The following is a 57671-nucleotide window of genomic DNA, read 5'->3' as shown; positions in this document are numbered from 1 at the left end:
GTTATTCTCAAAGCCGACGACGAACTGCGTTATCCCAGCAGTGGCGAACTTAAAAATATCAAAGACTTTTTGCAAACCGGCGTACAAAGGACGCGGATTGCGGCTACCTTAGCCGAAAACGAAAAAAAGATAGTTCAGGAAGCAACCAAACAACTTTGGCAAAAGCGTCCTGACTTTATCTCCCCCGGAGGTAATGCTTACGGAGAACGCCAGCGCACTCTATGTATCCGTGACTTTGGCTGGTACTTACGTCTAATTACTTATGGTGTACTTGCCGGCGACAAAGAGCCAATTGAAAAAATTGGTTTGATTGGTGTGCGGGAAATGTACAATTCATTGGGTGTTCCCGTGCCTGGAATGGTAGAAGCGATCGGTTCCCTCAAAACAGCCTCCCTTGGCTTATTGAGTGCGGAAGACGCTGCTGAAGCAGCACCTTACTTTGATTACATCATTCAAGCGATGTCTTAATACAAAGCGTGTGCTGGTTCTAGGAGTATACTTTCGGTCTACTAGAGTGAGTGTAAGATATTAGCACTCCAAAGCCATAAGATACCCAATTTTATTGTACTCCCCACATTTGGTAGTGGCTGTGGCAAAATCTCTGTCAAGTTACCAACCATTTGTGGGGAAATTTTATTAGGTATAGTTATGGAACATTTCTCAAGGGATAAAGGATATACGGATATTAAAAAACCGACAGTCCTTGATTAAGGCTGTCGGCAATTAAGTGTGTTCCCTATTAATGACTCGGCTAGAGTTCAGTTATCATTAATTATGCCTAGTTAGCGATCGCTGGGAGACGATCCTAATCATAGATATGTGTGATTCTCGTCACTTAATTGTTACAACAAAACTGCATGTACCCGAATAATCTCTGACTTTAAGTAGATGTTTGCAAATTAAGGTGCCAGGGATTGCACTTAATTTCAGTAATTAAGTTTATACATTAAGACTCTCTGATTGTGAACCATTCGGTAAATTTGTCTAGTCATAACTCACCAGACGCAACTTGTAAATAAAATTACTAAGTAAATTAGCACAATAAAACCAAATTGTGCGAATAAAAGTAAATAAGGCTCAAACCTTTTTTCCCCCAGCTAACAGTTCCCTGCCCTCTGCCTGATCCAAACGATAATTATTTACACTGACTTACTTACTCTTGTTCATCCATCGCCGCGTTCATTTCAAAATCATTCAACAATAAAAAACTTTCATTGCAGCGAGATCAATGGGTTTATTCCCATCAAAGAAATGATGGTTTTTTATTAGGGAAAACCAATAGCAGAAGCTTTTTTAACTATTGTAGGGTAAAGTTACCCACCAGTAAATGTCATTTGTGGTAGAGCGATCGCTTAAATCGCTTAAACAGCTACAGTTTAAACTGAACGCAAGAGCAAGCTCATAACTCGGTCAGTCAAATAGTTCAGAAAGAAATATTCAAAAAAGAGTTATCTGCATTTCTATAACTACACCTACAGAGCAACTAAATCGGTAGAATAATGCTCTGTACAATTGGTGCATTATTTCCATGACCGCCACATCTCCTACTCCCTTTTCCCCCCAAGAAATCGCTGCTGAAGGTTTGAAGCCAGAAGAATACGCAGAAATTGTCCGTCGATTAGGGCGTGAACCCAACAAAGCTGAACTAGGAATGTTTGGGGTAATGTGGTCAGAGCATTGCTGTTACAAAAATTCTCGACCTCTACTCAAACAATTTCCTACTGAGGGGCCCCGCATCCTCGTGGGCCCCGGTGAAAACGCTGGTGTTGTAGATTTGGGTGACGGACTTCAACTAGCTTTTAAGATTGAATCTCACAACCACCCATCAGCTGTAGAACCATTTCAAGGTGCAGCAACGGGAGTAGGCGGCATTCTCAGAGATATATTTACAATGGGTGCGCGTCCCATTGCTCTATTAAACTCACTGCGCTTTGGTTCCTTAGAAGATGCCAAAACTCAAAGGCTATTCCAAGGGGTAGTGGCGGGGATTTCACATTATGGAAATTGCGTTGGTGTACCCACCATTGGCGGCGAAGTTTACTTTGACTCGGCCTATTCTGGTAATCCCCTGGTGAATGTCATGGCACTAGGGTTGATGGAAACATCAGAAATTGTCAAATCTGGGGCATCTGGCTTAGGAAACCCCGTGCTATACGTTGGTTCCACTACCGGACGCGATGGTATGGGAGGCGCGAGTTTTGCCAGTGCAGAATTGAGCGACCAATCAATAGACGATCGCCCGGCTGTGCAAGTGGGCGATCCATTTTTGGAAAAGTCGTTAATTGAAGCTTGTCTGGAGGCGTTTAAGACAGGTGCAGTTGTCGCTGCCCAAGATATGGGAGCAGCTGGTATCACATGTTCTACCTCAGAAATGGCGGCAAAAGGCGGTGTGGGAATTGAACTAGATTTAGATAAGATTCCCGCAAGAGAAACAGGGATGGTTCCTTATGAATATCTGCTTTCGGAATCTCAAGAACGAATGTTATTCGTTGCCCATAAGGGGCGCGAGCAAGAATTAATCGATATTTTTCACCGTTGGGGACTTCAAGCAGTTGTTGCTGGTACTGTTATCGCTGAACCCATTGTACGAATTCTTTTTCAGGGTGAAATAGCAGCAGAAATTCCCGCCGAGGCTTTGGCAGAAAATACCCCACTATATAACCGGGAATTGTTGGCAGAACCGCCAGAATATGCCCGTCAAGCTTGGGAATGGACTCCTGATTTCCTACCTGCTTGCATAACTGCTGGAATAGAACTACAAGGAGGCTTGCAAAGTTGGAATGATATTCTGTTAACTTTGCTCGATACACCCACGATCGCATCTAAAAACTGGGTGTATCGTCAGTATGACCATCAAGTACAGAATAATACAGTCATACTACCAGGTGGTGCAGATGCGGCTGTTATCCGGTTGCGCCCCCTGGAAGAAATCCCCAATCTAAAATCTAAAATCCCAAATCTAAAATTAGGGGTGGCGGCAACAGTAGATTGCAATCCTCGTTATGTTTATCTCGATCCCTACGAGGGAGCTAAGGCAGTGGTGGCGGAAGCTGCACGCAATCTTAGCTGTGTGGGTGCAGAACCTCTGGCGGTGACGGATAACTTAAATTTTGGTTCTCCAGAAAAACCGATTGGTTATTGGCAATTGGCAGAAGCTTGTCGCGGTTTGGCAGAAGGTTGTCGGGAATTGGCAACACCAGTCACAGGCGGAAATGTTTCTTTATACAATGAAACCCTCGATTCTCAAGGCATTCCACAACCTATTTATCCGACTCCTGTAGTAGGTATGGTGGGTTTGATTCCCGATATCACCAAAATTTGTGGACAAGGTTGGCAAGCATCCGGCGATGTGATTTATCTTCTGGGATTGCCTCTGGCATCCAAAATCAGTTTGGGTGCATCTGAGTATTTAGCCACTATCCACGGCACTGTTGCCGGAAAACCGCCACAAGTAGATTTTGACTTGGAACGGCGGGTGCAGAAAGTTTGTCGGGAAGGAATTCGTAATGGTTGGATACGTTCAGCCCATGATTCTGCTGAAGGGGGAGTGGCGATCGCACTTGCCGAATGTTGTATTGCTGGCAACCTTGGTGCTGAAATCAATTTAGAAATAGCACCAACGCAGAACCGTGTCGATGAGGTGCTGTTTGCCGAAGGTGGTGCCAGAATTATAGTTTCTGTAACATCGGCACAGCAAGGAATGTGGGAATCATACTTACAGGAACATCTCAGTCAACAGTGGCAAATACTAGGTACAGTTGGCAATTTTGAGACGGGTTTGGGGGTTTTCACCACTGATAATCAGGTCTTAATCAAAGTTAATATCGAAGATATGAGCGATCGCTATTCCCACGCGATCGCTAGGCGGCTCGGCAACCACACCACTATTTCTGAGTCTTGACTATTTAGACTTCACTCAGAACTATTAACGTCCCTGAGCAGAATTACGCTACTGTTTTAATAGATGGTTAAAGATTTATTAAGAAATCCACAACTATCCATCGACATTATCCCAGTGACTAAATAATTATTAATTCGTAATTCGTAATTGAAGCATACAAGCCCCTTGATTAGTCAATGGAAACACTAAAGCTTGTAGCATCATGATTTCAAGCCCCGTAAGGGTTTAGCAATACTAAATCCCTACAATCATGTGCTAATCATTACGAATTATCAATTACGAATTATTTTGACTTGACCCCCCACCAGGAGCAAAGCTAGCATGACCTCTATTCATTCTGTCACTTCGGATGAATACCCCGACCCTACCAACAACCCAATTAATAGTCATGAAAATCAGCCTGACAAGCCAGAAGAAGCTTGTGGTGTTTTTGGCATCTACGCACCAGGAGAAAATGTTGCTAAACTGACCTACTTTGGATTGTACGCCCTCCAGCATCGGGGTCAAGAATCAGCTGGGATTGCCACTTTTGAGGGAACACAAGTCCATCTCCACAAAGATATGGGCTTAGTGTCTCAAGTCTTCAATGAATCCGTTTTGGATCAATTACCTGGTAGCCTTGCTGTTGGCCACACTCGTTATTCCACCACAGGTTCTAGCCGCAAAGTTAATGCCCAACCCGCAGTTCTGGAAACTCGCTTAGGTTCTTTAGCTCTTGCACACAATGGTAATTTAGTCAATACAGTGCAACTGCGTCAAGAGTTGCTTGAGAAAAAATACAACTTAGTTACCACAACAGACTCAGAAATGATTGCTTTTGCGATCGCAGAAGCCGTCAACGCTGGTGCAGATTGGCTAGAAGGTTCAATTCAGGCATTTCACCGTTGCCAAGGAGCCTTTAGTTTAGTTATTGGCACTCCTAACGGAGTTATGGGTGTCCGTGACACCAATGGTATTCGTCCCCTGGTAATTGGGACTTTAGCGGGTAATCCAGTTCGTTACGTTTTGGCATCCGAAACTTGTGGTTTAGACATCATTGGAGCCGAATACCTGCGAGATGTAGAACCAGGCGAATTAGTTTGGATTACTGAAGAAGGTTTGGCTTCCTATCATTGGAGTCAACAGCCCCAAAGGAAATTGTGTATTTTTGAGATGATTTACTTTGCCCGTCCTGATAGCATCATGCACAACGAAAGTTTGTACAGCTATCGGATGCGGTTAGGACACCAACTAGCTAAAGAATCTTGTGTCGATGCCGATATAGTCTTTGGTGTTCCTGATTCTGGTATCCCTGCTGCGATCGGATTTTCCCAAGCTTCTGGTGTAGCTTACGCCGAAGGACTGATTAAAAATCGCTATGTTGGACGAACCTTTATTCAGCCAACCCAAACCATGCGCGAGTCAGGTATCCGCATGAAACTTAACCCGCTTAAAGATGTACTGGCGGGCAAACGAGTAATTATTGTAGATGACTCCATTGTTCGCGGTACTACCAGCCGGAAACTAGTTAAAACCTTGCGTGAAGCGGGTGCAGTGGAAGTACACATGCGAATTTCCTCTCCGCCAGTAACTCATCCTTGCTTCTACGGCATCGACACCGATTCTCAGGATCAGTTGATTGCTGCTACCAAGACAGTAGCGGAAATCGCCAAGCAACTGGAAGTGGACAGTCTCGCCTATCTGAGTTGGGAAGGAATGCTAGAAGCGACACGAGAAGACACCAATAGTTTCTGCTCTGCTTGCTTTACTGGAGATTATCCCGTAGCGATTCCTGAGCCAGTGAAGCGTTCTAAGTTGAGTTTAGAAAAGGTAGTGGTGTAGACGCTGGGAGCATTAGGGAGATGAGGGAGTTAGGAGGAGAAAGGCGTGAATAATTCCTAACTCCTAACTAATGCCCCATTTTCACTCAGGCTAAAATAAGTAAATCCTTAATAAAGATAGTTTATGAACCAGCCGATATCTGAAAGAGTACGCTGGACTACCGCCGATTTAGAGTTGTTTCCAGATAACGGGAATCGCTATGAAATTATTGACGGAGAATTGTTTGTGACCAGAGCGCCTCACTGGAATCATCAAAAAACTTGTGTCAGAATTAGTACTTCCTTGGATACTTGGTCACAGACTACTGGTTTGGGAGAAGTTGTGACTGCTCCAGGCATAATTTTTGGGGATAATGATAATGTAATTCCTGATGTTGTCTGGGCTAGCAATGAGAGGTTGCCCTTGATTTTAGACGAGGCGGGGCATTTGACTGGTGCGCCAGAACTGGTAATAGAAGTACTGTCTGCTGGTATTGAGAACGAAAAGCGGGACAGGGAATTTAAACTAAAGCTTTACTCAGCAAGAGGTGTTAGGGAATATTGGATTGTGGATTGGCGCAACCAACAGGTGGAAGTTTATCGGCGTGAAAAAGCAACTTTAAAATTAGTTGCTACGTTGTTCAATAGTGATGAGTTAAATTCACCCATATTGCCTGATTTTACTTGCGCGATCGCACAATTATTTACCTAACAAATTAGCACGCGATCGCTTTTCAGTAGGATCTTCCGATTTTCCTTCTCAGAGAAAACATGACTCTGACGAAAAGGACGCTATCTTTAGAATGTATTAATTAATGAATGCGGAATTGAGGTATGGATGCCGAGGAATTGCTCAGGCGTTATGCTAATGGAGATAGAGATTTTACTAGAGTTGATTTGAGTAACGCTAACTTGAGTAGAACCGACTTGCGGGGTATTAATCTGAGTAGAGCTTACTTGGATGGTGCAAACCTAATGGATGCCAACCTCTCTGGGGCTTGTTTGGTAGGTACTCACTTCGAGGCTACTGAAATGATTAATACTGATCTCAGACAGGCTAATCTCAGTAATAGTCATCTGAGTGCCGATCTGAGTGGGGCTAATCTCAGTGGTGCTGACCTAAATAGGGCTGACCTGTATAGCGCCTCTCTGGAGAACGCTCTGTTGATTGGGGCTGATCTATCCTACGCCAAATTGGAAGCTGCCATTTTTGATGGGGCTAACCTCAGCTACGCTAACTTGACGGGTAGTACTGATGGTCATGTCAATGATGCTATTCTTGATCGCACCATCATGTGGGATGGAAGTATTGGAAATAATTAATGCGATCGCTCCCCTCGCCAATTGAGAAACGAAACCCAACATTTATCACCGATATCCAATTAACAAATAGAAAGTACAGCTTAATTGTGCTGCAAAAACTCAACTTTGGGCAATAACGGGTCAGTCACAATACCCACACCGCTAAAGCCCCAACGTTTGAGCAAGTTTCCCAACTGTGTACGCGCAATAGATTCCACAGTAAAGCGATTTGCCAATTCTGCCGCATGGGTATTGAGGTAGCTAAGGGCATCAAAGTTTTCCTGAAACAGCAATAAATAACCTGATGTTTCGGTGTCAGGACGAGCTACGAGATAATTACCGTCAGTTTTTGAACGCACCAAATAATAGACTTCGGACAGCATGGAGATGAAGTTTAACCAATGACTAATTGAGATTTTCTAGGCGAATGCGAGGATCGGCGGCTTTTAACATTAAATCGGCAATTAAATTACCAGCAATCAGCAAGACTGCGCCCATTACCAAGCTTGCCATTAACAAATATAAATCTTGAGCCTGTAAAGCCTGTAAAGTCAACCTGCCTAAACCGGGCCAGTTGAAGAAAAATTCGGCAATGAAAGCACCGTTTAATAAACCAGCTAATTCAAAACCCAATAAGGTAATCAAGGGATTTACAGCGTTACGGAGAGCATGAACGTAGATAACGCGGTTTTCTGGCAGACCTTTGGCACGAGCCGTTTGGATATAATCTTGACGCAGAACATCCAATAATTCGCCGCGAGTGATGCGTTGTAAACCAGCAAAACTAGTAATTGAGAGGGCGATCGTAGGTAAAATCATGTGCCAGCCGACATCTAAAATTTTGCCAAACCACGTTAATTCTGAGTGATTGATGCTAGTCATGCTACCCACAGGGAATAAGGGTGAGGTGATTTGGGCTAAAACCAGCAGTGCTAAAGCGGTAATGAAACTGGGAAAGCCTTGTCCGGCGTAGCTAATCACCTGTAAAAGCCGGTCTGAAAGCTTATTTTGGTTAACAGCAGCAAAAATCCCTAGAGGGATGGCGATCGCCCATGTGACAATTAAAGATGCGATCGCTAATAGCAAAGTCGCTGGTACGCGTTCCCACAAAAGTGATGCCACTGAACGTTGATAAATAAAACTCGTGCCAAAATCCCCTTTTGTCAAGATTCGCCATATCCATAGCCAAAACTGCTCTGGCCAAGACTTATCCAGACCAAACTGCCGCTTAATTTCCTCAATTCTTTCTGGAGATATTTTCGGGTTTTGCCGCAGCGTATCTACATAATCCCCTGGAGCGAGTTGAATAATGAAAAACGACAACGCTGATGCCAAAAACAAAGTCAGTAGTGCCTGCAATACCCGCTTTGCCACATAAATAAAAGTTTCGCTCGTGACTAGCCTGATTAGCCAATCCCGACCTGTCTCCAAGGAAATTCTCGTAGATGTCATTTGTCCTTTGTCCTTTGTTATTTGTTATTTGTCCTTTGCTAATGACCAACGACTAATGACCAATGACAAATAACTAATATTCAATTAGAGAGATAATCGGCACGTCCGGCAGATATTTACGCCCTTCTAAATCCCGTAGCTCGATAATAAACCCAAATCCTACTAATTCGCAGCCAATCTTCTGTACTAACTTTGCTGTTGCACTCGCAGTTCCACCAGTGGCAATCAAATCGTCCACAATCAAAACTCGGCTACCTTGGTGTAAAGCATCTTGATGAATTTCTAGGCAGTCAGTACCATATTCTAGATCGTATTCAATTGAGTGAACTGCTGCTGGTAACTTACCTCTTTTGCGGACGGGAATAAAACCAGCCCCTAATTGATAAGCCAGAGGTGAGCCAAAAATAAATCCCCTTGACTCTATACCAATTACATAATCTGGCTTTATTTCAGCTTCATTGCATTTTTGTGTTAAAAAGTCAACAGTATACCGCAATCCCTCTGGATCGCGCAGTAATGTAGTAATATCCCGAAATAAAATTCCGGGTTTGGGAAAATCTGGGATGTCACGAACGAGAGACTTTAAATCCATAAGAAGGGCGATGGGGAAAGGGGAATGGGGATTAGAAAAAGTTAGGAGTGGAGAGTGAGGAGTTATGAATTTAAATTCCTAGCTATCCCAGTCCCCAGTCCCTAATCCCCAATTTTCAGATACCTGAAAAATCGTACACTATAATGTCATACGCTGGGGTCGGGGCTGAAGCTTCACCCTTTATTGACGATAATTAGAATCTAAACCAAGCTAGAAAGGGTATTGCACTAAGAAATGAGGTGAATTTATTTATGTTTTTAAAAGTTTGATTTCAATATAGGGAAAACTGTGAGTAGAAAGAGTTGAGTAATGTATATATCAGGTAGTCATGCTACTACTACAAGTCTAACGTTCAAGTCTTGGCTATCGATCTTAAATTTGTTTTATCTAGTCTGTTGGAACCGCACAAGGTATTTTATATAATGAATGTCTCAGCAAGTTTAACGCCGTTCAACAGTCCAACTCAAGATTCACTGCCGACGATTCTGGACACTTTGCCAGATCCTGCGATCGCTTCCAAAACGTGTCCTCGGAGAACGCGGTTGCAAATTGACCTGATTTTATTGGCAATTGAAGCTTTAGAGCTTGGTGGTTCGGAAGCAATCTTGAGTTTTGCTCAAGAGTTGGATCTAAAAGGAATTGTTAAAGACAGAGTAAATTTATGGCGGATGCGTAGCTCTAACCCGCTACGGAGAGCGCACATGCGCCGTCCCTTAACTATCATGGAAGCAAAAGCTCTAGTAGTCATTGCTTGCTACATAGCGCGGCGTTTAACTGTTGTCATCCGCCAGTTATTAATGATATGTCAACAAATGGAAGAAAAGCAGATTCCATTAGAACAGAATTTGCGTCTATCTAATTACCTAGAGCGGTTTAGAGCGCATTTTAAGAGCCGGATGAATGCTCGGCGCTCAGGTGTACTAGCATTGACTTCTGATGAAAAATTAGATGAGCTTGCTATAAATTTGTTAGGACAATTACTATTTTGTACTGGTACAGCTGGAATGCAGAGGTTTTGGATTAGTCTTTTTGACGGTGAAGTGGAATGAATATTCAACGTAAGTACAGCCTACCTAATTGTACACTACTTTTAGAAGGGTTAAGTGATGTCACTAGGGCTGCACACTTCCAGGAAATGCGCCCAGAATTATCAATATTGGTAAATGCAGAATGCTATTTATCTGGTTATAATCAGCCTCTAACGGGAGGGCGAGAATTTTTTGAAAGTTTAGTGAGGGCTGTTAGTGGCTATGCCCAAGAATTTTTAAGTAGTGTACCCAATCCCCAAGCACACAATCAGGAATCGGAGCTAGTAGAGTTTCGGAAAGTTGACGGCAATCGACACAGGCTAATTATCCATTCCGAAGGCGCTCCAGAGGGGTTCGAGTCTCACTCTAATAATTCCAAACGTCCACCTATTGAAATAGATTTGAATACAGTACAGTTGTTTGATTTAGTGGAAGCAGTGGATCAGTTTTTTGCTGATAGCCAAACTTTACCTGAACTTTCCCTAGAACTACAACCAGTTACCAGACGCTATGGCGGTGCTAGTCAAGCTTTGATTAGACAGGCTGTTCCTGCTGCTGTGGGTGTGTCAAGTTTAGCAGTAGCAGCGATCGCCTTTAACTTGATTCCACCTCCCCAAATACGTCCACCACAACCCCAACCAGAAAAGCAAAGTAGCCCTACAACAAACAATATCACTCCCCCAGCATCAGAGGCCGCAACGCCTATCGCGGTTGCAACACCCACACCAACGTCCACGGCTAATACAAAGCCGGCAGTTCAAGATTTAGAAGCACTTTTAAATACAGTTCCAGAAATTACCGATCCATCCCAACTGCGGGCATTGAATCGTCAAGTGTACAACCAAATTCATCCAGCTTGGACTAATCGTTCAGGATTGAAGGAGGAATTAATTTATCGTCTAGGTGTAGCTGCGGATGGTGCGATCGTTGGTTATAAAGCGGTAAATAAAGAGGCGAATCTGGGAGTGAGTCAAACTCCTCTGCCTAATGTACTTTATAATCCAGCTAGCCGCCCTCCCATTTCCAAGGAACCTATTGCCCAATTCCGAGTAGTATTTACTACAAGAGGTGTGCTAGAAGTGAGTCCTTGGCGGGGATATGCTAGAACACCAGAGGTAGTGGGTGCAAAAATTACTGACTCTAATATAGTCAAAAGTTTAAACCAAAAACTTTATAATACAGTTCGCCAAACTTGGAGTGGTACTCACACCTTTACACGAGATTTGAAATATCGAGTGGCAGTCAATAAAGATGGTGTAATTGCCGATTATGAACCACTTAACCAAGTCGCCTTTGACTATTTCCGAGAAACACCCCTTCCGAAGATGTTTAACGATGTCTACGGCTCCAATGTAGCACCTCCTAATGATAAAGAACCTCTCGCCCACTTCCAAGTGATATTTAAACCTAACAGTACGCTGGAAGTTACCCCTTGGAAGGGATATCAGTAATGGGGAATGGGGAAAGAATTAAGTTCCTACTCCCTATTCCATCTGGATTTTAGATAACCATTAAGCTTGGGTAACAGTTCATCAAGAATTGGCTTAAATCTGCTGATATGTCCGTTTGTCAAAAATTGCACTTTATTTAATCCGCATTCCTAAGCGTGGGCTTCAACTATAAGACTCAGAATTCATTCCAAGGTGGGATGGAAGCACAGTGCGAGATTTAAAATATCTGGCTGCGGCAATACTTGTCTGTACACCGTAGCCTTTTAGGGGAGAGCAGAGTCTATTGTATACAAACGAAAAGCGATAAAAGTAGCTTTTCCAAGAGGGGGAAAGCTACTTTTATTACTTTTTTTCTTTTCCTAACTTCTGGAAAAAGTCGATTTTGCTCTCCATCAATTTCTGAGTCAAATACTTATTGCAAACAAAATAAATGTACATCATCCAACTAGCTGGTATCAGTGAAATTGCGTCTATGTCTTTGGGAAGATTTTCCCGAAATTTAGCTGTTTATCAGCTAAAAAAAGCAGGCATTATTTAAAAACGAAGGCTGGCTTGAATTTAAGCGTTGTAACTCCCGTTCTTTGGCGATAACATAGAAATAAGTTTATTTCAAACTTCTCAAACCGCCTTTGGCGTGAGTTTTTTTATGGAGATCCAATTAATCAACATCGGCTTTGGTAACATTGTGTCTGCTAACCGAGTAGTTGCCATTGTCAGTCCAGAGTCTGCCCCAATTAAGCGGATTATTACTGATGCACGGGACAGAGGTCAACTGATTGATGCAACTTACGGTCGTCGGACTAGGGCCGTAATTATCACCGATTCCAGCCACGTAATTCTGTCGGCGATTCAGCCAGAAACGGTAGCGAATCGCTTTGTAATTTCCCGCGATCATCAAACTGTAGATAATTAGCAGTGGATTATTCCTACTCTTCTTTGCACCGGATCGGCAGTACTATGTGAATTAGATAAGTTTTCTGTCGCCCTTGCTACAAACTTTTTAGTGTACTAGCGGACTTGGCCGGGAACACAAGACTAATGAATAATATGTATTGATGATTCACAGGTTGAGGGGATAATGCCAGTTTTACCCATCCAGAGTAGTGTTACCACCGAAGAATGCTTATATTTAGGTAGGTTGATTGTTTTAACTGGCCCCAGTGGGGTTGGTAAAGGTACTTTAATGCGATCGCTCCTACAACGTCACCCAGAACTTTATTTTTCAGTATCTGCAACAACTCGTTCTCCCCGTCCAGGGGAAATAGATGGCAAAAATTATTACTTTGTCAGCCGTAGTAAGTTTGAACAATTAGTGGCTGAAGGTGAATTTTTAGAATGGGCAGAATTTGCTGGTAACTATTACGGCACTCCCCGCGAAGCTGTACTTAACCAAATTCATTCTGGTAAGTTGGTAGTGCTAGAAATTGAATTAGAAGGTGCAAGACAAGTTCGTACTTCCTTCCCCAGTGCCCTAAGCATTTTTATTTTACCGCCTTCTTTTGATGAATTGGAGAAACGAATACGTTCTCGTGCCCAAGACTCTGAAGAAGCTATCGCACGTCGTCTACTCCGCGCCCAAGAAGAGATTCAAGCAGCAGATGAATTTGATATTCAAATCGTTAACGACGATTTTGAAACTGCTTTAAATGACATTGAAACGGTTTTGTTTAAATAAGCTAAGAGTTAATTAGGAGTTAAAAGTTAGAAGTTATGAAATTTAACTCCTAACTTCTAACTCCTAACTCTTAATTTCTCAATTAACCAAATAAACCTTGAATTAGTCCAAGGTTACTAGTCAAAAAGTAAGCAACTACTGCACCACCAATACCACCAATTAAGAAAGAACTGGCAAAGTTGTTCCAGCTTTCTTTAGAGTTAAAAGCATCTACCGGGGGATTGGGTACGGTAACGCTAGAAAGTGCTTTGTCGGGATTGCTATTGGAATACAAGGATAGACAAGCGGTGAGCAAAACCACCAAGCCGATAGCTCCTAGTAAACCAGCCAAGTTAGCGTTAGCTGTATCCCGCAGCGGGCCCAATTTGGCGAAGGGGCCAAATAGCAAGTAACCATGAGCCTGTCCAACTTCTAAACCGCGTCTAGCAGGAGACAAACCTGGGCGATAGGCAGGTAAGTTATTAATGAACCACTTGACCAAGGGAGAAGAATTAATTGGGGTTTCTAGGTTGCCCAATTGCGGATCGCGAAATGCAGGGAAAACAACTTCCCTATTTCTGGGATCGCTGGGGAGATTCTTTGATGCATCTACAGCTTGTGCCATATTTTATGTTCGCCTCTAAATTTAAAATGGTGGCATTTTTATATTAATAATAATTGTAGCTAAAGATGTCTTTTGGCTAAGAAGTTTAGAAAAATTAATTTAGCTAGTTTTAAAAGCGTGAAACTCGCGAACTGTAAACAGGATCGCGAGTTTCAAAAAACTCTTTGTGCTGCCTATTTTGGTGATAATTCTGGCTAACTAAGCTGAATACATCTACTACATAATTCTAGGCAAAACACAAGAAATTCAACTGTGCTAAATTCCATTTTCCACTTATGGTAGTGGGTGGAAAAGTAAGTCGGGGAAAAAGCGGTTGAATTCAATCAAGATACCTGCTGTGATTGTCAGCCAGATGGTAGCTGCCACAGGTGCTGTGGAAATAAATTTGATCAAATAAGCTGATTGATCGCCTTTGGCTGCCATGAATTTAGTCTCCAAAACGAAGTGAATTAATTAAGCTGATTTAGCGTGGAGAAATAGGGATTTCTGAGTCTTTAGCTGCTAATTTGCCAGAGAGTAATTCTTGAACAGCAGCAGCTGGCCAAGCAAAACCTGTAGCGATGATTGGTAGTGCCAAACCAAGATCGATTTGGATTTCTTTGAGTTCAGTGTCAGATTCCTTTTTGATCGCTTGTAGATAGGCACGACCTACCCAGCCAATCCAGCCAGCAATATATAAAAACAGAATGCTGGGGATCAAAAAGTCACCAGCCCGATCTAGACGACCATCAACAATCAAGTGGGGGTAGCCTTCAGGACCGCACAGCGCCTGAGAATAACGCTCAAACCGCTTTTTCCCAGATTCGGGGTCGGCAGTTGTATTACGGGCATTAGCTGCTAGCTCTTGAAAAGCGGGATTGTCCTTGCACGGTGTCAAATTAGCCCCTAAAGCTTGTGCTGGGGAGGCGAAATTGAACCAAAGACAAATCGCTAACATCAAAGCAAACAATCGTCGCATAGAGTTGTTTCCTTTTATTACAAAACAAGAAGTTCTTTGTACAAAACGAAGCGGCTTGTACAGTTGTTTATTTGCATAACTAGGAAGTCATCATACTCTTGGGTGGGAACCGAGTAAAGTTTAAGTAAATAAAAGTTAAAGCTTCTCAACCAAAATGGAGTAGCAAGTCTTGAGTGCTGAGTATAAGAATTGGTGTTGTAGGGTAGTAAAGAAGCAAGATTTTCTCTTTATTACTCAGGACTCCAGACTCAGTACTGATTACCTCAATGACAACCGTTTTAGCAATAGAAACCAGTTGTGACGAAACTGCCGTCGCAATTGTTAAGAATCGTAAAGTTTGCAGCAGTATTGTAGCGTCGCAAATTCCAGTTCATCAACAGTATGGCGGGGTAGTGCCGGAAGTCGCGTCTCGCCAGCACTTGGAAACGATAAATGTTGCGATCGCACAAGCCCTAGAGCAAGCCCAGCTAGACTGGGGAAAAATTGACGCAATCGCCGCCACTTGTGCCCCTGGACTTGTAGGAGCGCTGTTAGTCGGGTTAACTGCTGCTAAAACCCTAGCGATGGTACACAACAAGCCATTTTTGGGAGTTCATCACCTGGAAGGTCACATTTATGCAACTTACTTGAGCGAATCAAGTTTAAATCCCCCCTTCTTGAGTTTATTAGTTTCTGGCGGACATACAAGCTTGATTTTTGTCAAAGATTGTGGTAGTTACGAAACACTAGGACAAACCCGTGATGATGCGGCAGGTGAAGCCTTTGATAAAGTGGCGCGATTATTAAAGCTGGGTTATCCGGGTGGGCCAGTAATTGACAAGTTGGCACAGCAGGGAAATCCCCAAGCCTTTGCCTTACCAGAAGGAAAAGTTTCTTTACCGGGCGGCGGGTTTCATCGTTATGATGCGAGTTTTAGTGGGTTAAAAACGGCTGTATTGCGTTTAGTGCAGCAATTAGAAAAAGATGGTAGACAAGTGCCAGTAGCAGATGTAGCAGCTAGCTTTCAAGAAACCGTAGCGCGATCGCTAACCAAAAGAGCGATCGCCTGTGCTTTAGACTATGGTCTAGATACAATTGCTATTGGTGGCGGTGTAGCAGCTAATAGCGGATTAAGAAAAAATCTCCAAGCCGCAGCCGTTCAACATAACCTCCGCGTCCTATTCCCACCTCTAAAATTCTGTACCGATAACGCCGCCATGATCGGCTGTGCCGCCGCAGATCATCTATCCCGTGGTCATACATCACCCCTCACACTAGGCGTTGAGTCCAGGTTAGCACTGACCCAAGTGATGAAGTTGTATCACTCTTTTGAGTAGTCATTAGTCATTTGTCATTTGTCCTTTGTAATTTGTGAATAACCANATGACTAATGACTAATGACTAATGACTAATGACTAATGACTAATGACTAATGACTAATGACTAATGACTAATGACTATTGACTAATGACTATTGACCGAATTCGAGCGGCTACTTCATCCGGCTGTTCCAACATCGCTAGATGTCCGCAATGAGGAATTTCCAGAACATTGTCACCACAGTATTGAAACAGCCTGTGAAAGCTAGCTAAATGGCGCACATACTTGGGTTCCATAACCTTATCTTCCGCACCAGCCAAAAAATAAACTGGCTGCTTCAGTTGAGATACTAGCTCAGGTAAACGATTGATTTCTTCCTCAGTTGTGGAATCTAACAGAGTTCCTAACGCTGCTTCCGGGTCAGCCAGAACGAAATCAATTAACCTCTGACGTGCCCAATGACGGTCTAAAGGACGAAGTACACTGGCTCTAGTAAACAGCAAATCAATCAAAGGCACTTGGGATAGCCAACGCGGGCGGACTTGCAAGAATTTCTGACCCGCCGAGCGAAACTGCTCAAAGGCTTCTTTGAGGTAAATACCACCGCCAGCGTTGATACAGATAACTCCCTTAACACATTCAGGCATTCGATCTGCTCCCCAAAGAGCGATCGTACCTCCCAATGAGTGACCAATTAGCCAAGCACTGGTAATATTCAGTTGTTTTAGGAGAATGGCTAAATCCTGAGCATAGGCAACAGGAGTATAAAGAGAATTGATTGGCGAGCCAAGCCCACTACTAAAAATAGGCATCAGACTCAGAGAAGTTTGGGCCCCACTAAAATCGGTTTTTACCTGGGACTGGGATTCACCAAAACCCCGCAAATCATAAGAAAGGCACTGCAAATCATCTGACAGGCGGGAAATCACAGGTTGCCAATATCCACGGCTATTAAGCCAACCGTGAATAAATACTAAAGCATGGGGGCAGGAAGAAGTGGGAGCCGTTAGCTCGTATGCGTGTGGAACGCCCAAGATTTCGATAGTTGCCATATTTCTATCGTAACCCGAAGGGCGAGTGCGACTAAATACGGAATAGAAAGAGAGTTAGGAGTGAGGAGTTAGGAATTGTTAATTTTTAACTGATAACTCCTCACTTTCTCATTTCCCCAGCAACCTCTGTCGCACACCTTCGGCAATTTTGTGACCGAGATATTCAGGAATAAGGCTTTCATTTGGCCCCAACAAGTAGAGAATTAGCCGTGTACGCCCGCGCCAAACCAATAAATTGGCATTGACTACCAGCAGGTCTTCTTGCCAGATGGCATACATCACTTTGTAGAATAATCCTGGTTGATTATCGGCTTCAATTACTAGGGCAGGGAGATGAAAGACCGGATCGACATAGAACTCAGTTTGTACCTGCTCTAAGCCAGTATCAAGATTAAATTCTACTGCCAGCATCTCTTCTACCTCAAACCGACCTCCTAAAGCCTCGCGAATGGCGCGACAGACATTTTCTGCGGTTTTCTCGGTTAAGGCTTTACTACCACGAGATACCAATAATTTGATAAAAACTAACATCGGCGGACGGATCTGACCGTATAGACTCAGACCGTGAATAGTCAACCCATAAGCTGCTAGTACACCAAAAATATCGCTGAGGAGAAAAGATTGGTTGCGGTAAGCAAAATGCAAAGCACTTTTACTACCTTCCGGTTTCAGTTCAATAACAGCGCGTCTAGTTTTATAGAGACGGTAGGCTAACCGTAAATTTTGCAGTTGAATCTCACTGCTGACAAATTGCTCATAAAACTGGGGAAACGCTCGATTAAAGCGCTTTAGGAGTTCCAGTGTTGAAGATTTTAAACCAGAAGCCATTGTTAAGGGTAAGACTCGCTTGCTTTCGTCACCTGGGTGTTGGGTGTTGGGACTGGGGATTAGGGACTGGGGAAGAATTTTCCCAAATACTCAATTTCTTGTATACAATTCACTCCTAAGCTAACGTGCATTTAAGCTCTATACGAGCAATTGCCAGGATTTGGTTTTTCCATATTAAATTTTTAATTTGAAGGAGAGGCTTCTGACAATCATAACTTCGGTGTCCAATTGCATTAGCAAGTAAGCAGGGCGAACTGAACAGGATGCGATCTGGAATTTTGAATTAGTTTATATCCTTACCCTTTTGGTGAATTTCTCCTAGCCTTTACAACAAAATGCTAAAGTTGAAAATGATTGGTGTGAAACACGCTCTAACTAGCTGTTACCATTGGAAATCCCGAAAACAACCGAAAAACTTTGAGTGTAAGGGATAGTAAATGGAGATAGCTATGTTAAACATGAATCAACACTCCTGAGAGTGGAAACCGATTTAGTTATACTACCCGAACCACGGTGGCATGGGTTTTTGGAAAACTTGGTTTAGTACTCCTGAATCTGTAGCGACAACTAGGACAAACCCCTTTGAAGAACGTGTTGATGCTGCGGGCAACTCCAACCCCACCAGCATTAGCGAAGCTTCTTCAAAGGAAACTCGCATCGTCTTCAGTACGGAGCGAGATATTGACCTGTATGAGCTAGAAGAACTCTGTGATGCAGTTGGTTGGTCGCGTCGTCCTCTAAGAAAAGTGAAAAAAGCTATTGAGCATAGTTTTCTTGTCGCCTCAATGTGGCAGGTGAGAGGAAACCAAAAGCGGCTCATTGGTTTTGCCCGCGCTACCTCAGATCACGCGTTTAATGCCACTATTTGGGATGTGGTGGTTCACCCAGACTTCCAAAGTCAAGGACTGGGTAAGGCACTAATGAAATACGTTCTGAAAAAACTTAGAAGTGAAGAAATTAGTAATGTCACTCTCTTCGCCGACCCCCATGTTGTAGATTTCTACCGGACTATGGGGTTTCTGGCTGATCCAGAAGGCATTAAAGGCATGTTCTGGTATCCTCACTAGCACTCGATCAAAATAAAACCCGATTTGCATAAGGAAATCAGGTCAAATGGTGAAAATCAATCTATTATTTTGATGTGGTTTTGCTTTTTTTCTGCCGACGAAGGCGCAAGTGTATATATATCTTGTAAAACTAAGTCGGCAAAAAACCTTTGTCAGTGTAAAAATGTAATTTATCTTGATTCTTGGCAAAACAGAAAAAAGATTAGGGATAAGCCGTATGATGTGATATTATAGATTTGATGCTTTTGGTGAAGCGAGATTCGCTTTAATGGAAAATTAAAACCAAAGTCCAAAAGTAGATGAGTGGAAACGGGATGTAGCGCAGCTTGGTAGCGCGCCTGCTTTGGGAGCAGGATGCCGCAGGTTCAAATCCTGTCATCCCGATTTAGATAATATATTTAATAGCTAAGGCGAACTCGATAGGCTTTTCTTCCTAAAGTGTGTGATTTATTTATATGTCATCCCGATTTAGATAATATATTTAATAGCTAAGGCGAACTCGATAGGCTTTTCTTCCTAAAGTGTGTGATTTATTTATATGTCATCCCGATTTAGATAATATATTTAATAGCTAAGGCGAACTCGATAGGCTTTTCTTCCTAAAGTGTGTGATTTATTTATAGATTTTTACGGTTAAGAACAAATCGCCTTTTAGAGTATTGGTCTGGCTGTTGAACCGTTACACACGCATTTCGCCCTCAAGTAGTAAGATATTCGTGATACTGAGCTTTCTATCAGATTTGAGAAGATATTAAGGCAAGGGCAGATGGAACGATTGATTTAGTAATAGCGTCACCCGATATTAGAGAAAGCCGATAAAATGGCATTTATCATATCCAAGGTCGGAGAGACTGAAAAGCTTTTCACTGTCGGACAAGACATATAATAGGCATCTACGGCATTTCGTGGTAAATAGCAAAGCGAAATCCATAAAAACCAACTTTTGCACAGTCTATTTGTGAAAACCATACTACAGCAACCCTAAATAGTTGTAGAATATTGGATTCTGACCGTTGACCCTTAACACTCAACCTCAACGCTCACAATGAATTTTTTACAACTGAAATAGATTGCTATATAACTAAAGCTAGTTGGTGCTGTGCAAATCCAACCATTTGTTTAATTTAATTGGGTTATTGATGCGAGGAGCAGTCATGAAATCATTTATTCGCTTAGGCGCAACATTGGGTATAGCTGGGAGTGTATTTTTAACGGGACTTTCAGGAATAGGCAATCTACCAGTAATAGGCAATCTAGAGGCGGTAGCATTGCCACAAGATCAGATAGTGAAAAAGCTCCAAGAAGTACCTGTATTCACCCTTACCAATCCTAAAGGCGAATTCGTAGTTCTTTCGAGAAAAAACGAATCCAAAACGATCTCGCAAGTGGGATTTTTTATTAGCAAGCAAGACGCTCAAAAATTCCTTGACAGTCGGCTCAAAAAAGAAAACCCCCAGTTGGCAAGCACGCTACAGGTCAGACCTTTGTCCTTGGCAGACTACTATAAAATAGTCCAAGAAAGCAAAAAGAAATCAGACTCTGTAATTTATACTTTAGTCCCGACGCAAGCACAGGTAGCTTCAGCAACAAGTATGCTGAATCAAAATGGTAAAAAAGGGCAGCAATTCAATGGTATTCCGTTATTTGTACCTAAATTTAAGAAAGATAATAGCTATTTGACCATTCCCCTTGCAAAAGGCAACGAGCGGTTCATCCCATTCTTTTTTGAAAAAGAGCAAGCAGTGGCTCTGTTAGACCAATTCAAAAAAGCCGTGCCAAAGGAAGCAGACAACACTGAAATTCAGGTAGTGGATTTATATGGTGTTATGGAGGCTCTCAATAGCAGCACCGACCCTAGTATAAATAAAATTGTTCTGTATCCATCGCGGGAGTCCATCAGTTTTATTCGATCGCTTGCGCCGAATCAGTCACCTGCGCCGAAAAAATAACGGATATGCTCTCCAAGGTTGAAGTATGGGGGAGAAACATCTGATAGTTTCTGGTTTACAACTTTGGCAGTGGCGAAATGCAGCTATCCAAGCAGCGATCGCCACTGATGTCTCACCAACGGAAGTAGATTGGCTGCTTTTAGAAGTTGCTGGGTTAGATCGCTTGTCACTGCGTTTGGAATCTTTTAAAGACTGGCCGCAAATTCAGCTGCAATTGCCTCTAGAAGAGTTAGATCGGCTATGGCAGAGACGATTGAGCGATCGCTTACCAGTGCAGTACATTGCCGGAGTAACACCTTGGCGTAACTTTCAAATCGCGGTGTCAAGCGCAGTTTTGATTCCCAGACCAGAGACAGAGTGCTTAATTGATTTAGCTTTAGCAGCTGCTAACGGTGTGTCAGGACATTGGGCGGATTTGGGTACTGGAAGTGGGGCGATCGCACTAGGATTAGCAGATGTCTTGCCAAAAGCAACGATTCATGCAGTCGATTACAGTTTAGAAGCTTTGGCGATCGCCCGAACCAACACTGCTAAATTGGGTTTTGCTGACCGGATTAAATTTTATCAAGGTTCTTGGTGGGAGCCACTGGCATTCTTAAAAGGTCAGTTTAGTGGTATGGTGTCGAATCCGCCTTACATACCCACCAGTACCTTACCTACCTTGCAACCAGAAGTAGTTAACCATGAACCACATCTAGCTTTGGATGGTGGTGGTGATGGCTTAGATTGCATCCGCCATTTGATAGAAATCTCTCCTAGTTATTTACAACCTGGTGGCGTGTGGCTGATTGAGATGATGGCAGGACAGGCGGATGCCGTCAGAAAATTTTTGCAAAATCAAGGTAGCTATCACAATATTCAAATTCACGCTGATTTAGCTGGAATTGAACGCTTTGCCCTAGCTTATAAAAGTTAGAGTTTTTCTTTCTCAATTTTGCTATCTTCATCTGTTTGAGCCATTCCAATATCACTGGAATATCATCAATAACAAAAGAACTTATCTTTACCATTTACCCCATATCCGCACCGGAATCAATTAACTGTTTTCTAGACTCCCTTGATTCCTAAACCGTAATGCCGTCGGGTTATAAAATACACCTATTCCTTTTCGCTCAAGGCATTAATTTATTTTGCTATCTTCAAATGAGCGAACATACAGTTATTGATATTATCTCCGCTATTACCCCTCTTCTGTCACTTTCCGGGAGGGCGATCGCTAGAAGCCTTATGAACCAATCAATACAAGCTATACTGTTAGCCAAAAATTGGTCTTGTATTTTTTATTGGAAAATAATCGCGCAATCTCTTGCTATACAAAAGCTCTAGAATTCAGAAATGGCAAAAGTTTTCCGAGAGTGACAGAAGAGGGGTATATTGAATTGTTCTCGCCGACTCACTTAGTAAGATGACGCAAGTTTCCCTCAAAGACCTAATAGTTGGCGCACGTGCTGGCTTTTTGGTGAGTTTTCCTACGGATACTGTTCCTGCACTTGCAGCGATACCAGAAAAAGCAGCATTAATTTTTGCGGCGAAACAACGCAGTCAAGACAAACCTTTGATTTTGATGGCTGCTAGTGCTGAAGATTTATGGCTGTATGTCAAAGGTAGTGAGAACGAGTATAAAATTTGGCAAGAAGTCGCTAATAAATATTGGCCAGGAGGGTTGACATTAGTATTGCCAGCGAGTCAACACTTACCAAAAGTTATGAACCCCATCGATCCAACAACAATTGGCATTCGAGTCCCAAACAGTGCGATCGCTCGAACTATTTTGGCACAAACTGGCCCCCTTGCCACCACTAGCGCCAATTTTTCTGGACAGCCGGCTTTGCAAAAGATCGCAGAAATAGAGGTTCAGTTTCCCCAAGTTTTGACTCTAGCAACAACAGAATACCAAGAAGAACCAGGGATGGGTATACCTTCCACCGTTGCGAAATGGACAGGGATAAATTGGCAGATTTTACGGCAAGGTGCGATAAAGTTAGATATTTCGAGTGATAACCAAATATAGGTAGTTATAATGTTGTTTTCCTGATTTTCACAACAGAGAAATCTGGAACTTTAGTTTGCGTTGTTGCGATCAATTAACAAGTTAATAATTGCCAAATTATGAATTGGAGTAACTGGATATATCTAGGAGCAGGACTAGCGCTAGGTATAAATTTTCATAGGTTATTTGCGCGATGGCCACGCCCGTCGCAGGCATCGCCAAAGGTTTCATCTAACTCATCTCCTGTAATGCCATTAGAGCAAGAGGATATACCAACAATATCGCAACAGCTACAGCAAACGCAGTTGGCATATCAAATGGCAAGGGAAATGAGCCAGTTTAAGGCTGGTTTTTTGGCGCGGACTACCCATGAATTGCGATCGCCTCTCAATGGTTTGATTGGCTTGCATCAGTTAATTTTGTCAGATTTGTGTGAAGATCCAGCTGAAGAACGAGAATTTATTGCTCAAGCTCACGAGCGAACCTTGAAGTTGCTCAAGTTGATGGATGAAATTCTCACTGTTGCTAGAACAGAACACGGGACTAATAAATTAGATATTCAGCCCAGACAGTTATCGCAAATTTTGGAAGAGGTTCATAACTTAACTTATATGCTGGCGGCCAATCGCAATTTCCCCTTGCAATTGTTACCCGCCGACCCAGATATTTATGTTTTGGCAGATTACCTCTGGCTCCGCCAAATATTGATCGGTTTAATAGACACTGCCATTACTCAAATGGAGGAAGGCAGCATCTGTATTTCCAGTAGCACCATATCTACAAATAATTTTGTAAATATTTGGCTGGATGTACCAACTCATGCTTTTCCCTGGAGCGAGCCGATTGATTTGATCGAATCCGATCGGCAGCATATCCAGATTGACCCAAAGAACGCTGTTCTTTCCCCAGGAATGAGGCTATTAATCAATCAAACTTTAGTGGAAGTCATGGGAGGAAAGTTAGAAATCCTGCCTTCGAGCATTGTGAAGGAACCACATCAGGAGATTACCAGACTACAAATTTCTATCCCCCTAATAATTCCTGAAACTGAACTTCTGTAGTAGTAAGAAAAGCGCGGTTAGTTAGGTTGTGTAGTACCATTGTAGTGCTAGAGTTGGTTTGAAAACCAATCTTTTCATAGAAACCCTGCTGGTGAGTAGTCATCAGGTAAATGCGCTCAACCCGCCTCATCTGGGGATGACTCAAAATGGTTTCTACTAACTTACTTCCCAACCCACCATGTTGATACTCTGGATGAATTACAACATCCCAAATTGTGGCGCGATATATGCCATCAGATGTTGCTCTAGCAAAACCAATGAGTCTAGCGCTATCCGACACAGAAATCACGGGTTCACTGTTGGTAATGGCTATACCTAAATCTTCAATACTGCGTCCCTTTGCCCAGAAAGCAGAAACGTTTAACAGTTCTTGGAGTTGGTAAAGGTCAATTTCAGACTTGCGATCGCTAAATTGAATCCGAGACTCATTCATGTATGGCATCCACTTTTGGCAGTATCTTTGTATATTTAAGTCATATTTTGCTAAAAATTGCTGTCCGTGTATATGTATATGCAACGAGAAAAAAAATTAATGACAAACCCACTTCCACAGAGGATGAGTTGGCCCCTGTTGACGTATCCGATAAACTTGTTTTTCTAAACGTTGTTTTTCCGGCTGTGGTAGTCCAAATAAGATATTCCGACTTTGCCAAACTAAAACAGAGGCAGTCATCCCAATACAAAAGGCTAAACCAAAGGTAGAGAGTGGATGATAGAAAAGTCCATATCGCACTGCTACCCAGGTAAAATATTGTTGCCACAGAGGAATTTCTGTACGTAGACCCCACAAGCTAACAGGTGCAATGGTAAGCCATAAACAAGCAACAAATAGCCATCTGCCATATATTGTCAGTTTGTGTAACCTCTGTACTTGCTGAATAAAGGATGCGTCAGAGTTCTCAAATTCTGGGTCAGTAATTAATGGTTCTTCAGGTTGATCCATAGAAGAATAAAATTCCAAAGCATGAGTGAGCAATTTAAAATGCTTTAACCCAATTGTGAAATGCACACAAGTTTAGCTATCCTGAGAACTAGCAGATGTATCAATCGGCTCTAAGCTTTCTACCACTTGGGATTGACTCTTTTCTCGCCACCAAGTCAGCAGAGTACTGGCGATGAAAATACTTGAGTAAGCTCCCATTGTGAAGCCAATAATCAAAGCTAGGGAAAAGTTTCTCAGCGTTTCTCCGCCAAATAGAAAGATTGCAGTTAATGTCAGCAAGACGGTTAAGGTCGTGTTGATGGATCTTGTCAGAGTTTGGTTAACCGCATCGTCTACAATTTCGGCAATTGGGCGTTCAGGATTGATTTTAATGGTTTCCCGAATGCGATCGTAAATTACCACTGTGTCGTTGACTGAGAAACCTGTAATGGTAAGTAAGGCGACGATAAAAAGGCTATCAACTTCGATGCCCGCTACCAAACCAAAAATTGAAAAAGCTCCGACTGTAATCAAGATATCGTGAAATAGAGCAACGATCGCAAACACAGCATAATCTAATTGGAAGCGGAAGCTCATATAGATAGTGATGCCAATGAAGGAAACTATCAGAGCTAATAGCCCAGACCTCAAAAGTTCTTTTCCTAACGTAGGGCCAACGGAGTCAATTTGGTTTTTTTGCGGGTCAAAAACCCCAATTTCTTCGCTTAAAGCATTTTGCAACTTGGTGCGCTGATCGACACCCAAATCTTTTGTCCGAATTAGTACACCATTTTCTGCACCATTTTCGGAGATAAGCTGAATGCTGCTATCACCTAGTCCCTGGGTTTTTGCTACTTCCCGAACAGCATTGATATTAATTGGCTTGTCGCAATTGCCTGGTTTAGTGCAATCTCGAACAAACTGTAACCTTGTACCACCGATAAAATCTAAACCGGGGCGTAATGGTGCGTGAATATTGGGTTGTTGCCAAGAAATCACCATTGAGATGAACCCAGCGAGAATGATCGCACTAGAAATAGTCCACCAAAGCGATCGCGATTTGTTAATACTCAGTTTCATGGAGTCACCTCTGCCTTATTCGATGTTGGCAGGTTTGGACAGAAAAGTTCTGTCTTCCGCAAAGAGGGAATTGAAATTGCTAAAAACAGCAATGTCCGACTACAAGTAATTGCGGTAAACATACTTACAGCCACCCCCAAAGCTAAGGTAAGAGCAAAACCTTTGACTAAACCAGACCCCAGCCAAAACAGAGCAGCACAAGCAATCCATGTAGTGACATTGCTATCTAAAATACTAGAAAATGCTCGGTAAAAACCAGATTCTACAGAACGATACAGAGATTTTCCGGCTCGTAATTCTTCCCGCGTCCGTTCAAAAATTAGCACGTTGGCATCAACCGCCATACCGATACTGAGGATAAAACCGGCAATTCCGGGCAAAGTTAGGGTAACACCCAATAAAGCAAAGGTTGCCCAAGTCAAGAGGGAATAAATCACTAGTGACACATCCGCAATTAGTCCTGGTAATCGATAGTAAAACACCATGAATATTAATACTAAAGTCAGACCACCAACCCCAGCATAAATACTGCTTTGAATACTATCTTTACCTAAAGTTGCCCCTACCGTCCGCCTTTCTGCGATTTCTACTGGTACGGGTAATGCGCCACCACGTAGCTGTACACCCAAGTTATTAGCTTCTTGTGCGGTAAACCGTCCTGTAATTACGGCAGAGCCACCAGCAATACCTGCGGCAGCAAATTCTATACCTACAGTAGGAGCGCTGATCAGTTCATTGTCTAGAAAAACACCAATACTCCGCCCAGTACCAGCAAGATTTTTGGTCAAATTGGCAAACAGTTCACCACCCTTTTGGTCGAAGCGAATGGTAACGTGCCAGTTGTTACCTTGAGTGGGTTCACCATAAGCATCCTTGAGGTATTTGCCACCTAGTGGTGGATTGGTGCTTTCAAACAATTCTGCGATCGCTTGATTGCTTTTTTGTAAATCTTCTTGATTCTTAGCTATTGCTGCTTTGTCAGTACTCTTTCTCAACTCTTCTTGCTTGACTTTCAATTCAGCCTTAGATGCTTGAAAAGCAAATAATTGGGTTTCTGTATTTGGCTTTTGGGTACGAAATTCTAACTGCGCCGTCCCCCCAAGCACCCGTTCGGCTTGCTCTGGATCGTTGACTCCTGGCAATTGTACCAATATTTTATCTGAGCCGACTGTTTGGATTACTGGTTCAGAAACACCCAGACCATTAATCCGACCTTCGACAACTTTCTTCACACCTTCCAATTCTCGTTCGGTGATTTTGGGAATTTCCGGTGATGGTTTTACCTGAATTGTTAGCTGTGAACCTCCCCGCAAGTCCAGTCCCAGGGGTATGGGAATTGTCGCAATCACCGTAAACGCGGCGATTATCAGGACTAAAATCAAAATTAATAGCGATCGCTGTCTTTGCATACCATAACTCGCAACTGACAAAGGCTATAATAGCGCTCTTTTATGGAGTTATGAGTAAGTATTGGGTACTGGGATCGGGGATTGGGAATGAGTTATCTTCCTAGTCCCCAGTCCCCAGTCCCCAATCCCTAGACTCGCAACGCCACCATTTTTTCTACAGCTTCCACGATTTGCTCTGGCTGGATGATTGTTAGTCGTTCCAGATTGCCGTTGTAAGGTGTGGGAATATCTTGGGAAGAAAGCCGCAGTACTGGCGCATCTAATTCATCGAATAAGCGATCGTTTATTGAGGCGATGACTTCTGCTCCAATACCCGCAGTTCGCATGGATTCTTCCACAACAATTACTTTATGGGTTTTACGTATTGATGCACCAATGGTATCAAAATCTAATGGCTTGAGTGATATTAAATCAATAACTTCTGGATCGTAACCTTGTTTTTCAAGTGTTTTTACCGCTTGCAGCACATGATGCCGCATCCGAGAATAAGTGATAATTGTGACATCTTTCCCTTCGCGCACAACTTCGGCTTTATCTAGGGGTAGTAAATATTCTTCTTCTGGTAAATCTTCTTTCAAGTTGTAAAGCAAAACGTGTTCAAAGAACAACACGGGGTTATCATCGCGGATTGCGGATTTTAGTAGTCCTTTAGCGTTTCTTGGTGTCGAGCAAGCAACAATCTTCAACCCTGGCACAGCTTGGAAGTAGGTTTCTAATCGTTGGGAATGTTCTGCACCTAACTGCCTTCCCACGCCTCCAGGACCGCGAATTACCATCGGAATTTTAAAGTTACCGCCAGAGGTATAACGCAGCATCCCAGCGTTGTTGGATATTTGGTTGAAGGCGAGCAATAAAAAGCCCATATTCATACCTTCGATGATCGGACGCAACCCAGTCATTGCTGCTCCTACTGCCATGCCAGTAAAGCTATTTTCAGCGATGGGGGTGTCTAGAATGCGGAGTTCGCCATATTTTTGGTACAGGTCTTTGGTAACTTTGTAGGAACCGCCGTAGTGTCCAACATCTTCACCGAGAACAAATACGCTGGAGTCACGCGCCATTTCTTCATCAATGGCTTCCCGTAAGGCGTTGAAAAATAGTGTTTCTGCCATTTAGACCTTTTAGTACGATTATAGTTTTAGAATTTTATCGTGCTGCTGTCGCAAATACGGTTAGCGATCGCACTAGTTAGAGATTGGTTTTTTTAAATGAACCGCCCAACGATAGAGCGAGTAATTGCCATAACTTATATCAAAGCCATTTTATTTCGATTTTATCGGTTTTATGAGCGATCGCTCCCCTTTTGGCAAATCGGCTGAACTTATTTACGTAATAAAACGTAGAATCAATGTGTGAAATATACTGAAGCAATTCTTTTCTACGAGTGGTGTCCTGTGAAAAAATTATAATTAAGTAGCGATCGCTATCCCCATAACACCCGCACAAAAGGCTTTTTCCGATAACGCCGATAAATATCAAAATAACTGTCCAAAGTAGCGTAGGCTAGCCCGGCGCAGGCATCGCAGCAATATCCAAACGCTCTGAAATGACAATCAAGGATAAATCTGCAAAATCCCCTGGTAAATCTCTGTACTGAGTATTCAACTCAGCAATGCGCGAAAAATCTTGCGGTAATAGTTGCTCACACTCATAGAGTTGTTTCGCAACATCTAGAAGAAACTCGTTTTGTGTACGCCAATCAAAGTTGAGCAACCACACCACTTCTGCAATACAAATGGGCGTAGTCACCAGCCTAGAAGTACAGTTTTCAAAGAAGCGACGCACCTGTTGGTGATACCGATCTCTAGCGCTGTAGTACGCAAACAAAAACCCGCTATCTGCGAGTATAAGCGGATAGTAGGTCATGAATGCCGCTTGTTGAGATATTGAGCGATCGCTTTCTTACGGTTTGAGCGTTCCGATAAATCCGTTGGTGCATCTTGTAGCAGATGTTCAGGGTGTCCACCCCGCCTCTCAACCAAAGTTTTATCCGCTTGCAAGGTTAGCCAGCGTTCAGCAATCAAGCGTCGAATCAACTCACTCTTGTCCGTTTGCTCGTGAGCTAAAATATCGGCTAGCTGCCGTTCTGTTTCTTCATCCAGCCTGACACTGAGCATAACTTTTATCCGATTTGCAATACACGTGTGACAAATATAACGCGGATGAGTTAATTTTTTTTGAATTTCGCACCAGCCAAACCTAAAATACAAAAAATCTCACGCCCAAACACCAAAACACAATTCTGCGTCTGAAGCGCCTCTGCGTGAGATTTCTTAAACTCTTACTCAATCGCCCACCTTACTTTAACCATCGCGCCGCATCTTTGGCATGATAAGTCAAAATCAAATCTGCACCAGCGCGTTTAAACCCAGTTAAAGTTTCCATAACCACACGCTCTTCATCAATCCAACCATTGAGAGCCGCAGCTTTTACCATCGCATACTCACCAGAAACATTGTAAGCCGCAACTGGTAAGTTACTCGCTTCCTTTACCCGCCAGATAATGTCCATGTATGCCAAGGCTGGCTTAACCATCAGCATATCAGCACCTTCAGCAATATCTAGTTCAATTTCTTTAATAGCTTCGCGGGCGTTACCTGGGTCCATTTGGTAAGTTCTTCTGTCCCCAAATTGCGGTGTCGAGTCTGCTGCATCCCGAAATGGGCCATAATAACCCGAAGCATACTTGGCAGCATAAGACATAATCGGTGTATCTTGAAATCCTGCTTCATCCAAACCCTGACGAATTGCCTGGACAAAGCCATCCATCATCCCAGAAGGCGCGATGATATCAGCACCGGCTTTCGCTTGAGAAACTGCTGTTTTTTTCAACAATTCCAGAGTTGGATCATTTAAAACTCGTCCTGTTAAATCACCAACTTGCAGATAACCACAATGACCGTGGCTAGTGTACTCACATAAACAAGTATCAGCGATTACAATCAAATCTGGTACTGCTGCTTTTACCGCCGTTGCTGCTTTTTGGACGATACCGCAATCATGCCAAGCGCCAGTGGCATCTACATCTTTATCAGCCGGAATACCAAATAAAATAATAGAAGGAATTCCTAAGTCATAAACTTCTTTTGCCTCTTCAACTATTTTATCTACCGAAAGTTGGTAGACTCCGGGCATCGATTTCACCTCATTAGCAATTCCCTCACCCGGTACAGCAAATAATGGGTAGATTAAATCGTTTGTTGTTAAAACAGTTTCACGAACCATCCGACGCAGTTGGGGATGAGTACGCAGACGACGGGGGCGATGTGTAGGAAACATAAAATTTTATGAAGAAAAACAACGCAAATGGACACAAAATAAAGCGTCACAAAAGCAGGCTAAAATTTTCCTGCCGTCAGACAGACTACAAACAGTGCTTAACTGTCGTTTGCCCTACTCTTAATCAAGTTGTGGGGCAATTTTGTATTCTACAGCTTGGTTGCACCTATCCGACGGACTGGAAAAAAAACAACATAAGCAATTCAAAATTCAAAATCGTAAGACTCTATGTTGGCAAAATCCTAGCGATTGGTTGTGTACAAACTCAAGGCACAACAGCTTAATAAAAATAACTGACAATTCCCAATGCCCAATGATAATTTCTTCTAAAAAACTCGAAAAATGTAGGGATAACGAAAAGGTATATCAGGATTGTTGAAAACTCCGATGAGCGCCCAAATTGTTAATCCCCAGTGTAATAGATATCCCAGACCTGCTAGTGGTCCCAACAATAATAGAGGTAACACTAACCAGCCGAATAGAAAAAACAGCGCTCCTAGAATTGCGCCATAAAGCCAGACATTAAAGTGGAAATTGATGGATTCTTTAGCGTTTTCTTTAACAACAGGATCGTCAGATACGAGCAGTATGGCAATAGGTATACCTACAGATACCACTGTTGTGCTGAAAAAAATGGCTCCATGAGACAAGGCAGATAGAAGCTTTCGCTTGTCTGTGTCGTACATTGCTTTCTCCTATTTAATCAGATTGTTGGTTATACTACGACCCTATCACGAGCATCGTTGTCTTAAGATTAAAAGACTTGCCAGAGTCAAAAAAAATTAAGCTAGCTGACAAACAAATACATTTATGTCTACTGAACTTCAGTCTGAACTTATTCAAGCAGTTGAACTTCGCCGCAACTTTGCGATTATATCTCACCCCGATGCAGGTAAAACTACACTAACAGAAAAGCTACTGCTGTACGGAGGTGCAATTCACGAAGCTGGGGCCGTCAAAGCGCGACGGGCACAGCGTAAGGCTACCTCTGACTGGATGGCAATGGAACAACAACGGGGCATTTCCATTACCTCCACAGTGTTGCAATTTGAATACAAGAACTGTCAAATAAATTTATTAGACACTCCCGGACACCAAGATTTCAGTGAAGATACTTATCGCACTCTCGCCGCCGCCGATAATGCAGTGATGTTAATTGATGCGGCAAAAGGTTTGGAACCCCAAACCCGCAAATTATTTGAAGTGTGTAAGTTGCGGGGTATTCCGATTTTTACATTTATCAACAAGCTCGATCGCCCAGGAAGGGAACCTCTAGAACTGTTGGATGAAATTGAGCAAGAATTGGGATTGCAAACCTATGCAGTCAATTGGCCGATTGGCATGGGCGATCGCTTTAAAGGTGTTTTTGATCGACACAAACAACAAATTCACCTGTTTGAACGCAGTGCCCACGGCAGCCGAGAAGCCCGTGATACCATAGTGGAATTAGGCGATCCAAAAATAGAAGAACAGCTACAACAAGACCTCTACTACCAACTGAAAAATGATTTAGAACTCTTAGAAGGAGTTGGCCCGGAGCTAGATTTGCAATTGGTACACGAAGGCAAGATGACACCCGTGTTCTTTGGTAGTGCCATGACTAACTTTGGGGTAGAGTTATTCCTCAAGTACTTCCTCGACTATGCCCTCAAACCCGGTTCTCATCACAGTAGTGTGGGCGAAGTCGCTCCTACCTACCCGGAATTTTCAGGGTTTGTCTTTAAACTGCAAGCGAACATGGACCCGAAACACCGCGATCGCGTTGCATTTATCCGGGTCTGTACTGGTAAGTTTGAAAAAGATATGATGGTGAATCACGCCCGCATTGGTAAACTTATCCGTCTGTCTCGCCCGCAAAAACTCTTTGCTCAAGAGCGGGAATCGATTGATGTGGCTTATCCTGGCGATGTGATTGGTTTGAACAATCCCGGTGTTTTTGCGATCGGGGATACAATTTACACGGGACAAAAGCTCGAATATGAAGGGATTCCGTATTTTTCGCCGGAACTGTTTGCATCTCTGAGGAATCCCAACCCCTCGAAGTCAAAACAATTCCAAAAAGGCGTTGCGGAATTGCGAGAAGAAGGTGCTGTGCAAATTATGTATTCAACTGATGAAGCCAAGCGCGATCCAATTTTGGCGGCGGTGGGTCAGTTGCAATTCGAGGTAGTGCAGTTTCGCTTACAAAATGAGTATGGTGTAGAAACCATATTAGATTTATTACCCTACAGTGTCGCCCGTTGGGTTGAGGGTGGTTGGGAAGCATTAGAAAAGGTGGGACGAATATTCAATACCACTACAGTTAAAGACAGTATGGGACGACCAGTGTTGTTATTCCGCAATGAATGGAATTGTCAACAGTTACTGGGCGACCATCCAGAGTTAAAATTAAGCGCGATCGCTCCAGTATTTTCTAGTCAACAATCAGTGGAAGAATGAAGAAGAATACAGAATCCAGAATTCAGTTGAGTCTTCATCTGAATTCTGACGGAGCCGGAGACGCTCCGGCTCTACTGCTGAATTCTTTCTCGATCAATTCACTTAGACAAGCAAAACTTGGGTGCGGTTGATTTCCACGGCATCCGAGGTTCGCGCTTTTGCACAAACGTGGATCACTTAGAAGAGATTGGAGTGCCAGAATTTGTATGCCTTCACATGCCAAACCGTCTTTGGAGGCTGGTTTAGTTGCCCTCAAACAGGGAAATTACCAAACAGCGATCGCTCAACTAGAACCTATTGCTAGCAGCCAAAATAATGGTACTGCTAGCTTACAAGCCCAGGTTGGTTTAGTGATGGCTTATGCTCGCACTGGCGAAGTTCCTAAGGCGATCGCTATTTCCCAGAATCTCATTGAGAGTAACAATCCACAAGTTCAAGAGTGGGCAACACGCGCTCTCGAACACCTAACAAAACGTAAAAAACCCGATCGAGAATCAAAAACTGTCGAAACTGGATTTGTTGCTTTTGAGAATTCAACCCCAAATTCAACCCCAAATTCAATCCCGATAACTCCTACATTAGAGGAAAAGCCAGAAGATCGAGTAATAGAAACCAAAAGCGACGACACTCCCGACACCCCCGCGATGGTGCCACTAACTAGACTCAAAGCCACAGTAGCGACACCCTTACCACAACCTGCTACACCCCTAAACGGCTTCATGGGTTCTGTTACCCGCACCCAAGCCAAATTATTCGGCGTTATTTATTGGCGGCAAGCACAACGTGCCAGAGCATGGCAACCACTACGCAAACCGAAATTAATTCCCTTGCGACTACTGGCAGCAGGGACATTTATCGCCCTGTTTTGGGTGATGCGAGAAATCCTTAAGTTGGCAATGGGATTAATCAACCAAACTTTAGTCAAACTACCTTATCTGGAGCCGTTACAGCTTTTATACCGCGACCCTACTAAATTGTTGCTGATAGTATTAGCGATCTTGATGGCAATATCACCTTGGTTGCTGGATCTGCTACTGGCAAAGTTGTATGGTCAGCGAGAATTTCCTAAAGATGTATTGAATGCCCATAGCCGTGAAGCTGTTAGGGTACTTCAACGTTGCAGCCAACAGCGCCACTGGCCGTTACCCAAATTACGAATTTTACCAATGGCTGCACCAATCATCCTGACCTACGGTATTTTACCACGTAATGCCAGGATTGTTGTGAGTCAAGGGCTATTAGAGCAACTAGCAGATGATGAAATCGCCACTATCTACGCCACGCAGCTAGGGCATATTGCTCACTGGGATTTTGCTGTGATGTCTTTGTTGCTGCTGGTAACACTACCAATCCATAAGCTATATCAGCAAGTTTCGCAGTTAGGAGACAAGATATCAGGCAAAATTTGGCGCTGGCCGGTGACGATTCTAGCTAGTGTAGTTTATGGAGTTTGGTGTTTACTGACTGGGACTGGATTGTGGTTGTCGCGGTTGCGGCTTTATTATAGCGATCGCGTCGCTGCTGAAATTACTGGTAATCCCAACGCCCTGATTCGGGCTTTACTTAAAATTGCTATTGGCATTGCAGCTGATATCCAAAAACAGGAAGAGACAAGTTGGCAACTGGAAAGCTTAAATCTGTTGACACCAGTTAGCCATCAGCAGAGTCTTGCTTTGGGCACTATTGCTAGCAATTTATCTTTTGAATCATTTTTGAAGTGGGATACTGCCAATCCCTATCGACGATGGTTTACGATTAATAATAGTCATCCTTTGATGGGCGATCGCATCGAACGCCTCTGCCAAATCGCCCGTCACTGGCATCTAGACACTGAACTACATTTTGCTAGCGTTCCATCAAAGGTGAAGCGTCAGTCTTTCTTATTACAAATTGCTCCCTGGTTGGGAATTCCTTTAGGGGTTCTGTTTGCAGCTTTGGTCTGGCTAACGTGGCAACTAGCATTCACACTCAAGTTTTTAAATCTAAAGTGGATATATGAAGATTGGTCTTTCATTACAGGCTGCCTTCTAATTGGCTTTAGCATCGGTACAGTAATGCGGATTAATTCTTTTTTCCCCGATATTAAACCCGCTACTGTGCAAACTGACGACTACCTGCCCAACCTCTTAGCTGACCCTTCTGCCTTACCTATTGATAGTGTCAGCGTGCGCCTGGTGGGCAAACTATTAGGTCGTCAAGGCACTAGCAACTCCCTAGCGCAAGATTTAATCTTTCAATCCAGCGCGGGTTTGGTGAAATTGCACCACATTTCTTGGCTAGGACAGTCAGTTAATCACCAGGATCTCATTGGTCGGCAAATTATCGTTACAGGTTGGTTCCGCCGAGGAGCAACACCTTGGATCGATATCCAAACCCTGGAAACCCAAAGTGGTAAAACCATTTATAGCCCTCATCCCATCTGGTCTACTTTTTTGGCAGTTGCAGCACAGGCTTGGGGCGCATACGTTTTTCTCACTGGTTAGTCATTAGTTATTTGCAAATGACAACTGACAAACGACAAACCAAAATGTAAACAAAAGTTGCAGGTTTTCTTTCAAAGTGTTACATTTATTTACACAAACAATAGCAGCCAAGATAACTCAGCACTACAGCTTAGTTAAAAACTCGGATGCTTTCCACCCCTCCATACCTTTTTATCCTCCCAACACAGCAGGAAATCAACCAGCCACCGGCTGGTTTTTGTTTCAAAACATGCTCTCTTGAATCAAAAAATGTGTTTTATGTTACGATGCAGTAATACTAACGTCGGAAATGTATGCGCTAAACTAGCTACGTAGAAAATACCGTGGTAATGTAAGGAATGGTATTTGATTCTGCGAAAAAGGCATGGAAGAAAGCGTGTACTTTAGCAGGCAATAGGCTATTAAATTTACAATTCTTAGAATTAAGGTGTTATTAGCTCACCATAGTGTGGGCCTTTGGATTAAACAAGCTTGATCCCGACGAAAAACTGTATTGTATAAGTTGACAGTTTCGAGCAAAAAATTGGTTGATGGCAGTCTTGGTCAATAGCATCTATTTAAAAGTCCAAAGCCAAGTAATTGTTTTCTTGCCTTGCCATGTTCATTTAACTCTGGAGGTATAGTTCATGTCCGTTCGCCTATATATAGGTAATTTGCCTAAAGAAGAAATCGACCGTCAGGATCTGCAAGCAGTTTTTGCAGCAGAAGGTGAAGCTGTAACTACTAAATTAATTAAAGACCGCAAAACTGGCAAATGCCGTGGTTTTGGTTTTCTTACCGTCAACAATGACGAACAAGCTGACGAAATCATTGAAAAGTATAATGGTCAGATGTTTAAAGACACTGCCATTAAGCTAGAAAAGGCATTACCTCGCACAAAGGGTGAAGAGGGCGACGAGCAAGCTCCAAAACCAGTTAGTCTTAATGCTAGTAGTACACCTACTCCTACTCCTAATAGAGAAGGTAGCCGTCGCGAGAAAAGCTCTAAGAAGCCTCGTCGGGGCGGCGGTGGCGGCGGTTCTCGCGAAAACAGCACAACAACAACAACCGATTCAGACGCTATTCGTCCAGATCCTCGTTGGGCTTCGGAATTAGAAAAGCTGAAGCAGATGCTAGCTGCACAAACTACGAATTAATCCTTAAGGCAGAGAAATTAAAAATTAAAAGTCAGAATTTTTTTGATTTTTAATTTTTAATTGTTGACATCGCCTAGCTGCTTAGTTAAAAGCTACTTGCAGCTATTTTTGTAAGTATATACTTATACAACATAAATTGTATAGAGTTAGTGTTAAAGCCTGCTTATAAAAAAATTAAGTTTTTGTAATTAGACGGATTAAAAACCTAACTGAATATGAATGCGGTGCCTACGACGGGCTGCGCCTACGCAAGAATTATCTGGATTTGATAAATTAGAGTCAGTAATGGCAGGTTTGATAATGCCAAGAGAATCGGAGGCATCGCTCTCAAGATAATTTTAATTTACACTCAAGGTAAGACCGATCGTTTGCAGCTTCTGTTATGTCCTCAACTCTAGATTCTTTGCCACCTGCGCTTGCTAAAATTGTCCAGCGCTTTCAACGCGCTTCCGAACCGAAGCGGCGCTACGAACAGCTAATCTGGTATGCTCAGAAGCTCAATGAGTTCCCAGAAGCTAATAAGTTACCTGACAATAAAGTTCCTGGTTGCGTGTCTCAAGTTTATATCACAGCAACCTTGGATGACGGTAAAGTTGTGTTTCAGGGCGAGTCTGATTCTCAGTTAACCAAAGGATTAGTAGGGCTGCTAGTTGAAGGATTGCAAGGACTAACGCCAACTGAGATTGTCCAACTTACCCCAGATTTTATTCAAGAAACAGGTTTAAATGTTAGTCTGACACCTTCCCGCGCTAATGGATTTTACAACATTTTTAAAACCATGCAAAAAAAAGCGTTGGAGTGTAAGTTAGATTTACCTAGCTAAACTTGGTTATTAGTCATTGGTCATTGGTCATTGGTCATTAGTAAAGGACAACTGACAAATGACTAATAACGTAAAATTACCAAAATTTAGTCTCATGCCAACAAATTTATTATCTACCTCTGTTGCTACTGGCTTTGGTGGAATAGTTCAAGAATATCTCTGGAATTGGGAAAATCAGCAATTGCGCGTTGTTTATGAAACCCTTGGTAAAGGTTCACCGTTATTGCTATTACCATCTTTCAGCAGTGTCTCGACACGTTCGGAAGTAGGCGAACTTGCCAAGTTACTAGCTCCCAATTTTCAAGTTGTAGCCATAGATTGGCCTGGTTTTGGTGAATCTTCTCGCCCTAGCTTGGATTACCGACCAGAAATATATCAGCACTTTCTAGAAGATTTTGTCAAAGCTGTTTTTAATACTCCGATTACTGCGATCGCGACTGGTCATGCTGCTAGTTACGTTTTACAATTAGCTGTGAAGCAGGTTGCTTTCTCACGGATTGTATTGTTAGCTCCTACTTGGCGTGGGCCTTTGCCGACAATGGGGGCAAGTCAGCAAATAGCTGGCATTGTCAGAGGATTGGTGCGATCGCCTATACTTGGTCAAGCTCTCTACAAACTCAACACTACCCAATCTTTCTTAAGTTTCATGTACCGCCGTCATGTTTTTACTGACGCAGCTAAAATTACACCCAGTTTCATTGAGCAGAAATGGGAAACAACTCAACAACCAGGAGCGCGATTTGCATCTGCTGCCTTTGTAACTGGTAATCTTGATGCTGTACGCGAACAGTCAGATTTTCTCGAACTTGTGCAGTCTTTAACCGTACCGCTCATGGTAGTAATTGGGGAATCTAGCCCCCCAAAATCACGAGAAGAAATGAACGCTTTGGTAGCCTTACCAGGTGTGAGAAGCGTTGTTATTCCTGGTTCTCTGGGACTACATGAAGAATACCCAGCAGTTGTTTTAGAAGCAGTTCAAGATTTTTTGTTCTCTCCATAAAATTACCTCACCTTTGTTTTTCTGCATCTGGAGTGCTTCTAGGTGAGATAAAAACATTGCAACCTCGTGGCAAGTCAGGCATTAACTCTTTCTCCGTCTGCTCTCCTGCCCTTCTTGGGCTAGAATGATTATGAGTATCATTCTCTGGTACTCATACCTAAAGTCGTAGAGAAACCTAGTGGTGCAATAAACCAAAAAGTTGAGTGCAATAGATGCAGATGCTTACCCTGTTTTAGTTACTCGCTTTTTTGATCGGGTAGTGTTTATTGAAACCACCACCCTTGTCCATATAAGTATAATTTTTATTTGGAATGATGATTATCATGTATATTTAGCAAATATATTCACAGGAATAACGATTTCAGTTTCAATAAACATATTGCATTAGTTTGATGACTATAATGCTTACTGAAGAATCTATTAAATAATAAATATGGATAAAAACTTAATTATAGATGTTGGTGTTCACACAGGTGAAGATAGTGAGTTTTATCTCAAAAAAGGATTTCGAGTTATTGGTATCGAAGCTAACCCTGATATTTATGAGGATACTAAGAAAAAATTAGGTGCATACATAGAAACTGGTCAGCTTATTCTACTCAATGTTGCTGTATCATCTCAAAATCAATCAGTTACTTTTTACGTCAACTTGGACAAAAGTTTCTGGAGTACAACTTCATTAGATTTTGTGCGTCGAAATGAATTTTTTGGTACAAGTTCTACTGCCATAACTGTAGAAGGACGTACATTTGAAAATATTTTACAGGAGTTTGGCATCCCCTATTATCTCAAAGTTGATATTGAAGGTGCTGATATATTATGCTTACAGGCTTTACACAAGTTTGAAACCAAACCTCAGTTTCTATCTATAGAATCTGCACAGACATCATGGAACGATCTGTTAGCAGAATTAGCGCTCTTAAAAGAACTTGGTTATAAAAAATTTAAAGCTATCAACCAAAAAGACGTACCTAAGCAAGTCTGTCCATTTCCAGCCAAAGAAGGTGAATATATAAAACATCAGTTTGAATACGGTGCTAGTGGAATTTTTGGAGAAGAAACACCAGGTAATTGGCTATCTGAAACTGAAGTATTAAAAGTCTATAAATATGTTTTTTTACAATATAGATTATTTGAATCCAACGGATTTTTCAACCAATTTTCTTTAGGAAAGATGCTTTTAGATAAACTCCAACTGAAACTTGCTTGGTACGATACTCATGCTAGTCTTTGACCTTTATAGGATAAGGGGAAAATCCTCTCCTTGTCGCCTAGTTATCTTCGATGAAACCTATGTATTATTAACATCTTTCTTAGTAAAAAAGCAAAATTTTGTGAACTAGAGATAGCAGTAGTTTCAGCGATTGAAGTCAGGAATTGATAAACAGGCGATCGCCATCCGTGAAAGTAAAAAAACTGATTTATACAGGTGATTGATAAACTGAGTTTATTAAATCCGATCTAAAGGCTCAAGCAAAATTAGATAGTTAGCTCAACTGAGTTTCGGAAAAAATAAATAATATATTAATACAGTTTTTTACACAAAAATTAACTATGACAGGTATCTAACTCGTTGCGATCCCTTCTGTACGAGAGGCTACGCCAAGCAAGGTGTGAGCTTTTCTTCTCCTGTCGGAGACGCTGCGCGAACGAGACGCTAATCCAGAACTTTTCGGTCTACTGAAAATAAAATATTTCTCTATTAAATTATGTGATGATTTTGCTGAAAGCCAAAAGAAAAGCAAGTTCGCACAAAAATATAAAAAGATTTATCATAGGCGATAATGATTATCCACAAGGTAAGACAAGGGGAATTTAGAGTATGGTGGCTGACGTAATCAACAATTCAGTTCCCGTTACTGTTCTTACAGGCTATTTGGGAGCAGGTAAAACGACTCTACTCAATCACATCCTCACCTACGAACACGGCAAAAAAGTTGCTGTGATTGTCAATGAATTTGGGGAAGTGGGTATTGATAATCAATTGATTATCGATGCGGATGAAGAAATATTTGAAATGAATAATGGCTGTATCTGTTGTACAGTACGCGGCGATTTAATTCGCATCATTGGCAATTTGATGAAGCGGCGCGATAAATTTGACCATTTAGTAATTGAAACAACTGGATTAGCCGACCCTGCACCAGTGATTCAGACATTTTTTGTGGATGAAGATTTGCAAAGCCAACTGTCTCTAGACGCAGTGGTGACAGTCGTAGATGCCAAGCATATTTGGCAACATTGGGATGCAGACGAAGCACAAGAACAGATTGCTTTTGCCGATGTAATTTTACTTAATAAAACAGATTTGGTCGCGCCAGAAGAGTTGGATGAATTAGAAAAACGGATTCGGGCGATGAATGCGATCGCAAAAATCTACCGGACTCAAAATTCTGAACTAGGAATGGATGCTTTATTAGGTGTAAAAGCTTTTGATTTAGATCGTGCATTAGAGATCGATCCAGATTTCTTAGGCGAAGATGCCCACGTACACGATGAAACGGTCTTTTCAGTGGCTTTAGTAGAAGCAGGTGCAGTAGATGGAGAAAAATTAAACGCTTGGCTTTCGGAGTTACTGCGTACCCAAGGCCCAGATATTTTTCGGATGAAAGGCATTTTAAATATTGCCGGAGAAGAGAATCGATTTGTATTCCAAGGCGTACACATGATATTTGATGGCAAACCCGATCGCCCCTGGAAACCCAGCGAAACTCCCAAAAACGAACTAGTTTTCATCGGTCGCAACCTTGATGCAGCCCAACTCAAGCAAGATTTTCTCGCTTGTCTAGCTTAAAAGGGGATTGGGGAGTGGGAATTCGGGATTGATAACAATTCAGTCCCCAGTCCCCAGTCCCCAGTCCCTAGTACCCAGTACCTAAGAAATATGAACTCCACAACCAAATCTAAGGAATTTGAACAACACTATTCGGGGATACTTTCAGATTATGTAACTGCGATCGCTTGGTCGCCACAAGGTAAAATTTTAGCAGCAACTTCCGCCGCAGGGGAAGTTGTTCTGTGGAATGATGGCGAACTTACAACCTTACAAACTGGTAACGGTAAATCAGTAGACTGTCTGGCATTTTCGCCAGATGGAAAATTTTTAGCCGTTGGCGGACAAGATGGACAGGTCAAAATTTGGCAGAATACTGAATTAATCGCCACGCTGGAAAATGCCCCCGCATGGGTTGACAAGCTAGCTTGGAATTACACCAGTAACCAACTGGCTTTTAGTTTGGGGCGTTACGTGCAAGTTTGGGATGCAGACACTCGTGAAATTGTCGTAACGCTAAATTTCGACAACTCTTCAGTTTTGGGTATAGATTGGCGTATTGACGGAGAATACTTGGCCATTAGTGGTTACAAGGGAGTGAAAATTTGGCATAGTCAAAACTGGGATGAAGAACCATATAGCCTAGATATGACCACTGTCAGTTTAGCGATGGCTTGGTCGCCTGATGGCAAATACCTGGCTTCTGGCAACATGGATCGTAGTGTCACTGTTTTGGAATGGAATAATCCCGACCCTTGGGTAATGCGTGGCTTCCCTGGTAAAATTCGCCAATTGGCATGGTCAGAAGCTATCACTAAAGTGGGTGCGCCAATACTCGCATCTTCTAGCGTTGAAGGGATTGTGGTGTGGGAAAAGCTAGAGGATGATACTTTAGGTTGGGAAGCACGAGTATTAACTAATCATGTGGGCACGATCAATGCGATCGCTTTTGCACCAAAAAGCTTCCTTCTCGCTTCTGCTGCTGCTGACGGCTGGTTGTGTTTGTGGAACCAAGCTAAGGAAGTATCCCAAATTATCACAGGTGTCTCAGGAGGTTTTTCAGCCTTAGCTTGGCATCCCCAAGGTAAGTTACTAGCCGCAGGCGGCGAGCAAGGCGAATTAGTTATTTGGTCAAAGGTTTTGCGGGGTCAAGGATTTGGGCGCAGCTAAAATAATTCGTAATTCGTAATTTTTGGGTTTAATTACCCTTCTGCCAAAAGGAGAGGCTAAGTCCAAGTCTAAGTAAGTGGGCGGGAAAATTTATAACTATGGAACGAAAGTTTGACCAGAACGATTAGATTCAAATTTTACACGAGGCTTTACCGACTTCCGTGGATTAAAACAACCTTAATTTTCTTTTAGCCCAGGTAACTGGGCTTTATTTTTGTAGCTGGACTGCGTTGAAAAATTTAACTATTAACTATTAACTATTATTATTTGATTAATACAGACAAATAATTAGTCAACCAACAACATATCAATCTAGATTTTGCAGCCCCATCGCAATTTTACTATGTTTCTCAATTTGCCCCATTACTTGTTTCGCTCGTTGAATAACCACTGCTGGTAAACCCGCCAATCTTCCCGCCTCAATTCCGTAAGACTTATCAGCGCCTCCCGGTTGAACTTGGTGCAAAAAGATAATTTGGTCGGGTAATTCTTTCACCGTCACTTGATAATTAGCTACATTCGGCAAAATACTAGCTAATTCATTCAATTCATGGTAGTGAGTAGCAAAAATTGTTCGCGCCCGAATATCCACTGCGATATATTCCGCCACCGCCCAAGCTATGGAAAGACCATCAAATGTCGCCGTTCCCCGACCAATTTCATCTAATAACACCAGTGACCTAGATGTGGCGTGGTTGAGAATATTCGCCGTTTCATTCATTTCTACCATGAATGTAGATTGACCAGTTGCAAGATCGTCTACTGCACCTACACGGGTAAAAATGCGATCGCATATTCCCAATCTAGCAAAATTAGCTGGTACAAAACTACCAATCTGCGCCATTAACTGAATCAATCCCACCTGACGCAAATAACAACTTTTGCCACTGGCGTTTGGCCCGGTAAGGATAATTAAATCGGGATTGTCATTTGTTATTTGTCCTTGGTCATTTGCAATTTGTTCTTGGTCATTTCTCATTTGTCCTTGGTCATCTGCTAATGATAAATGACTAATGACTAATGACTCTTCACCCAATTGCGTTGAATTCGGCACAAAGAAACCCGCAGGTAAAGACTGTTCCACCACCGGATGACGGCCATCAACAATATTTATCTCCCTTCCTGGTAACATTTCTGGACGACAATAACCTTGATGCACGGCTAACTCAGCTAAACCACACAGCACATCCGCCGCCGCTACTGCACGAGATAGATTGCGAATTACTTCCGCTTCTTGTGCTACCTCTTCCCGCAACGCTGTAAAAATTTCATATTCCAACTGATTTAAATCATCCCGCGCCGTGAGAATCCTGGCTTCTCGTTCCTTCAAATCTGGGGTGATGTAACGTTCCTCATTGGTTAGGGTTTGCTTGCGGATGTAATTAGCAGGTACTTGGTCAGCTTTGCTGCGGGAAATACTGATATAATAACCAAAAGTTTTGTTAAATCCTACCTTCAGTGTCGAAATTCCTGTCTTAGCTCTCTCATCAACTTCTAAGTTGGCAATCCATTGCTGGTCTGCTTCTACAGTTGCCTTCCTCTCATCCAACAGGGGATTTACACTAGGACGAATTAATCCGCCTTCTTTGATTAGTATGGGTGGCGACTCTACAAGGTGCGCGTGTAACTTTTGTGCCAATTCTTCCAACACACTTGGGACTTTCTGCAAAGCTTTGAGAAAGGGAGAACGCGCTTCAGTTACTAAGTGGGATAATTCTGGTAAACGTGAGAGAGAATCTGCCAAAGCTACTAAATCTCTAGCATTAGCTGTACCAGAACCTGCCCTTCCGGTGAGGCGTTCTAGGTCATAAATTTGCCGCAACAACTGCCGTAAATCTTGACGCAGTGGCGTATTTTCCATCAATTCTTGGATAGTATCAAGACGTGCCCGAATGCCTTTAATATCAAGTAGTGGTTGCAATAACCACCGCCGCAAAGCCCGCCCACCCATTGCTGTACTAGTTCTATCTAATGACCAGAGTAGGGAACCGTGAAAAGTGCCATCCCGGACAGTTTGGGTAATTTCCAGGTTACGGCGGGTTTGACTATCAACAATTAAGTAGTCGGTGATAGTATAGGTGCGGAGTCTTTGCAGAGGAACTTGGTTTTCTTTTTGTGTATCTTCCAGATATTCTATAAGACCACCAGCCGCACGGACAGCGAGAGGAAGATCGTCGCAACCGAGTCCTTCGAGCGATCGCACCTTAAATTTCTGCAATAATCTAGGTCTGGCTTCACCTTGGGAAAATGGAACTTGCGATCGCAAGCTATAGCAAAATGATGGTGGTAAACACTCCGGTAGATGAGGCGATGTTTCTCCCGGACGCAGCAAACTACCCAAATCAGGCGCATTTGTCGGAACTAACACCTCTGAAGGTTGCAAGCGCATTAATTCCTGGGTCAAATGTTCTAAATCACTGCCTTGAGTCGTGAGGAATTCCCCTGTGGAGATGTCTGCATAGGCTAAACCCCAATGATTTGCGGCAATTACCACTGCCGCTAGGTAATTATTGCGACTTGATTTGAGCATTCCCTCTTCTAGCAACGTGCCAGGGGTTAGAATGCGCGTTACTTCCCGCCGCACCAATCTACCAGCAGCTTCAGAAGCATCTTCTACTTGGTCGCAAATTACCACTGCATAGCCTTTTTCTACCAACATTGTGGTATAGCGTTCCCAAGCGTGATGCGGAACACCAGACATCGCCACTCGTCCCTGTTCCCCAGCTTGCTTGCTAGTGAGGACTAATTCTAATTCTTGCGCTAGTTTGACAGCATCTTGAAAATAACATTCAAAGAAATCACCCACCCGATACAGCAACACCGCGTGAGGATATTTATCCTTCGTCTCGACATAGTGCAGGTACATTTGACTTAGCTTACTGCGATCCACCTGTTGATGGTCAGAAATAAAAGTACTTGCGTCGGGTTTGGTAGATGGAGTTTCAGAGTGAGAAGCGGTCATAGATGCTATTGAGTTACGCGCGGAAATTCCCCAATATCCGATGATAGCTTGATGTTCGAGATGAATTGCGATCGCTCAAGGATATTTTACCTTTTTGTTCGGCTGCTTCGCCGTGTAGGTGGCTGTGGTGGAGGTGGTTCTTGCGATTTTAGCTTGTCATCATCAGTCAGAAACTCTACATGATAATCCTTTTGGTGATAGTGCCAACCCAAGATGACAATACTAGCATCACCCATAGAAGTCTTTTCTACAACTTGATTGGGGAATTTAGCAGCTAACTCTTTCAACTGTTCTTCTTCCCAGAGGACAATTTGCTCACGGAACTTAGCCCAAGGTGTGGTTTCATCAGCTGCATAAGTTATGATTTCGGCAAATTTTTGAGCTGCTATACGTTTACTTTCTGAATTTGCTATTTTAGCCTGTGCAATGTGATTACCTGTTTCTATAACAGCAGCTAAAGGAAGTACTAGGGTTGTTGATTTGTCGATTTCTGTCTGAATTTTTTGATTTACACGCTGATAATTCCATTCATTATCACCAGCAGTTTCTTTACCTGGAACTTGTAACCAAACACATAAAAGCGATGTATCGATAAGTAGCACCTTTCTCATATTAGTAATTATTCATTACGAGAAAGGCTTCTTTCAATTGCCCCCTTAGTTGTCATATCACCCAAAGAATATGATGCAAATAGCTTAGAGAAATTATCAATATCTTCTAAAAGAGTTAGTTTGCTTTCTCCAGTTTCTTTATCGCGGTGTGCAACAACCACAAAAGGAACTATCTCTGGGCCTAAAGCATCAAGTAAAGCTGGGTTATGGGTAGTAAGTAAAATATCAATTTTTCTTTTGCTGCCAATTTCTCTTAGTATTCTTACCAACAATCCTGCACGCGAGGGATGAAGCCCATTATCTATTTCTTCAATTACTATTTGACTACCTTCTGGTCGAGTTAGTAGTGCTGTGATAATTGCTAGAAAACGCAAAGTTCCATCTGACATACTTCTAGCATCTATTTCTGTAATGTGACCAGGTTTCCATTCTTCTTGAGAGTAGAGCATGGCATCAGTACGAAATCTACCTACTTTTTGCGCCCAGACTTTTTGTATATCACCTTCTGGTAGCTCTTTAATGTAGTTGGATAGAGCTGCTTCAACTTCTGCTTTCCGTTTCTTAGATAATCCAGCTAGTATACCAGCTATATTTGAAGCATCAGTTTCTAGCTTTTCCCCAATTGGGGAATAAGATCGCATTTTAGAGGGAATGGGGTTTAAAATAAAAATATTCTTAAGATATTGATAAAATATATATATATTTTCATATCTCGTCATCTCAGAAGTTGAGTCACTCTCAACAGATAGAGCATTGGCAAGTTTTGGTTGAGTAGGCAATAAATCATTTTGAAGAATATATGTTTCGTTTTTAGTATGAATATATGTTTCGTTTTCATTTAAAAACGAAGCTCTTATATTGTCTATCTGGATAGGCTTTTCATTATAATCATTTTGAGTTTTTTGACAAATTATAGATTCTTCTAAAACTTGAAGAGAAGGTTTTGTCTTTACTGTGATAGCGTAAATATAATCAATATTAATATCTTTACCTTGTATAACAGCCTTTAATGTAAATTTTTTTTCAGGTTTAAATGCAGCCCATTCTACACCTCCTCGAATCGAAGGTAGCATTGAATCACCTACTAAAGCTGGTTTAACATCCTGCCTTGTAAAGGTTATTTGTAAAAATTCTAAAGCTTCAACTACATTAGATTTACCACTTGCGTTTGTACCAATTAAAACAGTCAATGGATCGAGTGGAAGCTCCGCATAACGGAAACTTTTCCAATTTTCTAAGATGAGTTGCTTAAGCACGATCAACTCCAAAACTTTACTTACTTAAATTTAGCTCTTACTAATGGCGATCGCTCAAGCATTTTTACCCTTTTGGTGCGATCGCTACAACACGTAGATGAGAATAGTAGCGATAATTAATGTGATTTTAGTAGAGTTGTTTAAGACGGTAGCCTATACCATGAACTGTCTCAATAAAATCATCAAAAGCTCCGGCTGCCTTGAGCTTTTGACGTAGGCTCCTGAGATGAACTTTCACCGCATGTTCTTCTGGAGGAGACTCTAGCGACCAAATATGTTCAATAATCACACTGCGACTCAGAACCCGACGACCATTTCGCAGCAATAACTCTAATATTCCGTATTCTTTTGGGGTTAAATGGAGCATATTTTCGCCATAACTCACTTCATAAGTGCTGGGGTTGAGGTGCAGATTTCCCCATTCTAGAATTGGCGGTGATGAAACATTACCCCGCCGAAGCAAGGCGCGAATTCGGGCAAATAGTTCTTGCAAATCCACTGGTTTAACCACATAATCATCGGCTCCCGCATCGAGTCCGGTGATTTTATCGCTAACGGTGTCACGAGCAGTTAGCATGAGAACAGGCATAGTATAGCTGTGCGATCGCAGTCGATGGCATAAACTAATTCCATCTAGCTCTGGTAACATCACATCCAGCAACAGTAAGTCATAATCCAGCATTTTGGCTTGATTCCATCCTGCTTCACCATCTGTTACTACATCAACCATATAACGCTGGTCTGTAAGGGCTTCTGCTAAAGTTTCGGCCAGGCGGACATCATCTTCAACTAAGAGAATTCGCATAAATTTTTTTTAAACATACTAGTTATGTTTAAAACAATCTGTGAACTCTCCTTGAGAAAATATTGCAAAAAGTAACAATTTCTAGTTTTCGTGATTTCTTTCCGATTTCTTTACCATTTCCTGAGCGATTTCCTTACTTTTGGTATGCAATTGTTGATTGGATGTAGGTTTCTAAGAACCTCCTTAAGAAGTTCCAAAAGAACTTGATGTTTAGCCAGGAGATTTTCAGAAAATGGCTTTTGGAGCAAGTTCACGTCTAGGTATCAGCCTGTTTGAAGACACTCACTCAACTGAGAGAGTACCCGGTTATTCAGCAGAAGAATTTGAAGCTCTCATCACAGTTATCTACAGACAGGTGTTAGGAAATGCCTATGTGATGGAAAGTGAGCGACTAATTGTTCCTGAGTCTCAGTTTAAGCGGGGCGAAATCAGCGTCCGCGAATTTGTGCGTTTGGTAGCGAAGTCTGAGTTATATCGTTCTCGGTTTTTCAGTAATTGTCCTCGTTATCGGGCAATTGAGTTGAACTTTAGGCATTTGCTTGGTCGCGCTCCTATTGACTTAGAAGAAATGCGATCGCACAGTACTATTCTGGATGAACAAGGCTTTGAAGCTGATATTGATTCCTATCTCGACAGCGACGAGTACCAAGATACCTTCGGGGAAGACATTGTGCCTTATATTCGAGGCTACAAAACCGAAGCCTTTCAGAATATCGTGCAGTTTACCCACATATTCCAATTAGTCCGAGGAGCCTCTAGTAGCAGTCTCAAAGGCAACTTGGCAGGTAAGCAACCTCGGTTGAATAGCTTGGTAATTCAAAATACCCCTACTGCTGTGGTTTCACCAGCTAGCGATGGTGCAACATTCCGCAATCCACCACTGGGTTCTAGAACTCGTCATGGTGTAGCAGCTAGTGATGAAGGTAAGGTTTATCGGTTGGAAGTCACTGGTTATCGGGCAAAGGCACTAAACCAGATTTCTCCATTTCGCCGCAGCAACCAAGTCTATCTCGTGCCCTTTAATAAACTGTCGCAAGAGTATCAACGCATTCACCAACAAGGTGGTGCGATCGCGAGTATCACCCTCGTTAACTAGTACAATGTCTAGGTTAGTTTTGAGGGTTTGTAGTAAGCACTTTAGTGCTTAGGAAATAAGGACTGAAGTCCTTACTACGAACTTGCTTACCTATCAATTTAAATTTGACAGACTACTAGTAAGAGTGCTGAGTTATGAGTAGGAAATCCCACCTTTTTACTCAGAACTATTTTGCCCAATTCCCAATTCCCAATTCCCTAATCCAATTATGCCTATTTCTCTGTTAAATTACTCCCCTTCATCTCGAAATCATCGTGTATCTGGATATGAGATTCTTGGCGACGAGCAACCGAGAATTTATACAGCAGAATATCTGCCATCATCAGTAGAAATGGATGCCTTGATAATGGCAGCCTATCGTCAGATTTTCCACGAACAACAGATGCTAGATAGCAACCGCCAACCCTTTTTAGAATCCCAACTGAGAAATGGTCAAATTACAGTTAGGGATTTTATTCGAGGGTTAGCAATATCTGATGCATTTCGGCGACTCAATTACGAAAGCAACAATAACTACCGCTTCGTGCAGATATGCGTACAGCGTTTCCTTGGTCGTGAGGTTTACAATGAGCGCGAAAAACTAGCCTGGTCGATTGTGCTAGCTACCAAAGGAATCCAAGGTTTTATCGATGCTTTAGTGGATAGTGAGGAGTACATTAGTAACTTTGGTTACAGTACAGTTCCTTATCAACGGCGACGGATTTTGCAAGGGCGTTCTCAAGGTGAATTACCTTTTGCAAGGATGGCTCGTTATGGCGAAGATTATCGTGACAAATTACCACTTCCTTTAACTAGAAAGCCGGTTGAGCCTTTTACTTTAAAAACCTTTTTACGCAGTTCTGACAGAGACGTGGTGTTATGGCTATTAGCTTCCCTGCTGGGGCTGATTGTCTTGTTTACTTGGCTAACTGTATCTGGTTACTTGCCAAAGTTGGGCGGATACTAGCTGAGAATTGAACAAAGTGCGATCGCTATATTAGGCGATCGCACTCTACTTTTCAAAAATGTAGAATAGGCAATTTGCACCAGAAGCGCCTCTGCATAGAACAAAAAACTATTTATCCAATAAGTTCATTCATTTAAAACTCGATTTAACCACTGCATTTATATCAAAATATTTGAAGCAAAACAATGTTGCCGCCACAAGCGCATAAAAAGCTCCAATGTTGGATAAGAAGCCGTCATTTAATATGTTCGGGTCACTTTTTCATATTTGAAACTATAGACTATTCTTGCGTTGATAGATTTACTGACTGTATAGCCGCTTTAGGAGGAACATTAATTTCTGTTGAGCCGGTTGACAAAATTTGGATGGGCGACCATCGACAGGTTCTTCTTTATCGTGTCAAAGCCAGTTTGTTTACGCCTTGTCATCAGTTACGGCAATACTGGTTTAAGTATGGCGGTTTATACACTAGATTTGATAAACATTGTTAAAAATTTTGATGTCTAATAGCTTCTATGATTGCGTTACGATGTGAGGTAAAAGGCGATAAAAAAGCATTTCTATGATTGTAACTACAGCGAAGTGGACAATAGATGAATATCACAGGATGATCGCGGGAGGCATCCTAGACGATCGACATGTGGAACTACTAAAGGGAGAAATTGTAGAAATGTCACCAGAAGGAGAACCTCATGCCTACTTCAGCAGTGAGGCTGGGGAGTATCTGATTCAACTTTTAGGCAATCGTGCCACGGTTCGCCCTAGTAAACCAATTACCCTTCCTAATAACTCTGAACCTGAGCCTGATATTGCTGTTGTACAAAGATTGGGACGTAAATATTTAGAACATCATCCCTACCCTAAAAATATCTTCTGGTTAATCGAATATTCAGATTCCAGCTTAGATAAGGACTTACAAATAAAAACTAAAATCTATGCTGAAGTAGAAATTCCTGAATATTGGGTAGTTAATCTTCAAAAGCGACAACTTATAGTATTTCGAGATCCTCAAGATGGAGAATATGCTTCAAAAAACACATTAACTGGAGGCACTATTTACCCACAAGCATTTCCAGATTTGGCTATATCAGTAAGTTTGATCGTGAGTATTTAGAAGTAGAAATTTCGGCATTGGTTTCTGGATAATCTCACCATCAATATAAATACTTGCAGGCTTTGTTTCTGGCAACTTTAGAAACTCTTCCAGGGTTAGGGATGCAGATTTTGCAACACTAATGACTTCTGCCACTCCGAAAATCCTACATTCAGTTTATCAACGTTTGGCACTCCTGAATGGAACAAGGCGATCGCTTATACATACCACTAACTCAAAAACGCTTTATTAGGCGTTGCTCATCCACTCCAATGAGGGTTTGCGCTGCAACCTTACACAATCCTGTAAATAAAGGTTAATCAGGCTTTGATAGGAAATGCCAGTTTCTTCAGCAAGAACTCTGAAGTAATCAACTACATCCTCCTCAAGTCGAATTGTTACTTGCTTCTTAAGCTTATTAATGTATGGATTCTTTATAGATTGAGAAAAATCATACTCTTCTTTCATAATTACAATGTATATCATAAACAAGTTGAGTAGACTAGAAAACGCAAATTTCCCAAAGCTCAACTTTGTTGGGGGCAATGCAGCAATTGTGTCTAGGATTTGATGAGTATTCTATTAGAAAAATCCAAATGCATACTTTATTTCTCCAATCTCTTATTCAGATGCTCATGCCAAATTTTAGCGTTATCAATCTAGCCCCTTTCGGTATTGGCTTTAGCATTATTGCTTTGGGGGTAATTTACTATTTTCTCAATCTGGAAGTAAGTAGACGGCAAAGGGCAGAGGTGATTCTACGGCAACAAACTGAGCGGGAACGGTTAGTAAATCAGATTGCTCAACACATCCGTGAATCTTTGGAATTAGAGGAGGTTTTGACTACCACTGTTGCAGAAGTGCGAGAGTTTCTTAAAGCAGATCGGGTGTTAATTTATCGACTTTGGGAAGATGGCACTGGTAGCGCAATTACTGAAACAGTTTTACCTGAATATACAAAAATTTTGGGAGAAACCTTTCCAGAAGAAGTGTTTCCGAAAGAATATCACCAAGCGTATTCATTGGGGAAAACCCGCGCGATCGCTAATGTTGAACAAGCAGATGTCGAATCATGTCTAGCAGACTTTGTGAAACAGTTCGGTGTCAAAGCTAAGTTGGTAGTGCCAATTTTACAAGAGAATCGGCAAGCAGATAAACAACGAGATAGCAAAACTCCTGCTTCTCCCCCTTATCTTTGGGGCTTATTGATTGCCCATCAGTGCGATCGCACCCGCATCTGGGAATCTTGGGAAATTGAGTTGATGAAGCAACTTGCAACCCAGGTGGCGATCGCTATTCAACAATCAGAACTTTACAAACAGCTACAAACACTCAACGCTGAATTAGAACACCGCGTTCAACAACGAACTCAAGAGTTAGCTAAAGCTAATGTCTCCCTCCGAGCCGAAATAGCCGAACGTCAACGCACCCAAGCCGCCCTACAAGCTTTAATTACTGCCTCTCCTCGCGCCATCTTCACGCTTGATTTAGAAGGAAATGTGAAAATCTGGAATCCTGCTGCTGAACGCATGTTTGGCTGGACAGAGGCGGAGACGATCGATCGTCCTAACCCAATTTTTTTAGATGACCAATTAGAAGAATACAATACTCTCCAACAAAGTATATTCCAAGGAACAACTTATACCAGAGTGGAATTGCGCCGTTCTAAAAAAGATGGTACTGCGATCGATATAGTTTTCTCCGCCGCTCCCTTACATGATAGTGACGATAGTATTAACGGCATGGTGGCAGTGATTGCTGATATTACCCATCAAAGGCAGCAGGAAGAACAAGTTAGATTGCTGCAATCTGTGGTTGTAAATACGAATGATGCTGTAGTTATCACTGAAGCCCAACCCGTTGGCGAACCGGGGCCAAATATTATCTATGTTAATGAAGCATTTACTCGAATCACAGGTTACAGCCTGGAAGAAGTTTTAGGTAAAACGCCCCGTATCCTGCAAGGAGCGAAAACAAGTCGCGCTGAACTAGATAAAGTCTGGACTGCCCTTTCTCGTTGGGAACCAGTCACCGTTCAGGTAATTAACTACCGCAAAGATGGCTCGGAATTCTGGAATGAATTTAGCATTGTCCCCGTAGCTGATAAAACCGGCTGGTATACCCACTGGATATCAGTACAACGTGACATTACTGGGCGCAAGCAAGCTGAACAGGCATTATGTCAAAGCGAAGAACGCTTCCGCTCATTAATTGAAAATGCTTTAGATATTGTCAAAATTCTGGATGTAGATGGTTCTATTCGTTACGAAAGTCCTTCTGTCGAAAAAGTTTTGGGTTATCCACCAGCAGAACTAATTGGCAAAAACTTATTAAATTACATTCACCAAGATGATTTTGTTAATATCTATCATAGTTTTATTCATGCTATCGAAAATTCAGAAGTTACTGCCCCAATTGAGTTTCGTTGTCGCCACAAAGATGGCTCGTGGCGGATGCTAGAAGCGATTAGCCAGAAATTTCTAGATAATACAGCAGATACTAAAATTATGGTTAACTGCCGCGATATTACAGAACGCAAGCGGGTAGATGAAATTCGGATGGCACTAGAGCGAGAGAGAGAACTCAGCGTCTTGAAAACACGTTTTTTCTCAATGGCATCTCATGAGTTTCGCACACCTCTAAGTACTGCCTTAGCAGCTGCCCAATTGCTAGAGAACTGTCAGGATGAATGGGATAACTCTTCTAAGCGACTGAGGAATTTGCAGAGAATTCAACTCTCTGTCAAAAATATGGTTCAAATGTTAGACGATATTTTAACCATCAATCGAGCCGAAACCGGAAAACTAGAATTTAATCCTAAACTTCTAGATTTAGAAGAATTCTGCGGTGATTTTGTAGAAGAAATGCGCCTAAGTACAGATGAGAGGCATACACTTAGCTTTGTTTGCCAAGGGAAAGCTGTTCCAGGCTGGGTGGATGAAAGGTTATTGCGTTCTATTCTGTCTAATTTGCTGCTCAATGCAATTAAATATTCTCCTCAAGGGGGGAATGTTCATCTAGAACTGGAGTTTGAAGCAGATACGGTGATTCTCCAGGTTCAGGATCGAGGTATTGGGATTCCGCTAGCAGATCAAAAACAACTGTTTGAGCCGTTTCATCGGGGCAAGAATGTTAGAAGCATTCCTGGTACAGGCTTAGGATTAGTAGTAGTGAAAAAGTGTGTGGATTTACACCAAGGTTGTATTAACATCACCACAGAAGTAGGAATTGGGACAACTTGTGCGATCGCTCTCCCATTATTATAACGAGTGCGATCGCAATAACTTAAGGCAAGAGACGCGATGAATCGCCGTCTTTACAATAATAATCTAGGATTTTCATCAAAAAACTTTTGCGTTGAAGCGTTTTTAATCCAAGGAGACGCATTGGCATTGCAGGGTATTACCAAATTTAATTCCCTATAAATTAATCAAATGCTGTACTCAGTACTATTGTTCGAGATTGCTGAAACCAGCTTTTGGTAAAGAATTGTAATCCAAAATCCCAAATCTAAAACCCAAAATTCCGATGAGTCCCTGACTACGGTAGTCTAGATGAGAGTGAATTATCGCCTCGTTTGATATATTGTTTTATGACTTCAGTAGTTTCTAGTCCCCCACGCACTATTCGGATCGGCTCGCGCAAAAGCCAACTTGCTCTGGTTCAAACCTACTGGGTACAAGAGCAACTCCAGAAAAGCTTTCCTGATATCACTTTTGAAGTCCACACCATGTCTACCCAAGGCGATAAAATCTTGGATGTAGCATTAGCTAAGATTGGCGATAAAGGACTTTTTACTAAAGAACTTGAAGTTGGAATGCTCAATCAAGAGATTGACTTTGCAGTTCATTCCCTCAAGGATTTGCCGACTCACTTACCAGAAGGGTTAACGTTAGCAGCAATCACTGAACGGGAAAACCCAGCCGATGCATTAGTGGTGCATGAAAAGCATAAAGATAAACAAATCGATACGTTACCAGAAGGTGCGGTAATTGGTACATCTTCGCTGCGGCGTTTAGCACAGTTACGCCATCACTTCCCGCATTTTGCATTTAAGGATGTGCGGGGAAACTTAATTACACGGTTGGCAAAACTGGATGCAGGCGAATACGATGCCTTAATTTTGGCAGCAGCAGGGTTAGAGAGATTGGGAATGGGCGATCGCGTTCATCAAGTTCTACCTAAAGAAATCTCCCTTCACGCGGTTGGACAAGGAGCTTTGGGGATAGAATGTCGTGCTGATGATAGTGAAGTGCTATCTCTACTCAAAGCAATTGAACATCCCGAAACACGCGATCGCTGTCTCGCCGAACGCTCTTTTTTACGGTCTTTAGAGGGCGGCTGTCAAGTACCTATTGGTGTAAATACAGAAATATCTGGAGAAAATTTAACCTTGACAGGGATAGTCGCCAGTGTAGATGGTCAAAAGTTCGTCAAAGATACCGTCACAGGGATTGCTAACAACGCCGAAGCACTAGGCATAGAACTAGCAGAACTGTTGCGACAACAGGGAGCGCAAGAAATTTTATCAGAAATTTTTGCGGTGATTCAGCGCGGTTCCTAAGCAATTGGGCAAGCCGATGTGATTAGATAAGAATTGATCGCCGTTGCACTGATGTGCCAGACGCGACTTGTTGCGTTGGTCGGGATTCAGAAAGTTGATTTGACAATATAGACTCAGGGAAGCAAAAATTACCATGCGGATTCTATTTGTTGCAGCAGAAGCAGCGCCCGTTGCGAAAGTAGGAGGAATGGGTGATGTTGTAGGGGCATTACCCAAAGTCCTGAGAGAAATGGGGCATGATGTGCGGATATTCTTGCCTTACTACGGCTTCCTGCCAGACAAAATGGAAATTCCCCAAGAACCCATCTGGTGGGGAGATGCCATGTTCCAGCACTTTGCAGTATATGAAAGTGTTCTGCCTGGTACTGATGTTCCCTTGTACTTATTTGGACATCCGTCCTTCATGCCGCGCCGCATCTATTCTGGAGATGATGAAGATTGGCGGTTCACATTGTTTGCTAATGGTGCAGCCGAGTTTGCCTGGAATTACTGGAAGCCAGATATTATCCATTGTCACGATTGGCATACAGGGATGATTCCGGTATGGATGCACCAAGATCCTGATATCACCACAGTGTTTACCATCCATAACCTGGCTTATCAAGGGCCGTGGCGTTGGTATTTAGAGAAAATTACTTGGTGTCCCTGGTATATGCAAGGACACAACGTAATGGCGGCGGCTGTACAATTTGCCAACAAGGTAAATACAGTTTCGCCCACTTATGCCGAGCAAATCAAGACACCTACTTACGGTGAAACATTAGAAGGTTTGCTGTCTTTTATTAGCGGTAAATTATCTGGGATTATCAACGGTATTGATACTGAGGTATATAATCCCGAAAATGACAAATACATTGAGCAAACTTTTACTGCTGATACTTTAGAAAAACGTAAAGCCAATAAAATTGCTTTACAACAAGAATTAGGATTAGAAGTTAATTCCAAAGCCTTTTTTATTGGGATTGTAACCCGATTAGTGGAACAAAAGGGCATTGATTTGATATTACAAATCCTCGATCGCTTCCTCTCTTATACAGATGCACAGCTGGTTTTGCTGGGGACAGGCGATCGCTACTATGAAACTCAGATGTGGGAATTAGCATCCCGCTTTCCTGGACGCATGGCAACTTATCTACTGTATAACGATGCCCTGTCTCGCCGCATTTACGCTGGTACTGATGCTTTCTTAATGCCTAGTCGTTTTGAACCATGCGGTATTAGTCAAATGATGTCTTTACGCTACGGTTCTGTCCCTATTGTGCGCCGCACAGGTGGATTAGTTGACACCGTAAGCCATTATGACCCGGAAAATGCCGCAGGTACCGGTTATTGCTTTGACCGCTATGAACCGCTAGACCTTTTTACCTGTATGATCCGGGCTTGGGAAGGCTTCCGTTTCAAACCGCAATGGCAAGAACTGCAAAAACGCGGTATGAGTGAAGATTTTAGTTGGCATCAATCGGCCAAAGAGTACGTGAAGTTGTACAGGTCTATTTTTGGTTTGCCAGAAGAAGAAGAGACACCACAACCAGAGGTAGTGTTAAACGAAGCAGTCACCAATAGCAAGTCCTAAAACGCGGGAGCATTCCAATTTGGCAAAAATATACGGAACTGACGCAAAAACCCTTTTAAATCCTCTTCCCTTTGCGTCCTTTGTGTTCTTTGCGGTTCGTTTTTATCCTTCGGGGTAAGTCAAAATTCCGTATGTAAATTAAACTTGCACATTTGGGATGCTCCATAAAACGCTAGGGTGCAAAGGTATCATTGGTGTTGACTTATAGCGTTTCCTAATCACATGAGGTACATCATAGTCCCC

Annotated in this window: 53 protein-coding genes, 1 tRNA gene and 1 pseudogene (1 of these 55 running past the window's edge); 32 read left to right on the top strand and 23 right to left on the bottom strand. The window is 42.4% G+C overall.

Annotated elements, in window-relative coordinates; genetic code table 11:
* The 5 genes from CDG77_RS04540 to CDG77_RS04520 all read left to right on the top strand — a co-directional run.
* On the top strand, nt 1-468 hold the 3' portion of the coding sequence (locus CDG77_RS04540) for an allophycocyanin subunit alpha-B (protein ID WP_094328226.1). The gene continues 18 nt to the left of window position 1, outside the view; 468 of the gene's 486 nt are visible here — the last part of the coding sequence; the start codon falls outside the window, past its left edge; its stop codon occupies nt 466-468.
* Between the two features lie 1060 nt (nt 469-1528).
* A complete protein-coding gene (gene purL / locus CDG77_RS04535; RefSeq protein ID WP_094328225.1) occupies nt 1529-3901 on the top strand; it encodes a phosphoribosylformylglycinamidine synthase subunit PurL in 2373 nt (790 codons plus the stop codon).
* Nucleotides 3902-4222: 321 nt separating this feature from the next.
* A complete protein-coding gene (purF, locus tag CDG77_RS04530) occupies nt 4223-5722 on the top strand; it encodes an amidophosphoribosyltransferase (protein WP_094328224.1) in 1500 nt (499 codons plus the stop codon).
* A 123-nt stretch (nt 5723-5845) separates the two neighbouring features.
* Complete coding sequence (locus CDG77_RS04525; protein WP_094328223.1) at nt 5846-6412, top strand: Uma2 family endonuclease; 567 nt, start codon at nt 5846-5848, stop codon at nt 6410-6412.
* Between the two features lie 122 nt (nt 6413-6534).
* A complete protein-coding gene (locus tag CDG77_RS04520) occupies nt 6535-7023 on the top strand; it encodes a pentapeptide repeat-containing protein (protein WP_094328222.1) in 489 nt (162 codons plus the stop codon).
* 80 nt (nt 7024-7103) lie between these two features.
* Here CDG77_RS04520 and CDG77_RS04515 read toward each other — a convergent pair whose 3' ends face one another.
* From CDG77_RS04515 to CDG77_RS04505, 3 genes are all read right to left on the bottom strand, one after another.
* Nucleotides 7104-7385, bottom strand: coding sequence for a hypothetical protein (locus tag CDG77_RS04515; RefSeq protein WP_094328221.1), 282 nt, complete (start codon nt 7383-7385; stop codon nt 7104-7106).
* 22 nt (nt 7386-7407) lie between these two features.
* Nucleotides 7408-8454 (bottom strand): ABC transporter permease, encoded by a 1047-nt coding sequence (locus tag CDG77_RS04510; protein WP_094328220.1) that lies wholly within the window; start codon nt 8452-8454, stop codon nt 7408-7410.
* Between the two features lie 73 nt (nt 8455-8527).
* The gene (locus CDG77_RS04505; RefSeq protein WP_094328219.1) at nt 8528-9046 is read right to left on the bottom strand and encodes an adenine phosphoribosyltransferase; all 519 of its coding nucleotides are present in this window, start codon (nt 9044-9046) and stop codon (nt 8528-8530) included.
* A 422-nt stretch (nt 9047-9468) separates the two neighbouring features.
* Between CDG77_RS04505 and CDG77_RS04500 the strand changes: the two genes are divergently transcribed.
* The 4 genes from CDG77_RS04500 to gmk all read left to right on the top strand — a co-directional run bounded on the left by CDG77_RS04500 (nt 9469) and on the right by gmk (nt 13200).
* A complete protein-coding gene (locus CDG77_RS04500; protein ID WP_094328218.1) occupies nt 9469-10095 on the top strand; it encodes a DUF3038 domain-containing protein in 627 nt (208 codons plus the stop codon).
* Nucleotides 10092-11525, top strand: a complete 1434-nt coding sequence (locus CDG77_RS04495) for a DUF4335 domain-containing protein (protein WP_094328217.1) — start codon at nt 10092-10094, stop codon at nt 11523-11525. The genes CDG77_RS04500 and CDG77_RS04495 overlap by 4 nt, the downstream gene beginning before the upstream one ends.
* A gap of 646 nt (nt 11526-12171) precedes the next feature.
* Entirely contained in the window at nt 12172-12438 is a 267-nt protein-coding gene (remA, locus tag CDG77_RS04490; RefSeq protein ID WP_012410221.1) for an extracellular matrix/biofilm regulator RemA, read from the top strand.
* A gap of 165 nt (nt 12439-12603) precedes the next feature.
* Nucleotides 12604-13200, top strand: coding sequence for a guanylate kinase (gene gmk / locus CDG77_RS04485; protein ID WP_094328216.1), 597 nt, complete (start codon nt 12604-12606; stop codon nt 13198-13200).
* Between the two features lie 82 nt (nt 13201-13282).
* Here the strand turns inward: gmk and CDG77_RS04480 are convergent, their stop codons facing one another.
* The 3 genes from CDG77_RS04480 to CDG77_RS04470 form a co-directional block, all read right to left on the bottom strand.
* Nucleotides 13283-13804, bottom strand: a complete 522-nt coding sequence (locus CDG77_RS04480; RefSeq protein ID WP_094328215.1) for a photosystem I reaction center protein subunit XI — start codon at nt 13802-13804, stop codon at nt 13283-13285.
* Nucleotides 13805-14077: 273 nt separating this feature from the next.
* The gene (gene psaJ / locus CDG77_RS04475; RefSeq protein WP_094328214.1) at nt 14078-14227 is read right to left on the bottom strand and encodes a photosystem I reaction center subunit IX; all 150 of its coding nucleotides are present in this window, start codon (nt 14225-14227) and stop codon (nt 14078-14080) included.
* A 40-nt stretch (nt 14228-14267) separates the two neighbouring features.
* On the bottom strand, nt 14268-14762 hold the full coding sequence (locus CDG77_RS04470; protein ID WP_094328213.1) for a Photosystem I reaction center subunit III: 495 nt from the start codon (nt 14760-14762) through the stop codon (nt 14268-14270).
* A gap of 266 nt (nt 14763-15028) precedes the next feature.
* On the opposite strand from CDG77_RS04470, the gene tsaD reads away from it, so the two are divergent.
* Nucleotides 15029-16078 (top strand): tRNA (adenosine(37)-N6)-threonylcarbamoyltransferase complex transferase subunit TsaD, encoded by a 1050-nt coding sequence (gene tsaD / locus CDG77_RS04465; RefSeq protein ID WP_094328212.1) that lies wholly within the window; start codon nt 15029-15031, stop codon nt 16076-16078.
* Nucleotides 16079-16198: 120 nt separating this feature from the next.
* Here the strand turns inward: tsaD and CDG77_RS04460 are convergent, their stop codons facing one another.
* Entirely contained in the window at nt 16199-17113 is a 915-nt protein-coding gene (locus CDG77_RS04460; protein ID WP_094328211.1) for an alpha/beta fold hydrolase, read from the bottom strand.
* 108 nt (nt 17114-17221) lie between these two features.
* A complete protein-coding gene (locus tag CDG77_RS04455) occupies nt 17222-17941 on the bottom strand; it encodes a hypothetical protein (protein WP_012410214.1) in 720 nt (239 codons plus the stop codon).
* A gap of 518 nt (nt 17942-18459) precedes the next feature.
* Here CDG77_RS04455 and CDG77_RS04450 point away from each other — a divergent pair.
* The 6 genes from CDG77_RS04450 (at nt 18460) to CDG77_RS04420 (ending at nt 24008) form a co-directional block, all read left to right on the top strand.
* Nucleotides 18460-19008: a GNAT family N-acetyltransferase gene (locus CDG77_RS04450; protein WP_094328210.1), complete on the top strand. Its 549-nt coding sequence runs from the start codon at nt 18460-18462 to the stop codon at nt 19006-19008.
* Nucleotides 19009-19318: 310 nt separating this feature from the next.
* Nucleotides 19319-19392 (top strand) — tRNA-Pro (locus tag CDG77_RS04445).
* Nucleotides 19393-20162: 770 nt separating this feature from the next.
* Nucleotides 20163-20957: a Tic22 family protein gene (locus CDG77_RS04440; protein ID WP_190233906.1), complete on the top strand. Its 795-nt coding sequence runs from the start codon at nt 20163-20165 to the stop codon at nt 20955-20957.
* A 25-nt stretch (nt 20958-20982) separates the two neighbouring features.
* On the top strand, nt 20983-21873 hold the full coding sequence (gene prmC / locus CDG77_RS04435; RefSeq protein WP_094328208.1) for a peptide chain release factor N(5)-glutamine methyltransferase: 891 nt from the start codon (nt 20983-20985) through the stop codon (nt 21871-21873).
* A gap of 489 nt (nt 21874-22362) precedes the next feature.
* Nucleotides 22363-22968 (top strand): L-threonylcarbamoyladenylate synthase, encoded by a 606-nt coding sequence (locus tag CDG77_RS04425; protein ID WP_094328206.1) that lies wholly within the window; start codon nt 22363-22365, stop codon nt 22966-22968.
* 98 nt (nt 22969-23066) lie between these two features.
* Entirely contained in the window at nt 23067-24008 is a 942-nt protein-coding gene (locus CDG77_RS04420; protein WP_094328205.1) for an ATP-binding protein, read from the top strand.
* Here CDG77_RS04420 and CDG77_RS04415 read toward each other — a convergent pair.
* From CDG77_RS04415 to CDG77_RS04370, 9 genes are all read right to left on the bottom strand, one after another.
* Entirely contained in the window at nt 23971-24441 is a 471-nt protein-coding gene (locus tag CDG77_RS04415) for a GNAT family N-acetyltransferase (protein ID WP_094328204.1), read from the bottom strand. The genes CDG77_RS04420 and CDG77_RS04415 overlap by 38 nt on opposite strands.
* Nucleotides 24442-24537: 96 nt before the next feature.
* Nucleotides 24538-24951 (bottom strand): hypothetical protein, encoded by a 414-nt coding sequence (locus CDG77_RS04410; protein WP_094328263.1) that lies wholly within the window; start codon nt 24949-24951, stop codon nt 24538-24540.
* Nucleotides 24952-25023: 72 nt separating this feature from the next.
* Nucleotides 25024-26010: a protein translocase subunit SecF gene (gene secF / locus CDG77_RS04405; RefSeq protein WP_094328203.1), complete on the bottom strand. Its 987-nt coding sequence runs from the start codon at nt 26008-26010 to the stop codon at nt 25024-25026.
* Nucleotides 26007-27419: a protein translocase subunit SecD gene (gene secD, locus CDG77_RS04400; protein ID WP_094328202.1), complete on the bottom strand. Its 1413-nt coding sequence runs from the start codon at nt 27417-27419 to the stop codon at nt 26007-26009. Before secD ends, secF begins: the two co-directional genes overlap by 4 nt.
* 128 nt (nt 27420-27547) lie before the next feature.
* Entirely contained in the window at nt 27548-28531 is a 984-nt protein-coding gene (locus CDG77_RS04395) for an alpha-ketoacid dehydrogenase subunit beta (RefSeq protein ID WP_069070088.1), read from the bottom strand.
* Between the two features lie 391 nt (nt 28532-28922).
* Nucleotides 28923-29285, bottom strand: coding sequence for a type II toxin-antitoxin system VapC family toxin (locus tag CDG77_RS04390; protein WP_442946410.1), 363 nt, complete (start codon nt 29283-29285; stop codon nt 28923-28925).
* Nucleotides 29282-29536, bottom strand: a complete 255-nt coding sequence (locus CDG77_RS04385; protein ID WP_094328201.1) for a hypothetical protein — start codon at nt 29534-29536, stop codon at nt 29282-29284. Before CDG77_RS04385 ends, CDG77_RS04390 begins: the two co-directional genes overlap by 4 nt.
* 181 nt (nt 29537-29717) lie before the next feature.
* Entirely contained in the window at nt 29718-30698 is a 981-nt protein-coding gene (gene hemB / locus CDG77_RS04380) for a porphobilinogen synthase (protein ID WP_094328200.1), read from the bottom strand.
* A gap of 326 nt (nt 30699-31024) precedes the next feature.
* Entirely contained in the window at nt 31025-31384 is a 360-nt protein-coding gene (locus CDG77_RS04370) for a DUF4870 domain-containing protein (RefSeq protein ID WP_094328198.1), read from the bottom strand.
* A gap of 124 nt (nt 31385-31508) precedes the next feature.
* Between CDG77_RS04370 and prfC the strand changes: the two genes are divergently transcribed.
* From prfC to CDG77_RS04330, 8 genes are all read left to right on the top strand, one after another.
* Nucleotides 31509-33137 carry a peptide chain release factor 3 gene (gene prfC, locus CDG77_RS04365; RefSeq protein ID WP_094328197.1) on the top strand — a complete coding sequence of 543 codons (1629 nt, stop codon included), beginning with the start codon at nt 31509-31511 and terminating at the stop codon, nt 33135-33137.
* Between the two features lie 206 nt (nt 33138-33343).
* Nucleotides 33344-35620 (top strand): M48 family metalloprotease, encoded by a 2277-nt coding sequence (locus tag CDG77_RS04360; RefSeq protein ID WP_094328196.1) that lies wholly within the window; start codon nt 33344-33346, stop codon nt 35618-35620.
* A 626-nt stretch (nt 35621-36246) separates the two neighbouring features.
* Entirely contained in the window at nt 36247-36756 is a 510-nt protein-coding gene (locus CDG77_RS04355; protein WP_094328195.1) for an RNA recognition motif domain-containing protein, read from the top strand.
* A gap of 382 nt (nt 36757-37138) precedes the next feature.
* Nucleotides 37139-37579: a SufE family protein gene (locus CDG77_RS04350; protein ID WP_094328194.1), complete on the top strand. Its 441-nt coding sequence runs from the start codon at nt 37139-37141 to the stop codon at nt 37577-37579.
* 94 nt (nt 37580-37673) lie between these two features.
* Nucleotides 37674-38579, top strand: coding sequence for an alpha/beta fold hydrolase (locus CDG77_RS04345; RefSeq protein WP_094328193.1), 906 nt, complete (start codon nt 37674-37676; stop codon nt 38577-38579).
* Between the two features lie 433 nt (nt 38580-39012).
* Nucleotides 39013-39813, top strand: a complete 801-nt coding sequence (locus CDG77_RS04340; RefSeq protein ID WP_094328192.1) for an FkbM family methyltransferase — start codon at nt 39013-39015, stop codon at nt 39811-39813.
* Between the two features lie 588 nt (nt 39814-40401).
* The gene (locus CDG77_RS04335) at nt 40402-41373 is read left to right on the top strand and encodes a CobW family GTP-binding protein (RefSeq protein WP_094328191.1); all 972 of its coding nucleotides are present in this window, start codon (nt 40402-40404) and stop codon (nt 41371-41373) included.
* A gap of 90 nt (nt 41374-41463) precedes the next feature.
* Complete coding sequence (locus CDG77_RS04330; protein WP_094328190.1) at nt 41464-42522, top strand: WD40 repeat domain-containing protein; 1059 nt, start codon at nt 41464-41466, stop codon at nt 42520-42522.
* A 307-nt stretch (nt 42523-42829) separates the two neighbouring features.
* Here the strand turns inward: CDG77_RS04330 and mutS are convergent, their stop codons facing one another.
* The 3 genes from mutS to CDG77_RS04315 all read right to left on the bottom strand — a co-directional run bounded on the left by mutS (nt 42830) and on the right by CDG77_RS04315 (nt 47351).
* A complete protein-coding gene (mutS, locus tag CDG77_RS04325) occupies nt 42830-45484 on the bottom strand; it encodes a DNA mismatch repair protein MutS (protein WP_094328189.1) in 2655 nt (884 codons plus the stop codon).
* A gap of 86 nt (nt 45485-45570) precedes the next feature.
* A complete protein-coding gene (locus CDG77_RS04320; protein WP_094328188.1) occupies nt 45571-46095 on the bottom strand; it encodes a hypothetical protein in 525 nt (174 codons plus the stop codon).
* 8 nt (nt 46096-46103) lie between these two features.
* A complete protein-coding gene (locus CDG77_RS04315) occupies nt 46104-47351 on the bottom strand; it encodes an AAA family ATPase (RefSeq protein WP_094328187.1) in 1248 nt (415 codons plus the stop codon).
* Here CDG77_RS04315 and CDG77_RS38415 point away from each other — a divergent pair.
* The gene (locus CDG77_RS38415; protein ID WP_262985133.1) at nt 47340-47471 is read left to right on the top strand and encodes a hypothetical protein; all 132 of its coding nucleotides are present in this window, start codon (nt 47340-47342) and stop codon (nt 47469-47471) included. The genes CDG77_RS04315 and CDG77_RS38415 overlap by 12 nt on opposite strands.
* Nucleotides 47472-47478: 7 nt before the next feature.
* On the opposite strand, the gene CDG77_RS04310 is transcribed toward CDG77_RS38415, so the two are convergent.
* Nucleotides 47479-48156 (bottom strand): response regulator transcription factor, encoded by a 678-nt coding sequence (locus tag CDG77_RS04310; RefSeq protein WP_094328186.1) that lies wholly within the window; start codon nt 48154-48156, stop codon nt 47479-47481.
* A gap of 232 nt (nt 48157-48388) precedes the next feature.
* Between CDG77_RS04310 and CDG77_RS04305 the strand changes: the two genes are divergently transcribed.
* The 4 genes from CDG77_RS04305 to CDG77_RS04290 all read left to right on the top strand — a co-directional run bounded on the left by CDG77_RS04305 (nt 48389) and on the right by CDG77_RS04290 (nt 51312).
* The gene (locus CDG77_RS04305; protein ID WP_094328185.1) at nt 48389-49252 is read left to right on the top strand and encodes a phycobilisome linker polypeptide; all 864 of its coding nucleotides are present in this window, start codon (nt 48389-48391) and stop codon (nt 49250-49252) included.
* A 208-nt stretch (nt 49253-49460) separates the two neighbouring features.
* The gene (locus CDG77_RS04300) at nt 49461-50198 is read left to right on the top strand and encodes a phycobilisome rod-core linker polypeptide (protein WP_094328184.1); all 738 of its coding nucleotides are present in this window, start codon (nt 49461-49463) and stop codon (nt 50196-50198) included.
* Between the two features lie 185 nt (nt 50199-50383).
* On the top strand, nt 50384-50689 hold the full coding sequence (locus tag CDG77_RS04295) for a CpeR family transcriptional regulator (protein ID WP_094328183.1): 306 nt from the start codon (nt 50384-50386) through the stop codon (nt 50687-50689).
* Nucleotides 50690-50760: 71 nt separating this feature from the next.
* Nucleotides 50761-51312: a Uma2 family endonuclease gene (locus tag CDG77_RS04290; RefSeq protein WP_094328182.1), complete on the top strand. Its 552-nt coding sequence runs from the start codon at nt 50761-50763 to the stop codon at nt 51310-51312.
* Between the two features lie 9 nt (nt 51313-51321).
* Here CDG77_RS04290 and CDG77_RS37350 read toward each other — a convergent pair.
* Both CDG77_RS37350 and CDG77_RS04285 read right to left on the bottom strand, forming a co-directional pair.
* A pseudogene (locus tag CDG77_RS37350) lies at nt 51322-51435 on the bottom strand (Uma2 family endonuclease); the annotation flags it as partial.
* Nucleotides 51436-51540: 105 nt separating this feature from the next.
* Entirely contained in the window at nt 51541-51759 is a 219-nt protein-coding gene (locus CDG77_RS04285) for a BrnA antitoxin family protein (RefSeq protein WP_094328262.1), read from the bottom strand.
* 167 nt (nt 51760-51926) lie between these two features.
* Here CDG77_RS04285 and CDG77_RS04280 point away from each other — a divergent pair, with 167 nt between their 5' ends.
* From CDG77_RS04280 to glgA, 3 genes are all read left to right on the top strand, one after another.
* On the top strand, nt 51927-54557 hold the full coding sequence (locus CDG77_RS04280) for a sensor histidine kinase (RefSeq protein ID WP_094328261.1): 2631 nt from the start codon (nt 51927-51929) through the stop codon (nt 54555-54557).
* Nucleotides 54558-54883: 326 nt separating this feature from the next.
* Nucleotides 54884-55855, top strand: coding sequence for a hydroxymethylbilane synthase (gene hemC, locus CDG77_RS04275; protein WP_094328181.1), 972 nt, complete (start codon nt 54884-54886; stop codon nt 55853-55855).
* Between the two features lie 133 nt (nt 55856-55988).
* The gene (glgA, locus tag CDG77_RS04270; protein WP_094328180.1) at nt 55989-57428 is read left to right on the top strand and encodes a glycogen synthase GlgA; all 1440 of its coding nucleotides are present in this window, start codon (nt 55989-55991) and stop codon (nt 57426-57428) included.
* The last annotated feature ends 243 nt before the right edge of the window (nt 57429-57671 follow it).

Source organism: Nostoc sp. 'Peltigera membranacea cyanobiont' 213, from assembly GCF_002245975.1.
In the GTDB taxonomy this organism is placed as follows: Bacteria; Cyanobacteriota; Cyanobacteriia; order Cyanobacteriales; family Nostocaceae; genus Nostoc.
The sequence above is the reverse complement of the archived record's forward strand: the minus strand, read 5'-3'. Positions and strand labels throughout refer to the sequence as shown.

Coding starts and splice junctions, on each gene's coding strand:
- purL (WP_094328225.1), top strand. CDS start 1,529: ATGACCGCCACATCTCCTACTCCCTTTTCCCCCCAAGAAATCGCTGCT.
- purF (WP_094328224.1), top strand. CDS start 4,223: ATGACCTCTATTCATTCTGTCACTTCGGATGAATACCCCGACCCTACC.
- CDG77_RS04525 (WP_094328223.1), top strand. CDS start 5,846: ATGAACCAGCCGATATCTGAAAGAGTACGCTGGACTACCGCCGATTTA.
- CDG77_RS04520 (WP_094328222.1), top strand. CDS start 6,535: ATGGATGCCGAGGAATTGCTCAGGCGTTATGCTAATGGAGATAGAGAT.
- CDG77_RS04515 (WP_094328221.1), bottom strand. CDS start 7,385: ATGCTGTCCGAAGTCTATTATTTGGTGCGTTCAAAAACTGACGGTAAT.
- CDG77_RS04510 (WP_094328220.1), bottom strand. CDS start 8,454: ATGACATCTACGAGAATTTCCTTGGAGACAGGTCGGGATTGGCTAATC.
- CDG77_RS04505 (WP_094328219.1), bottom strand. CDS start 9,046: ATGGATTTAAAGTCTCTCGTTCGTGACATCCCAGATTTTCCCAAACCC.
- CDG77_RS04500 (WP_094328218.1), top strand. CDS start 9,469: ATGAATGTCTCAGCAAGTTTAACGCCGTTCAACAGTCCAACTCAAGAT.
- CDG77_RS04495 (WP_094328217.1), top strand. CDS start 10,092: ATGAATATTCAACGTAAGTACAGCCTACCTAATTGTACACTACTTTTA.
- remA (WP_012410221.1), top strand. CDS start 12,172: ATGGAGATCCAATTAATCAACATCGGCTTTGGTAACATTGTGTCTGCT.
- gmk (WP_094328216.1), top strand. CDS start 12,604: ATGCCAGTTTTACCCATCCAGAGTAGTGTTACCACCGAAGAATGCTTA.
- CDG77_RS04480 (WP_094328215.1), bottom strand. CDS start 13,804: ATGGCACAAGCTGTAGATGCATCAAAGAATCTCCCCAGCGATCCCAGA.
- psaJ (WP_094328214.1), bottom strand. CDS start 14,227: ATGGCAGCCAAAGGCGATCAATCAGCTTATTTGATCAAATTTATTTCC.
- CDG77_RS04470 (WP_094328213.1), bottom strand. CDS start 14,762: ATGCGACGATTGTTTGCTTTGATGTTAGCGATTTGTCTTTGGTTCAAT.
- tsaD (WP_094328212.1), top strand. CDS start 15,029: ATGACAACCGTTTTAGCAATAGAAACCAGTTGTGACGAAACTGCCGTC.
- CDG77_RS04460 (WP_094328211.1), bottom strand. CDS start 17,113: ATGGCAACTATCGAAATCTTGGGCGTTCCACACGCATACGAGCTAACG.
- CDG77_RS04455 (WP_012410214.1), bottom strand. CDS start 17,941: ATGGCTTCTGGTTTAAAATCTTCAACACTGGAACTCCTAAAGCGCTTT.
- CDG77_RS04450 (WP_094328210.1), top strand. CDS start 18,460: ATGGGTTTTTGGAAAACTTGGTTTAGTACTCCTGAATCTGTAGCGACA.
- CDG77_RS04440 (WP_190233906.1), top strand. CDS start 20,163: ATGAAATCATTTATTCGCTTAGGCGCAACATTGGGTATAGCTGGGAGT.
- prmC (WP_094328208.1), top strand. CDS start 20,983: ATGGGGGAGAAACATCTGATAGTTTCTGGTTTACAACTTTGGCAGTGG.
- CDG77_RS04425 (WP_094328206.1), top strand. CDS start 22,363: ATGACGCAAGTTTCCCTCAAAGACCTAATAGTTGGCGCACGTGCTGGC.
- CDG77_RS04420 (WP_094328205.1), top strand. CDS start 23,067: ATGAATTGGAGTAACTGGATATATCTAGGAGCAGGACTAGCGCTAGGT.
- CDG77_RS04415 (WP_094328204.1), bottom strand. CDS start 24,441: ATGAATGAGTCTCGGATTCAATTTAGCGATCGCAAGTCTGAAATTGAC.
- CDG77_RS04410 (WP_094328263.1), bottom strand. CDS start 24,951: ATGGATCAACCTGAAGAACCATTAATTACTGACCCAGAATTTGAGAAC.
- secF (WP_094328203.1), bottom strand. CDS start 26,010: ATGAAACTGAGTATTAACAAATCGCGATCGCTTTGGTGGACTATTTCT.
- secD (WP_094328202.1), bottom strand. CDS start 27,419: ATGCAAAGACAGCGATCGCTATTAATTTTGATTTTAGTCCTGATAATC.
- CDG77_RS04395 (WP_069070088.1), bottom strand. CDS start 28,531: ATGGCAGAAACACTATTTTTCAACGCCTTACGGGAAGCCATTGATGAA.
- CDG77_RS04390 (WP_442946410.1), bottom strand. CDS start 29,285: ATGACCTACTATCCGCTTATACTCGCAGATAGCGGGTTTTTGTTTGCG.
- CDG77_RS04385 (WP_094328201.1), bottom strand. CDS start 29,536: ATGCTCAGTGTCAGGCTGGATGAAGAAACAGAACGGCAGCTAGCCGAT.
- hemB (WP_094328200.1), bottom strand. CDS start 30,698: ATGTTTCCTACACATCGCCCCCGTCGTCTGCGTACTCATCCCCAACTG.
- CDG77_RS04370 (WP_094328198.1), bottom strand. CDS start 31,384: ATGTACGACACAGACAAGCGAAAGCTTCTATCTGCCTTGTCTCATGGA.
- prfC (WP_094328197.1), top strand. CDS start 31,509: ATGTCTACTGAACTTCAGTCTGAACTTATTCAAGCAGTTGAACTTCGC.
- CDG77_RS04360 (WP_094328196.1), top strand. CDS start 33,344: ATGCCTTCACATGCCAAACCGTCTTTGGAGGCTGGTTTAGTTGCCCTC.
- CDG77_RS04355 (WP_094328195.1), top strand. CDS start 36,247: ATGTCCGTTCGCCTATATATAGGTAATTTGCCTAAAGAAGAAATCGAC.
- CDG77_RS04350 (WP_094328194.1), top strand. CDS start 37,139: ATGTCCTCAACTCTAGATTCTTTGCCACCTGCGCTTGCTAAAATTGTC.
- CDG77_RS04345 (WP_094328193.1), top strand. CDS start 37,674: ATGCCAACAAATTTATTATCTACCTCTGTTGCTACTGGCTTTGGTGGA.
- CDG77_RS04340 (WP_094328192.1), top strand. CDS start 39,013: ATGGATAAAAACTTAATTATAGATGTTGGTGTTCACACAGGTGAAGAT.
- CDG77_RS04335 (WP_094328191.1), top strand. CDS start 40,402: ATGGTGGCTGACGTAATCAACAATTCAGTTCCCGTTACTGTTCTTACA.
- CDG77_RS04330 (WP_094328190.1), top strand. CDS start 41,464: ATGAACTCCACAACCAAATCTAAGGAATTTGAACAACACTATTCGGGG.
- mutS (WP_094328189.1), bottom strand. CDS start 45,484: ATGACCGCTTCTCACTCTGAAACTCCATCTACCAAACCCGACGCAAGT.
- CDG77_RS04320 (WP_094328188.1), bottom strand. CDS start 46,095: ATGAGAAAGGTGCTACTTATCGATACATCGCTTTTATGTGTTTGGTTA.
- CDG77_RS04310 (WP_094328186.1), bottom strand. CDS start 48,156: ATGCGAATTCTCTTAGTTGAAGATGATGTCCGCCTGGCCGAAACTTTA.
- CDG77_RS04305 (WP_094328185.1), top strand. CDS start 48,389: ATGGCTTTTGGAGCAAGTTCACGTCTAGGTATCAGCCTGTTTGAAGAC.
- CDG77_RS04300 (WP_094328184.1), top strand. CDS start 49,461: ATGCCTATTTCTCTGTTAAATTACTCCCCTTCATCTCGAAATCATCGT.
- CDG77_RS04295 (WP_094328183.1), top strand. CDS start 50,384: ATGTTGCCGCCACAAGCGCATAAAAAGCTCCAATGTTGGATAAGAAGC.
- CDG77_RS04290 (WP_094328182.1), top strand. CDS start 50,761: ATGATTGTAACTACAGCGAAGTGGACAATAGATGAATATCACAGGATG.
- CDG77_RS04285 (WP_094328262.1), bottom strand. CDS start 51,759: ATGAAAGAAGAGTATGATTTTTCTCAATCTATAAAGAATCCATACATT.
- CDG77_RS04280 (WP_094328261.1), top strand. CDS start 51,927: ATGCCAAATTTTAGCGTTATCAATCTAGCCCCTTTCGGTATTGGCTTT.
- hemC (WP_094328181.1), top strand. CDS start 54,884: ATGACTTCAGTAGTTTCTAGTCCCCCACGCACTATTCGGATCGGCTCG.
- glgA (WP_094328180.1), top strand. CDS start 55,989: ATGCGGATTCTATTTGTTGCAGCAGAAGCAGCGCCCGTTGCGAAAGTA.